Here is a 57,671-nt window from a genome sequence, read left to right as displayed (position 1 = left end):
CAACCACTCTAAATCTATTATTGTCATAAAAGCTGTCTGCTTGGGAAATTAGCTCTAATCTCGTTGTTGGATAAGCTGCTTGCAACTCATCAAGTAAAAGACTGCCGTAACCCTTACCCCGATAAGTTTCAGACACGAGGCATTCACAAACAAAGGTTGTGACCAGCTGATTGGTCAAATAACGAACAAAACCAATCACGGTCTCATCGGCAACAAGCACCAGATAGGCGGAATGAGTCATCAGTTGATTGACCTTATCATTAAAAGTCAACCAGCCCTCTTGCTGGTACAATGCTGAAAGGGCTACTGCATCAGCAGGTTCTCCAGGTCTCACCCTAATCATCGGCACCTCCACCAGCAGGAATCTGCTGGGTCAGGCAGTGGATGTTGCCACCACCGAGGAGCAGGCTTCTGGCAGGAATTGGTCGGATGGTTCGTGTAGGAAATAGCTGAGCTAATAAGTCGATAGCCAACTGGTCGTGAGGATCATCAAAAACAGGCAGAAAAATGGACTGGTTGCTGATGTAGAAATTAACATAACTGGCTGCCAGTCGCTCCCCTGCCGTTCGCTCCTGCTCGCCTTCCTCGTAGACATAACCTGCTAGGTCCTCTTCTTTGACACAGACCGTTTCCTTGGGAATAAGGAGCTTGTGCACAGTGAATGGTCTGCCCTTGGCATCGGTCACGGTTTGAAGGTAGTCCCAGTTGGCTTTGGACAGGGGGTACTGAGGGTCAGTCTCATCATCTGTCCAGGCCAGCACCAGCTCTGCTGGTCCGACAAAGGCACAGATGTTGTCAACATGCTCATTGGTCTCATCGTTGTAAATGCCGTTAGGCAACCAGATGACCTTATCCGCACCTAGATAAGTCAGAAGCTGTTGTTCGATTTGCTCTTTTGTTAGGTGAGGGTTTCGTCCTGGGCTGAGTAAGCAGCTCTCGGTAACAAGAATCGTTCCCTCACCGTCGCTATGAATCGCACCACCTTCAAGGACGAAGGGCTTGGCGGAGTAGACAGGCAGACCCAGAGCGTCCGCAAAACGACTGGCCATCAAGTCATCGTCCGCATAGTCCTGATAAAGCCCGTCAACGGCCCCACCCCAAGCGTTGAAGCTCCAGTCGACAGCCAGTAAATCTGCTCGGCCATTGACCAAAACCGTCGGCCCTGTGTCCCGAGCCCAAGCGTCGTTGGTCGGCAGATCCAAATAGGTCACGGCATCGCCCAAGGCAGCTCTGGCCTCAGGCAGGTGCTGGGCGTCCACTAGCAGGTAGACGGTCTCCTCGGTCGCCAGCTGACGGATAATCTGGGTAAAGGTCGCCTTGGCAGCATGACCATCGTAAGGCCAGGAGCCAGGGCGGATGGGCCAAATCATGAGCGTCCCTTGGTGGGGCTCATACTCGGCAGGCATACGATAGCCTAGGGTTTTAGGTGTGGTCATGGGGCCTCCTTAGTTAAGAATGTAATTGAATACTGAACTGGTAGTCAGGGAAGGCTTGCAGTTGTTGATTAACCCTGCCTAAAAAGTCCAGTCCTTCTTGTGGCACCGTTTCTTTGGCATAAACCAACAAGCTAATCGCCTGAATAGCATGATCAGGATAAGTTTCTTTGAATTGGCCTGATGCTACAAAAGACAGGTAGGCATTGATTTTTTCCTGCAAGAGCTCCAAATGCCAGAGAACATCATCCCAAGGCAGATGGTCAGCAATCATCAACAGGAGCTCTGTAGAGTTATCGTCAGCAATGCCCATGCCGTCAATCTTGTCATGTTCGTCGACTGTCATGATTGGCTCCTATTTCTACCCCAACCGCATCTTAAAGTCTTCATAGCCAAAGGCTTTGACCAGCTGGCAGTCGCCATCCTTGTCCATGGTGTAGAGACTAGGCAGACCGATGCCGTTGAAGGTATTGTTCTTGACAAAAGAATAGATGGCCATGTCCTCAAAGTAGAGACGGTCGCCGATGGCGACAGGCGCGTCAAAGGAGTAATCTCCAATGATGTCCCCTGTCAAGCAGGTGTTGGAAGACAAGCGGTAGGTGTGGGCTTTCTCATCAGGCAGATAGCCGTTACGAAGGGGCGGTCGGTAGGGCATTTCCAGCACATCAGGCATGTGACAGGTGGCAGAGGCGTCCAGCACCAAGGTCTCGATGCCGTTTTCCACAATGTCCAGCACCTCTGTCGCCAGATAGCCCGCCTGAAGCGCCACCGCTTCACCAGGTTCTAAATACACCTCGACACCATAGGTCTCCTGAATGTGGCGAATGCAGGACTTGAGCAGGTCAAGATCGTAGTCTTCACGGGTGATGTGGTGACCACCACCAAAGTTCACCCATTTGACCTGATGGAGGTAAGCACCGAACTTAGCCTCCACCGCCTGCAAGGTCGTTGCCAGATCATCCGAATTTTGCTCGCAAAGGGTATGGAAATGCAGCCCATCCACCAGCTCAATCAGGTCAGGGCTGAACTTGTCCAGCGTCACCCCAAAGCGAGAGCCAAAGGCACAGGGATCGTAAAGGGCCTGCTCATCTTGGGTCGAGCACTCTGGGTTAATCCGAAGCCCGATGGAAACCCCAGCCGCACGCGCCTTAGCGTGGTGCTTGCGCAGTTGCCGCTCCGAGTTAAAGACGATATGATCAGACACCGACAGCACCTCGTCAATCTCGCTGTCCTTAAAGGCAGGAGCAAAAACATGCACCTCACCAGCGAACTCCTCGCGCCCCAAGCGCGCCTCATAGAGCCCACTGGCCGTCGTCCCCGCCAGATACTGAGCAAGCAGGGGGTAGGTGGCATAGAGCGAGTAGGCCTTCTGCGCCAGCAGGATTTTACAGCCCGTCTCCTCTTGGATTTGGAACAATAGCAGAGCATTGGCTTCGAGTTTTTTCAGGTCAACGATATAGGCAGGGGTTGGAACGTGTTCTAGTTTCATCAGTCCACAACCTTCGGATTTTCAACGACCACCCACGGCAGACCATACTGGTTGAGCAAGTCCATAAATGGGTCTGGATCCAATTGCTCCAGGTTAAAGACCCCAGGCTGCTGCCAAGTCCCGTCCATAACCAGCTTGGTACCAATCATAGCTGGGACACCAGTCGTGTAAGAGATGGCCTGAGAGCCGACTTCACGGTAGCATTCTTGGTGGTCACAGACATTGTAGATGTAGATGGTCTTCTCCACCCCGTCCTTGATACCTGTGAAAATACAGCCGATGTTGGTCTTCCCAACTGTCCGAGGACCAAGGCTGGCTGGGTCAGGCAGGAGAGCCTTGAGGAACTGGATAGGCACAATCTCCTGACCGTTGAAATTGATGGTATCGGTGCGAAGCAGGCCAACATTTTCCAAACACTTCATGTGGGTCAGGTAAGACTGCCCAAAGGTCATAAAGAAGCGAATGCGTTTGACATTTGGGATAAAGCGCGCCAGTGACTCGATTTCCTCGTGGTGGAGCAGGTACATGTCCTTGAGCCCAACTTCTGGGAAGTCGTATTCACGCTTGATGGACATGGCTTCCACTTCCACCCACTTACCATCTTCCCAGTAGGAGCCTGGAGCTGACACTTCACGCAGGTTGATTTCAGGGTTAAAGTTGGTGGCAAATGGGTAACCGTGGTCACCGCCATTGCAGTCCAAGATGTCGATGTAGTGAATCTCATCAAAATAGTGCTTGAGGGCGTAGGCGGTAAACACGCTGGTCACCCCTGGGTCAAAGCCTGAACCGAGCAAGGCTGTCAGCCCTGCTTTTTCAAAACGCTCCTGATAAGCCCACTGCCAGGAGTAGTCAAAGTAGGCAGTGAAGCCTTCTTCCTCACAACGCTTCTCATAAATCGCCCGCCATTCCGGGTCTTCGGTGTTCTCCGCCTCGTAGTTAGCGGTGTCAATGTAGTGAACCCCTGTCGCCAAGCAGGCATCCATAATGGTCAAATCCTGATAAGGCAGGGCAACGTTGAGAACAGCCTTAGGCTGGTAGCTCTCAATCAGGGCAATCACCTCGTCCACCTTGTCGGCATCGAGACTAGCTGTCTCAATCTTAACGCTGGTCTTGCCCTCCAGTTTAGCCTTGAGGTCGTCACACTTGGACTTGGTGCGACTGGCAATCATAATCTCGGTAAAGGTGTCCTCAGCTTGACAGATTTTACTGATGGCCACTTGGGCAACGCCCCCACAACCAATAACTAACAAACGACTCATTTTTTATTCTCCTCTTCTTCTAAAATATCTTCCACATAGCGGGGCAACATAAAGGCGCCCACGTGCAGATTGGCAGTATAGTATTCGGTAAAAAGCTGGCGCGATTTCCAGCGCTCCTTGTCAAAATCATGGACAGGGTGATAGACCTTAGACGCAAAGCCAAAGAGCCAGTAACCCGCTGGACTAGTCGGGATATGGGCTTGGTAAACCCGACTGATGGGGAAGGACTGGGTCGCCTTGCGGTGCATGGAACGGCAGGCCGACTCGTCCTCGTCAAAAAACGGGCTCCCATGCTGGTAAATCATAATCCCGTCATCCTTAAGGGCGCGGAAGCTATTGCCATAAAACTCCTTGGTAAAGAGCCCTTCCGTGTGCCCAAAGGGATCGGTCGCGTCGTTGATGATGACGTCGTACTCATTCTCGCAGTTGCGCAAGAACCGTAGTCCATCCTGCAAGTAGACCGACACCCGTGGGTCATCCAGCCCCTTGGCATAGTCAGGAAAATACTCCCGACACACCTCAACCAGCATCTCGTCAGGTTCAACCACATCAATCTGTTCGATGTCAGGGTAAAGGCTAAGCACCTGAGCCACACCACCATCACCCCCACCTAAAATCAGGATTTTCTTGGGATTGGGGTGAACAGCCATGGGCACATGGGCCACCATTTCATTGTAAACAAAATCATCTGCATCCGAAAACAAAATCTTACCATTCAAGGTCAAAATCCGTCCGAAAGCAGGAGAATCCAACACCGCGATGTCCTGAAACTCGCTCTGACCAGCATAAAGCTGCTGACTCGTACGAATGGACAACTTCGCATCCGGCGTATGGATTTCAGAAAACCACATTTCCATAATAAGATACAAAGGGACGGTTCGGCTCGCCGAAACTTTTCGTAGAAAAATAGGAAATCTGACGCTGATGCTTGGCATCAGGGAAAGATTTATCATTTTTCCTAGAAAAGTAGTCCCGTGTTCAATTCCTTTCTAAAACTTTTTTCTATTTGTAACAACAAGCGTCTTCGCTTTATATTTTCAAGCTCAGACCTTAGCATCTACCTACTCAGAGTTAGAACACGCCTCCCACAAGTTCAACGATGAGCTGCAGATGTTCTCTGGTTTTTACCTTATCCAGATTATCGACATGTTTTTTGCCACCCAATCCTAATAAGGGGACAAAACCAAAACACTGGTCATAGCTCAGAGAACCAAATCGAGTAATCGCTTCTTCATACAGAGGAATTTCGAAATAATCTTCTAAAAGTTCTTCATCCTCTAAATCCTCTAAAAAATAATACATATTTTCCAGAATAGATACAAAATCACCCTCTTTATATCGAATTAATCTCAAATATTTATTTTCTTCTAGAATGATGATGTCTCCAAACGCAGTTATAAAAATTGGGAGTGACGACTCACCTCGACAATACGTTTCCTTGACAAATTCTTTATAGTCATCTGGGTTGATTATTTTGAGGTAATCATTCAAAAAAGTTCCTAGTCCATACTCTTTCCAGATTTGAACGAGTTCTTCGGGTACTCGAGGACCATATTTTTCAATCACCTCTGTGGGCATATCTGATATTTTTCTAAAATCTTCTTGTTTCATTATCAGACTTAAACTTCAGGTCGTTAACTGAATTATCTGAGTAGTCACCTGCTGACCTAGTAGGTCAGACAAGATACGACTAGCTAATTCATCTTTATTCAATCACATTAATCATCTCCACATCAGGGTCTTCTGTTCCCTGGAGCGAGCAACCGCGCTCCTTGGCAAATTGGATATAGTCCACAATGTCCTGGGTCACCCGCTCGCCTGGGGCAAGGAGGGGAATGCCTGGCGGGTAGCACATGACGAACTCACCGCAGACCTGACCAACCGCAGACGCTAGCGGAAGACGCTTGCGCTTGGCGTAGAAGGCTTCTTGGGGAGATAGCACGAGCTGGGGCTGGATGTATTCTCCAGCTATCAGGTCACTCCCATCCCGCGCATATAGCCGCTTGATGTCTGCTAACGCTCCCACCAGACGCTCAATGTCTTGCAGGCGATCACCGATGGAAATGTAAGCCAGAATATTGCCAATATCCCCAAACTCAATCTGAATGTCATACTCATCTCGGAGCAAGTCGTAGACCTCAATCCCTGTCAGGCCGATACCCTGTGTGTAAACGGACAGCTTGGTCACGTCAAAATCATGGACAGTCACCCCATCAATCAGCTCCTTGCCGTAGGCATAGTAGCCACCGATGGCGTTAATCTCCCGTCTGGCATACTCCGCCATCTCAATCACACGCTCAAAGGAAGCCTGCCCACGCAGGGCGAGGTTACGGCGGGAAATGTCCAAACTGGACAGGAGCAGGTAGGAGGCCGAGGTCGACTGGGTTAGGTTGATGATCTGGCGAACGTATTCCGCATTAACCCCCTCACCGACCAAAAGGAGCGACGACTGGGTCAGGCTACCGCCAGATTTGTGCATGGACACAGCCGCCATGTCAGCTCCTGCTTCCATAGCAGACAAGGGCAGGTGATCTGTAAAGCCCAGATGAGCACCGTGAGCTTCATCAACCAAGACGGTCATGCCATGCGCATGCGCCAGCTCCGTCAAGGCTCTCAGGTCTGAACAAATGCCGTAGTAGGTCGGGTTGTTGACCAGGACGGCAACCGCATCAGGATGCTCTGCTATGGCCGCAGCCAAGCGGTCGGTCTCTAAAGCCAAGGCAATGCCAATCTGAGGTTGAACGCTCATCTCTACATAGATGGGAATGGCACCGCATAGCACCAGGGCATTGATGGCAGACTTGTGGACGTTGCGCGGCAAAATAATCTTGTCGCCAGCCTTGCAGGTGGCAAGAATCATGCTCTGCACCGAGGAGGTCGTGCCGCCAATCATGAGAAAGGCATGCGCCGCACCAAAGGCCTCGGCAGCCAACTCCTCAGCCTCACGGATGATGGAGACAGGGTGTCCTAAATTGTCCAAGGGCTTCATGGAGTTGACATCAATGCCAACACACTTCTCCCCCAAGAGCTCCACCAGTTCTGGGTTACCGCGGCCGCGCTTGTGTCCTGGCACGTCAAACGGAACGATACGCTTCTTGCGCAAATTGACCAGCCCTTGGTAAATGGGGGCTCGGTTCTGATCTAATGGGGTCATGACAACTCCTTTCCAAGGTTAAGGGAATAGCGTGAAACAAAAAAAGAACAGGATAAACTCATCCTGTCCATTGGGTTTATGACGTTGGTTTTTATCTTGAGTTTATGTGCCTAATGTTTCCTACTCTCAATGCAAATATCACGTACTTTATTGACCGTTTCACAAGATGATTGTGGGCTTACCCCCACAGCTGCTTATAGTGACTGAAGCAAGGTCAGTCATCAACTTATAAAATCGAGCTTTAGAACAAATGATCACATCGGCGAGCTTGTCGGATGAGCGGCTCATGTGATGTCAATCTAGACAAACTTTTACAACCATACTGAGCATACGGCGAAAAAGTTTAACGACGAGTGACACTCAAAGGAGGAGCTCAAGCACTAGCTCGATAGTGAACAGACGTTCGACCTCAATCAATAATGTGGTCATATTGACCACGCTTCGGCTACTGCCCCGCCTGTCCGTCGGCTTATAAAGGGCATTATTTGCTAGAAAACATTGCTGCTAAACTTCTAGTCTTGATTAGTGTAACATGTTTCGAGTCAAAAAACAAGAATCTGTCACTAAAAAAATTTAGAAATCAGCAATTCCCGAACGCTAAAAAAAGTTTCAAAATCATCATTTTCGAGCCAGCAAGCTAGGCAACTTTATGATACAATAGAAACATGACACATCTGGTTTTTGAGCTTGCGCCGACGGCTCTGACAACAGCACAGCACACCCTTGCCCCCTACGCGGTGGCTCATCAAAACGCCCATGCCCTGACAGTTGCTAAACTCAAGGGCTGCACCCTAACCCTCTACGCCTCAGGCAAACTCCTGATTCAAGGTAGTCAGGCACAGGCAGTGGCAGCGGATTTGGGCTTTATGGAAATGGCTGAGCAGGCCTCAAGCAAAAACACAGCCATTAGCAACTCAACCAGACCGACCGCTACTGGTCAACCCAGCAATCAGCTCAGTTTGATCGGGTCTGACGAGGTGGGGAACGGGTCTTACTTTGGCGGTCTAGCAGTTGTGGCTAGCTATGTCACGCCTAGTGACCATACTTGGCTAAGACAGCTGGGCGTTGGGGACTCAAAGACCCTGACCGACCAAAAAATCAGGCAAATCGCTCCCTTGTTGGAAGAAAAAATCCCCCACAAAGCTCTGCTATTGACCCCGAAAAAATACAATCAAGTGGTCGGTGAAGGGCTCAGGCATAACGCCGTCTCCGTTAAGGTCGCCCTCCACAATCAGGCAATTTTCCTGCTCTTGCAGGAAGTGAGTGAGCCAGAAGCCATCGTCATTGATGCTTTTACCAGCGAGAGCAACTACCGCAAGTACCTGCGGCAGGAGGTTAACCAGTTCCATCAGCCCATCAGCCTCATTCAAAAAGCAGAAAGTCAATATCTGGCTGTGGCAGCGAGTTCAATCATCGCCCGCAAACTGTTTCTGGATAATCTGGACAGCTTGAGCCAGCAGATTGGTTTAACGTTGCCCAGTGGCGCAGGCACAGCTTCTGACAAGGTTGCCAGCCAGATTCTAGCCCGGTTTGGTCAGGATGGTTTGACACAAGTAGCCAAATGGCATTTCAAAAATACACAAAAAGCATACAATTTGTTAAAGAAAAGGTGAACTATCAATGAAAAACTTTATGAAAGAATGGGGAAGCTTTATCCTCACCATGACCCTGATGCTCTTGGCTTGGCTCTTTATTTTTGTCAATGTCCAAGTTGATGGGCATTCCATGGATCCAACCCTTGCCCACGGTGATCGCCTTTTCGTCCTCAAGGTCACACCGATCGATCGCTTTGATATTGTTGTTGCTCAAGAAGAAGCAAATGGCGAAACCAAGCGAATCGTCAAACGCGTTGTTGGCATGCCTGGAGACACTATTAGCTACCATAACGACATCTTGACCATCAACGGGATTGAGACGAACGAGCCCTATCTGGCTGAATTCATGGCAAAATTCCAAGAAGACAAGCTACAGAGTACCTATGCCTACAGCAAACTCTTTCAAGAGTTAGCCCTCGCATCACCGAGTTTCACTGCTGATGCTACAGGCAATGCCGATTTTACGGTAACTGTACCTGAAGGCGAGTATTTCCTTATCGGTGACGATCGGATTGTTTCAAAAGACAGTCGCCATGTCGGTACTTTTAAGCGGGAGAATATCATAGGTGAAGTGATGTTCCGTTTCTGGCCATTTAACAGTTTAGGGACAATTGATTAGAGTAAGTAGAATGTCAGATGATGAGCCCCATCATCTGATTTTCTTTTGTGCTATAATAGAAAAAAAGTAAAACAAGGACAAGTATGGAAACTTATTTTTCAGGTACTATTGAACGGGTGATTTTTGAAAATGCCAGTAATTTTTTCAAGATTATTCTACTGACTATTGAGGAGACCGATAGCGATTTTGATGATGTCGAGATTATCGTGACCGGCACTATCGCTGAAGTTGTAGAGGGAGAGCAGTATACCTTCTGGGGCAATCTCACCCAGCACCCCCGCTACGGAGAACAGTTGGCGGTGACCCGCTACGAGCGCGCCAAACCATCGGCATCTGGCTTGGTCAAGTACTTCTCTTCTGACCAATTCAAGGGTATCGGCAAGAAAATTGCCGAAAAAATCGTGGCCACTTACGGTGATGAAGACACCATCGACCGAATCTTGGAAGCCCCCGAGCGCCTAGCGACCATCACAGGTTTGTCCAAGGTCAAACGCGAAGGATTTCTAGCCACCCTGAAAGTCAATTATGGAACGGAGCAGATCCTCTCCAAACTAGCGGAATACGGTCTCTCCACCCGCTTTGCCCTTCAAATTGTCGACAAGTACAAGGACAAGAGCCTGAGTCTCGTGCAGGAAAATCCCTATCAGCTGGTCGAGGACATTCAGGGCATCGGTTTTAAGACAGCTGACCAGCTGGCAGAACAGCTGGGAATTGATAGCCAGTCGCCGCAACGGTTTCGGGCAGCACTCTTTCACAGCCTCTTGGAGGGCTGTCTGGAGACAGGAGACACCTACATGGAGGCCAAACAGTTACTGGAGCGCGCCCTCTACCTACTCGAAGACGCGCGGCAGGTTGAAATTGATCCTGCTCAAGTCGCCCAAGAGTTATCGGACCTCATTATTGAAGACAAGGTTCAGCAGATTGAGACTAAGATTTTTGACAACAGCCTCTACTTTGCGGAACAGGGCATCCACCGCCATCTGACACGGCTCTTGGACAATCATCTCGGTGAGCCGATTGCCGATGAGGAGCTAGATGATACTATCGTTAGGGTTCAAGACGAGCTAGGTATCAGCTACGACCAGACGCAAAAAGACGCCATCGCCCAAGCCCTCAACAGCAAGGTCTTTATACTAACCGGTGGGCCTGGAACAGGTAAGACGACCGTCATCAACGGCATCTTATCCGCCTATGGCAAACTTCACGGGCTAAATATGGAGGCCCGAGATCTGCCGATTGTGCTGGCAGCACCGACAGGCCGAGCCGCTAGGCGGATGACTGAGTTAACAGGGCTACCAGCGGCGACCATTCATCGGCATCTGGGCTTGACCACTGAAGGGGACTACCAGACCTTAGATGATTATTTGGACGCTGATTTGGTCATCGTGGATGAGTTTTCGATGGTGGATACTTGGTTAGCCAACCAACTCTTTGCAGCCATCTCGTCCAATACCCAGCTGATTATCGTGGGCGACAGTGACCAGCTGCCATCGGTCGGTCCTGGTCAGGTACTGGCTGACCTCCTCAAGGTCGATAACCTCTCCCAAGTCGCTCTGACCAAAATCTTCCGCCAGTCTGATGACTCAACCATTGTCACCTTGGCCAGTCAGATGAAGGCCGGCAGCTTGCCTGCAGACTTTACACAGAAAAAGGCTGATCGCTCCTACTTTGAAGCCCAAGCCCAGTTTATCCCAGACATGGTGACCAAGATTGTCAGCTCTGCCATGAGGAGCGGCATCGCTCCCCAAGACATCCAAGTGCTGGCCCCCATGTATCGAGGACCAGCTGGCATCACCGTACTCAATCAGCTACTTCAGAACCTGATCAATCCTAAAGATGACCAGCTGGAGTTTGCCTTTAACGAGACCCTCTTTCGGGAGGGCGACAAGGTCCTGCACCTGGTCAATGACCCTGAAAGCAATGTGTTCAATGGCGACATCGGTGTCATCACTCAGCTGGAACTTGCAAAGTACACCGATAGTAAGCAGGATGAGCTGACCATCGCCTTTGACGGCAATGAGGTCACCTACCCCCGCAAGGATTGGGGCAAAATCACCTTGGCCTACGCCATGAGCATCCACAAGTCCCAGGGCAGTGAATTTTCTGTTGTAATCCTGCCGATTACCCGAGGAGCCAGCCGCATGCTCCAGCGCAACCTCCTCTACACGGCCATCACACGCGCCAAGAGCAAACTGGTCATGTTGGGTGAGGTGGCAGCCTTCGATCAGGCTGTGCGCACTCAAGGGAGCCTGCGGGCTACCTACTTGGTTGAGCGCTTTTTAGGGGAAAATAGCCGAGCAGAACAAGCAGAGACAGACAAGACCACCGACAAGCTGACCGACACCCTAAACCAGACAACTGCTGGCACTGAAACGCTGCAATCAGTACCAAGCCCTGTGACAGACCCTCAGACCACTCATCCAGCGAAAAAAAGCACTACACTTGAAACAAGCCCACCCAACACACCAGAAACCTATACCCTGACTCGGCAAAATCTCCTGACCATAGACCCTATGATCGGACTAACCGAGGCAGATATTGAACAGTTTTTTGGAGCTGTTCAGAATTGAATTCAACAAAAAGTTAGCAGATTCTCCTAATTCAAGAACCTGCTAACTTTTATTTTTTTAGAAGTTTGAGAAGCTTGTTCTCGTTGTGACATACCCTATATAATTAGGTGCAGGGAAATAGTTCCCATTACAATGGAAACAATACTCGGAAAGAAGATACCCCATACCATAACTGAGAAGCATTCTCACTATACCACTGACAATACCAACTAGTTGTTTTTTATTAGTATACAACGAAATGAAAGTGATTTCAAACAAAAAGAAGTATTCAGTTATGAAGGATTATATTTACCAAGAGGGTAGAAGACTTGCCCTCGCTCATATCCTTTACTTTGCGGGTTTCTTTATTATCCTCTACCTAAATGGCTGGCATGGGGCAGTACCCTTCTTATTTGTTCCTTCTTTTCATGTTTTTATGGCCTTCAAACGTATTCTGAAAAAATGTGACGAAATCACGGATGATGAGTAAATCTCCTGACTGATAGTAACAAAGCCTAGATAGGTCGTTAAACACTACTCAAATCTAGGCTTATTCTTGTCTTTCCAGGAGATCCAGCCTGCCATCATCGCTTTCCAAGCCTGTTACAGTCACTCCCAGGAGCCGTATCCCTGAGGTATTTTCCACCAATTCATCAAAAATGTCATAAGCGATTCTTTCAATCACCTCAAAATGAGCCGTTGCCTCATCTAGGGTGCGGCGTTTGGTTAACGTGGAAAAGTCTGCGTAACGCACCTTGAGGACGATGGTTCTGCCTTGTTTGCCATGTTTGGCTAGAGTAGCCGCCACACGCTTAGCATTTTTGCTGATTTCGACTTTGGCATCCTCATCAGCGTAAAGGAGCTTCGCATAGGTCCGCTCACTGCCGATGGACTTGCGAACACGGTCGGTTCTGACAGGGCTGTTGGAAATGCCTCTGGCCTTGCGATAGAGGTCATAGCCGAACCGCCCAAACTGATCAATGAGAACCATCTCTGACAACCCTTGTAAATCCTTGCCTGTAAAGACCCCCATCTCATGCAAGCGTTCAACCGTTTTCTTGCCAACCCCATGAAATTTTTCAATGGGCAGGTTTGCCAGAAACCCTTCCGCCTCCTCAGGTAAAATCAAGGTCAAGCCAGCTGGCTTTTGAAAATCACTGGCTAATTTGGCTAGAAATTTATTGTAGGACACGCCAGCCGAGCAGGTGAGCTGCAACTCCTGCCAAACGTCGTACTGAATCATCTTGGCAATCTTAACAGCCGATGCGATGCCCAGCTTATTAGCCGTCACATCCAGATAAGCCTCATCGATGCTCATGGGCTCAATCTTGTCCGTGTAACGGGCAAAAATCTCCCGCACCTGACGCCCAACCTCCTGATACTTGCTGTAATTGCCAGAGATGAAGACCGCTTGAGGGCAACGATCATAGGCTTCTTTACTGGACATGGCAGAGCGAACACCAAAGGCCCTAGCCTCGTAGGAGCAGGTCGAGACCACCCCACGTCCACCTGTTTCTCGAGGGTCAGCACCAATAATCACAGGCTTGCCACGCAGGCTAGGGTTGTCCCGCACTTCCACCGCCGCAAAAAAAGCATCCATATCAATGTGGATAATCTTGCGTGAGGTGTCATTGATGAGGGGGAAAATCAACATGGCTGCTCCTTTCTAGGCACGTTCGTTCTCTTTACTATTATACGATTTCTAGGATTTTCTGCAAATAAAACAATTTTATAGTACAGTTAGACTTTTGACTAGAACTGTATTATTAAAGAACTTCTTCACAAACCTTGTTTTCTCTTGCTGATAACGCTTGCGTTGTGATATAATAAACTTGTCAATATAACACAAAAGGAGACCGACATGGCAAAAGTAACAACAAACACTGATGTTTTTGAAAAAGCCTGGGAAGGCTTTAAGGGAACTGACTGGCGTGACAAAGCAAGCGTTACTCGTTTTGTTCAAGCTAACTACAACCCTTACGATGGTGACGAGAGCTTCCTTGCTCCTGTGACTGAGCGTTCTTTGAAAATCAAAAAAATCATCGAAGAAACCAAAGCACACTACGAAGATACTCGTTTCCCAATGGATATCGACCGTGCTACTTCCATCGCAGGTATTCCTGCAGGTTTCATCGATAAAGATAACGAGTTGATTTTCGGTATCCAAAACGATGAACTCTTCAAACTTAACTTCATGCCACGCGGTGGTATCCGCATGGCTGAAACCACTCTGATTGAGAATGGTTACACGCCTGACCCACTTCTTCATGAGATTTACACCAAGCATGCGACAACAGTAAACGATGGTATCTTCCGCGCTTACACTGCTGACATTCGTCGTGCCCGTCACAGCCACCACGTATCAGGTCTGCCAGATGCTTACTCTCGTGGTCGTATCATCGGTATGTATGCTCGTCTTGCCCTCTACGGTGCAGACTACCTCATGCAAGAAAAAGTTAACGACTGGAACGCCATCACAGACATCGATGAAGAAACCACTCGTCTTCGTGAAGAAATTAACCTCCAGTACCAAGCCTTGCAAGACGTGGTGAAACTCGGTGACCTCTATGGTCTTGACGTGCGTCGCCCTGCTTTTGACACCAAAGAAGCTATCCAATGGGTCAACATCGCCTTTATGTCTGTCTGTCGTGTCATTAACGGTGCAGCAACTTCTCTCGGTCGTGTGCCAATCGTTCTTGACATTTACTCTGAGCGTGACTTGGCTCGCGGTACCTACACCGAAAGCGAAATCCAAGAATTCGTTGACGATTTCGTTCTTAAACTTCGTACGGTAAAATTTGCTCGTACCAAAGCCTTCGACGAAATCTACTCAGGTGACCCAACCTTCTTAACCACTTCTATGGCTGGTATGGGTAACGATGGCCGTCACCGTGTCACTAAGATGGATTACCGCTTCTTGCACACTCTCGACAACATCGGTAACTCACCAGAGCCAAACTTGACCGTTCTTTGGTCAGACCAGTTGCCATACGCCTTCCGTCGCTACTGTATGGCTATGAGCCACAAACATTCTTCTATCCAGTATGAAGGTGTAACCACCATGGCTAAAGACGGCTACGGTGAAATGAGCTGTATCTCTTGCTGTGTGTCACCACTTGACCCAGAAAGTGAAGAAAAACGCCATAACATCCAGTACTTCGGTGCCCGTGTAAACGTGTTGAAAGCTCTGCTCTCATCTTGGAACAACGGTTACGACGATGTGCATAAAGACTACAAGGTCTTTGATGTGGTTGAGCCAAACAACTCAGAAATCTTTGAGTACGATGAAGTTATCGCTAACTTTGAAAAAGCTCTTGACTGGTTGACAGACACTTACGTGGATGCCATGAACATCATCCACTACATGACTGACAAATACAACTACGAAGCCGTGCAAATGGCCTTCTTGCCAACTCACCTGCGCGCTAACATGGGCTTCGGTATCTGTGGCTTTGCCAACACTGTTGACTCCCTGTCTGCTATCAAATATGCTGAAGTAAAACCAATCCGTGATGAAACTGGATTTATCTATGACTACGAAGTAAACGGTGACTTCCCACGCTACGGTGAGGACGATGACCGTGTAGATGACATCGCAAAATGGTTGATGGAAGCCTTCTACACTCGCTTGGCTCGTCACAAACTCTACAAAAATGCTGAAGCAGCTGTGTCAATCTTGACCATCACCTCAAACGTGGCTTACTCTAAACAAACTGGTAACTCACCAGTTCACCGTGGTGTATTCCTCAACGAAGATGGTTCAGTCAACACATCTAAAGTAGAATTCTTCCCACCAGGTGCTAACCCAACATCTAAATCTCGTGGTGGCTGGTTGCAAAACCTCAACTCCCTCAAGAAACTTGACTTCTCACACGCTAACGATGGTATCTCACTAACTACTCAGGTATCTCCAAAAGCGCTTGGTAAGACCTTTGATGAGCAAGTTGGTAACTTGGTGACTATCCTTGACGCCTACTTTGAAGAGGGTGGTCAGCACGTTAACTTGAACGTTATGGACTTACAAGATGTCTACGACAGCATCATGCGTGGTGAAGACGTTATCGTTCGTATCTCAGGCTACTGTGTTAACACCAAGTACTTAACCAAAGAGCAAAAAACTGAGCTCACCCAACGTGTCTTCCACGAAGTTCTATCAATGGATGACCACGCTAAAGAACTCTTAGGGTTGTAATCAACTAAAAAATCTCAGCATAAGCTGGGATTTTTTTGATGTTTTAGGGAAAATAGCAGAGCAAAGACAAAATTTCCTCCTCCATTTACGAATACCCTATTGGGAGGAAAAAAGAAATGAAAAAAATGCTACTACTCTTTATTAGTTTACTTGGTCTAGCTGGCTGGTTCAGCTCAGCTATGGCCCAAACCATTGACACCTCAAATCCACAGGCCATCCAGGAGGTCAACCTCGACACTGTGAGGGCTAGGATAAGCGCCAAAGAAACCTTTTACCTTTTTATCGGTCGTGACGATAACGTTGATGCTCAGTTGGCACTGGCTCAACTGCATGAAGTTGAAACTGCTTCTGCTCCCATCTTGTACCTTAATGTCAAAGGTATTAATGCTCAAGCCTATAAAACTTTTTCCAAAAAGTACGCCATTCGCTCTCATGCCTACCTCGCTAAATTCAGCAATCGGAAACAAATTGCTGTCTATCATAACGATTGGCGAGCTGACATCAGCCAATTACTAGAATTTCTGACCACCAATTTAACCTAATGGCTGTACACCTCAACGAGGCTGGGACAAAAGTCCTAGCCTCTTGCTTTTCTGATTGTTACCAACTAAAATATCGTTTTTGAAAGGCTTGGCATTACCCTACGCCGTTCATTAATACTTTCTTAACATTCAAGTCATGACTTGCACAGCAGGTTGACCAACAAATAGCTCAGTGGAGCGACACGCCTAACGATAACGAGCTTTCTCCTCGCAACCTGCCATATCAACCGACCTACAGCTATCTATCTGAGCTGTCTAGCAGCCAGACAACAACAGGAAGTTAATCGCCTATCTAAATCAGGCAAGCGCTCATTTCTTATTAAACAAAACGTTTTCATAAATTATGAAACTATGGTATAATAGATCTATCAACTAAAGGAGGTTATCAAATGTTTGATAAATTAGATGCAAAATTAGACCAAGTGACTGGCTCAGCCAAAGAATTAGCTGGTAAGGTTCTTGGTGATAAAAAATTAGAAACAGAAGGCGTTGTTGACAATCTTGTTGGCAAGGCTAAGGAAGTTGCAGCAGATGCTAAAAAAGGCTTAGAAGATGCTGTTGAGAAGTCTAAAGACTTGGCCAACGATGCCAAAGAGGCTGTCGAAGGTGCTGTTGAAAGTTTGAAAAACAAGCTTTAATCATAAAAAGAGCCGATAAAGGCTCTTTTTAATGGGGAATAGGATATGCAAGACATTGTTTTAATTCATGGCACATGGTGCTCCGGGAAGGTATGGGGAAACTTTGCTACTCAGCTAGAGCAATTTGGTTGCCGCGTCCACACGCCAAGCCTACGTTATCATGACCTACCTTACGACGAGGTTGCTGAAAAAGTCGGTGCTCTCAGTCTCCAAGATTATACAGATGATTTGGTCGACCTTGTCAACAGTTTAGAACAGCCACCCCTTTTACTGGGGCACTCCTTAGGCTGCTTACTCGCTCAGATGGTTGCCGAACGCACGCCTGTCGCTGGGATGATCCTGATGGGACCTGCTCCGACTGCAGATATTTTTGCACTTTACCCGACGATGATTCGCTGTTTTATCAAGCATTTTCTGCGTTGGGGCTTTTGGAAAAAGGCAATGCCACCTTATAAGGATGAGTTCTTCCGCTACTGCCTCAATGCCCAAGACGACGCCATCAAGGAGGACTTGTTCAAGGATTTGGTACCAGAATCTGGTAAGGTCTATACTCAAATGGCCTTTCCTTTTCTGGATAATAGCCGAGCTGGTCGGGTAGACTTTCATAAAATCTCTTGTCCTGTACTTGTCATTACAGGTAGTGAGGACAAGATGACCGTCTCTGCTATTGCCCGAAAAACTGCTAAAAATCATAAAGACTCTGTACTCGTCTCCATCACGGGAGCTGACCACATGTACGAGTCTGGAAAATTCCAAAATCAGACACTTCGGGTAATCAAGCATTGGCTAACAGATAAAAACTTTATCTAAAATATCTAAAAAGCAGTTGGATACGATGTCCCACTGCTTTTATGTCGATGTCGTGATGATAGCATCTCAGGTCAGAGCTTTATTGACGGAAAAAATGTTCCCCAGAATCAGCAGTCGTCGGCATGTGTCCCATTTCAAGATGATCTTGGTCACTTACTTCACCAAGAATATTAGGAACACCTGCTGGAACGATTGATAAAACAATCCCTCCTTGACGCTCGCCGTTGTTATAGAAGCCAATGGAAGCACCTACACGCCCCTCCTCATGAAGATTTTGTGATTCAATCAGATTATACTGATTAGGATCTGACTCTCCTTCTGTCTCAAAAATCAGTTTATCTCCTTCAATCACAACTGTTTTACCGTTGGCATTTGCCCAAGTTCCTGCAATTGAGCTAAAGTCACCAGCCACGATAGCATCCAGATTAAAGGTACTGGTTGTTGCAGTTGAAGACGCCGTTTCAGAAGTGGCTGTTTCAGCCTCAGTGGCTTCTGAGGTTGCCTCAGTCGCTGGTGAGGTGGTCACTTTTTCTTTTGAAGATGACTGACTCGTTTTTGTGACACTTGATGAGGCTGTGGTGGTGGTTGCTTCTTTTTTACCGCAGGCTGTCAAGGTTGCAACGCTGGTTAGAAGACCTAATAGTAGGACGGTTTTTGAAATTTTTGCTGTTTTAGACATGAGTGTCATCCTTTCCATAAATAACTTAGTTAATTGGGATGTAGCGTCGAACCCCGCTTCGACTGATATAGCTCAGCCATTGGCGTCCTTCCGCCGTCAACGTACGGTCATAGTTAACCGTTTCTCCTGCATAGTAGTGATCAATAGTTGCCGAAGCTAGGCTTGGCTGGTTTTTAATCGGCTGAGTTGTGGTAAAACGATAGGTGCCACTGGATGGCAAGCTTGGAGCTGGTGCAACTTTTTCAACAACTGTTGTTGTGCCACCCACACCTTTTAATTGCCCATCTGTTTGCTGATAATAGAGATGGATATGATAAGTGCCTGTGTCAGACTTGTGCTGGCTATTTTTCACAGAAACCTTATAGGTGTTATTCCCTTGAGCTTGTGCGACATACCAGATGATATCGTCCTGTCCGTTCTTATCTGACCAGATCGGTACTTTGACTTCTTTGATGCCTTGAGAATGATTGACATTAGTAATCAGAACATCAAAATCACCGGTTTGATTGTTTTTATTTTGAACGTTAATGGTGCCTGTTGTGGCAACAGGTGCCAAATCACGAATGGCAACGTAACTACGGCTACCTTTATAGTTGAGGTAACTAATCCACAGTTTCTGGTCGCTCTCAACCAGTTTATCATAGTTGGCTTTTTCACCAACCTCGTAGAAATCCAAATCCGCCGCTGCTTGTTTCGGTTCACTCTTGACACCTGACCGCTGGGTAAAGGTGTAAGTCCCCTGAGCTGGCAAGTTATGTGAGGTCTGAGGTGCTGCTGGTGCTGGGGTTGATGGTGTGTTTGTCTTTGAAGCTAAATCCTTAAAATGGATATAACCTGTAAAACTACTTTTGTGAACAGTACGGCTATTGTAGGCATAACGTTTACCGTAGTTATATTCTTCTACAGTGACCATGTCACCATTGACCGCAGCAACCCAGGCGACATGCCCGTAACCCCAGTTATCAGGTGCAGCAGCTGACCAGGCAACAGCGCCTAAGACAGGAGACTCATCAACACGATAACCTTCTGATCTTGCCCGATTTCCCCAGGCCTCAGCATTGCCATAAGCACGTGGTAGTTCAAATTTATTGACCGCGCTGAGGCGATGAGCAACAAAGGAAGTGCAATTGCGCACATACATGCCCCAATCATCAATGTTGCTATCTGGATCTAAGTTCTTCCATTTTGCTGGGTAGGTATCACCTAGGGCACCAGCTGCTCTGGTTGATGTTCGAAAAGCAGTGCGACTGGACGGCGTCAGGCTCGGCTGAACGGTTTGTGTTGCTGAAGCTGGTTTAGGCTGTTGGTCTGGAGTTTTCTGTTGCTCAGTCACTGGAACTGTTGGCGCTATCGTTTCGGTTGGTTGCGACAATTCCTTCTTGGGTTCAATCGTCTCAACCGTTTTGTCAATAGCAGAGCTAGGATCTGTTGGATTGGCCACTGTTACACTCGTTTTTAACGTAGCAGCTTCTGCTACGCTAACTGCTGCTGCGTTAGTTTCTAGTGACTGGGGTGATGGGGCAACTACTGGAATCTGAGGTTCAGATGTTTCTTTGGTATCCTGCTGATTCGTCACAACTAGCCCATCTTTTTTGACCTCTTCAAGAGTTGTTTGTGGTGAGTCATTCGTCGCAGACCCAGCTAACGCAGTATCTAAACCAGATACAGGCTCCGACTGGTCAGTGGTAGGCTCTCCGATTTGAACAAGGCTTACTGTCGCTGAATTGGCTGATGAGGAAAGCTCATCAGCTGAAACATGAGCTGCTCCTAAAAAGGTTAAGCTAGCAACCAAAACCGAGCAAACACCGACAGCATACTTGCGGATAGCAAAGCGATTAAGTTGAGAATGTGTGAACATGTCATCTCCTTTTATTGATTTTTTCTGTTGACACCTTACTATTCGTAAAGAACAGTTAAAAAAATCAATGTTAAGGAAATTTTTTTAGATTTAGTTTTAACTTAGTAGACTCACCACCCCTCCGTAGAGCCAAAGACCGCCATAGACGAGTACCCCAGAGAGGATATTGGTCAAAATGATCAAGCCTAACAGGCTTAACAAACGTCGCCAGAGGGGCTGAGTTTTCCCTGCTTGGCGTTTACGATAACTGGTATAGAGGCTTGCAAAGATGATGAGGTGCAATAGCAACATACCCAGCAATCCCCACCAGCCCAAAACAAAGGCAGGACCAAAAATGAACATCACATACCAGTACCACAAGGGGCTATTAGGTTGTGAGAGAATTGACTCAAGCATAGAAACCTCCTGTTTTCTTAGTTACTAACGATTGGCGCTCTGCTATTTCCCAAAGCATCAAGGTAAAAACTGTTCAAACAATCTTTATTTCGCTTTCAGTGCTGATAAAATCTGTGTCCGAATGTCATCAATCCCTTGAGGTGTGCTCGGTAGAAAAATGGTCTGGCTACCAGAACTAGCAAAAGTATTGAGCGTGTCCAGATATTGGTTGGTCAAGAGAATAGACATAATCTGCTCCTCAGTCAAACTGATGTTAGCATCTTTGAGTTCTTGAATAGAATCTGCTAAACCGTCCACAATAGCCTTACGTTGCTCAGCAATACCGACCCCGTGCAGGCGATCTTTTTCAGCCTCTGCCTCAGCAGCAGTTACGATTTTAATCTTGTCTGCATTGGCAAGCTCCTGAGCGGCCACACGTTTACGTTGGGCAGCATTGATTTCATTCATGGACTGCTTAACTTCGGCATCTGGCTCAACCTTGGTAATCAGGGTTTTGACGATGATGTAGCCGTAGCTGAACATTTCCTCAGCCACCTGATGTTGCACTTCAAGGGCGATTTCGTCTTTTTTCTCAAAGAGTTCGTCCAAGGTTAATTTCGGTACAGAAGAACGCAGGGCATCCTCGATATAGGACTTGATTTGTTCCTCTGGTCGCATGAGTTTATAGTAGGCGTCCATCACGTTTTGTTCATCGACGCGGTACTGGGTGGCTACATTCATGGTCACAAACACGTTGTCATTGGTCTTGGTCTCCACAACCATATCGTTTTGCAAGACACGCAACTGGATGCGGGCAGCGATATTGTCAATACCAAAGGGTAAACGCAGGTGAATACCTGACGTTGCTGTTTTTTGGTATTTACCAAAGCGCTCGATGATAACCACCGTCTGCTGGCGCACCACATAAAGGGTGCTAGCGATAATCCCTATCACAAAAAATAGGAATAAGATGAGAAAAATGAGTTGAAATGGCATCAAACTGTCCTCCTTTTCATTAGTTATGATGATAGATTTAGTATACGCTTTTTGACAAAAATTTGCAAGTAAAAATCGGTTGCTAGTGCTTGGATTAAGTATCTCTGTGTGGCAAAATAACCAAGGTATGCTATAATAGTCCTTATGGATAAATTGATAAAAACAATCGCAGAAAACGGTGCTTTCCGCGCTTATGTCTTGGACGCCACCGAAACCGTTAGAGCTGCTCAAACTGCTCACCAGACCATGTCATCGTCCACTGTTGCCTTAGGGCGTGCCTTGATTGCTAACCTCATTCTAGCAGCCAACCAAAAAGGAGACAGCAAGGTGACCCTCAAAGTCATCGGTGATAGCTCTTTCGGTCACATCATCTCCGTTGCTGATACCAAAGGTACGGTCAAGGGCTATATTCAAAACCGCGGAGTGGATATTAAAAAAACTTCGACTGGCGAGGTTTTGGTCGGTCCTTTCATGGGACAAGGGCATTTCATCGTCATTACCGATTACGGCACAGGCAATCCCTACACCTCAACGACACCGCTCATTACAGGAGAGATTGGTGAAGATTTTGCCTACTACCTGACAGAAAGCGAGCAGACCCCGTCTGCTGTCGGTCTCAACGTCCTCTTGGACGATAAGGACCAGGTGAAGGTCGCAGGAGGGTTCATGCTCCAAGTCCTGCCTGGTGCCAAGGAAACTGATATCGCCCGTTTTGAAAAACGCCTGCAAGAGATGCCAGCCATCTCCACTCTCCTCAGTACTAGCCAACCACTCGATGCTCTGCTATCCGCCATTTATGGCGACGATCCCTACAAACGCCTGAGCGAGGAGCCTATCGCCTTTTCATGCGACTGCTCTCGTGAGCGCTTCGAGGGAGCTCTGATGACCCTTTCGACCAGCGATTTAAGGGACCTGGCAGAGCAGGATCACGGTGCAGAAATTATCTGTCAGTTCTGCCAGACCACCTACTCCTTTACTGAAAATGACCTAGAAAGATTGATTGATGAGCAAACTTAATTCCTCTTTTATGATTGGGAACGTTGAGATTCCCCACCGTACCGTTTTAGCCCCCATGGCAGGGGTAACCAACTCCGCTTTCCGCACCATCGCTAAGGAGTTTGGTGCAGGGCTAGTGGTCATGGAGATGGTCTCTGATAAAGGGATTCTCTACAACAATGCCAAAACCCTGCACATGCTCCACATCGATGAGAATGAACACCCCATGTCTATCCAAGTCTTCGGTAGTGATGGGGATAGTCTCGCTCGAGCAGCTGAGTTTTTACAAAAACACACCAAAGCAGATATGTTAGACATCAACATGGGCTGCCCTGTCAACAAAATCGTGAAAAATGAAGCAGGAGCCATGTGGCTCAAAGACCCCGAGAAGATTTATTCTGTCATCAGTACGGTTAAAAAAGCCATCGACATTCCCCTAACGGTCAAAATGCGGACAGGCTGGGCAGATAGTTCTCTAGCGGTTGAAAATGCCCTTGCAGCTGAGTCTGCTGGTGTGTCAGCCCTCGCCATGCACGGTCGAACCCGTGAGCAGATGTACACCGGAACCTGCGACCATGAGACCCTGGCTCGGGTAGCCAAGGCCATCACCAAAGTTCCCTTTATCGGTAATGGTGATATTCGCTCCGTTGAGGAAGCTAAATTTATGATTGACGAGGTCGGTGCCGATGCAGTGATGATTGGTCGTGGCGCACTTAATAACCCTTACCTCTTCACCCAGATTAACCATTATTTCGAGACTGGTGAGGTCTTGCCTGATTTACCTTTTGCGAAAAAACTGGGCATTGCCTATGAGCACCTCAAGCGTTTGGTGGCGCTCAAGGGAGAAAAGGTGGCAGTTCGCGAATTTCGAGGTCTCGCCCCTTACTACCTCCGTGGCACATCTGGCGCTGCTAAAATCCGAGGTAGCGTCGCTAAGGCAGAAACCTTAGAACAAGTTGAAACACTGTTTGCAACTATTGATGGGTTTGGTACGGAGTGATGTCACTGGCTTAACCAACAAGATTTGAACACTAAAAGAGGCTGACATTGACATCAGCCTTTTTTGATTATTCACAAATTATTGTTCCTATGGCCTTAGAAGAGACCAAAAAATGATGGGCTTTGCTTTTTCGGAGAAAGACTACTTTTCCACCCCTCAGCTTGTTTTCGCGTTGTCCACAACAATGCCCAACCTAGAAGAACAAAGATGACTAGTAACCATTTATGCTCGTCTGTAAATGGATTATTTCCAAAAGCATGGAGCAAGCTTGGACCGATGACCCACAGATAAGGCAGAACCGAACGCCGAGAAGCTTTGTCAAAAATCAATGTAGCCACACCCAAAGTCATCACAGCAGTTAACAACCAGTGAGAAGCGTAAGCCATATCCAGACGGGAGATTGCCTGACTGATTGGTGAACCTGATTGTTCCACAAAAGTTCCCATAAAATAAGTATGGTCCTCTAACAGTTGGAAACCGAGTCCAACGCCCAAGCCTGTTACCAACCACGACACCCGATGGCGCAACGAAAACAGGACAATAACAAGCAGGGCTACGCCCATTTTCAGCGTTTCTTCAACAATTGGCGGAGCAATACTTGCTGCCCAAGCATCTAATACGGCATTGTTGCCTAAAAGCTGCTTAAGCACCGCAATCAATTGAAAATTGAGTAATCCTGACAGGGGACCAATTGCTCCTGCACCTACTAAGATAGCAATCGGCAAAATCCAAGCGAGCTGATGATGTTTTTTCAAATAATGCCTTGCCAAAACTATCAAAGGCAGGGCATAGGCAATGAATAGAATCCCCCATGCGCTAAGGAGTTGAACAATCTGCGACCCGTTTAACCCAATACTGATAACAATAAATGCTTCATAGACCAGCCCAAGACCAACAATCAGCAGCAAAAAAATGCTCAATAGTTTTTTCATGATGTTCCTCCGTTTTATGTTTTTGTATTGTCATTGTAAGGCAATCGTCTTAAAGAAACCTTAATGGCCTTCATGACACCAACAACTCATCACGGCAATCAAAAAAGAACAGCTACCTGTATAATAAGTAGCTGTTCTCTTTTTATGCCGTCACTATAAATTTTAGTTTCTCGTTTGTGTAGCTAATTTTGAGCGTATTGCCTGCAACTAGGTCACCTGACAAGAGGAGTTCTGCCAACTTGTCCTCCACCTTGGTTTGCAAGGTTCGGCGCAAGGGACGAGCACCCAATGTGGCATCATAACCCGCAGCCGCCAAGTGCGATAGGGCTGATTTTTGGATTTTGAGTGTTATCCCCTGTTCTGCCAGATGGTTAACGAGTGGTTTTACCATAATCTTGACGATGGCTTGCATATCATCTTCGGTTAAGCTGTGGAAGACCAGTTGCTCATCAATCCGATTAAGAAATTCTGGGCGATAAGCTTTTTTCACTTCTTCAGCAATCCGCTGTGCCATGGCGTGATGGTTATGTGCCATTGATTTTGCCCCAAAACCAACTGTCTTATCGTCACGCAAAGCTGTCGCTCCGAGGTTTGAGGTCATAATGATTAAGGTATTTGAAAAATCAACTTTTCGTCCTTTAGTATCGGTCAGCTGACCATCATCCAAAATCTGTAGGAACATGTTGAACACATCTGGGTGTGCTTTTTCAATTTCGTCAAAGAGAAGGACAGCATAGGGCTTGTTGCGTACCTTTTCAGTCAATTCACCGCCTTCATCATAACCGACGTAGCCAGGAGGCGCACCGTTTAGGCGACTAGCTGCAAATTTCTCCATGTACTCGCTCATGTCAAAACGAATCAGAGCCTGCTCATCATCAAACAGAACTTCAGCCAAGGCCTTGGCAAGCTCAGTCTTGCCGACACCAGTTGGACCGAGGAACATAAAGGAGCCAATCGGGCGTTTGCCAAGCCTAATCCCTGACTGATTGCGACGGATAGCACGGCTGATCGCTGATACGGCTTCATCTTGACCGATTACGCGCTTATGCAACTCTTGCTCTAACTGCAAGTATTTCTGGCTATCCGCCTGTGTCATCTTGCTAACAGGGATCCCAGAGAGTTTGCTGAGGGTCAGCAGAATATCTTCTTTTGTGACCTGAGTAGGCCGTACTGGCTCTTTGACCTCAGCTAAGGCTGCCTTCAACTGCCTAAAGTCACCTGCTATAAGGGCTTCATCAGCCACAGACAAAAGGGGCTGTTCCTCTTGTTTGACCATCTGCTGCACCATAGCACTCGCTTCATCTAACAAATCAATGGCTGAATCAGGGAGCTGCTTGCTGGTTAAATACCGCTTCGCATATTTCACAGCAGTCTCCAAAGCTTCATCACTGATTGTTACACGGTGATAGCGCTCATAACTCTCACGGATGCCTTTGAGAATAGCCAAGCTATCAGCCAAACTAGGCTCATCAACAATAATTTTCGCAAAACGGCGTGCAATAGCGGCATCCTTTTCAATGTGTTTTTGATACTCATTGAGTGTCGTTGCCCCAACCAAATGCAGAGTGCCACGAGATAGAGCAGGTTTCAGAATGTTAGCGGTATCAAGTGTGCTGTCAATGCCTGAACCTGACCCCATAATGGTATGCAGCTCATCAATGAAGAGAATAATATCGCCTGCTGTCTCAATCTCCTCAATGATTTTTTCCATTCGCTCCTCAAAATCACCACGAAAACGAGTGCCAGCAATAACACTCATCATATCAAGCTCCAGCACACGTTTACCCAGTAGCTCATAAGGTACTTCTCCGTGGACAATCCGCTGCGCTAAACCGTAAGCAAGAGCTGTCTTTCCGACACCTGCTTCTCCCACCAAAACAGGATTATTTTTGGTCTTTCTGCTCAGCACCTTAATCATTCGAGTGATTTCCTCATCACGACCGATGATTGGGTCAAGGTTCCCACGCCTAACCTCCTCAGTCAAATCTCGGGTGTAATCTTCCAAATCCCCGACAGGAGTTGTCATGGCTCCGCCCATCATATGAAACTGGCTCATCTTAGCTTTACGCCCATGCTTGAGGTCGTAAATCTCTTTCACTTGGTCTTTCGTCAGTCCAGAATGACCTGCTAAAACATTTCTAAGGGCTGACAAGCGTAAACCAGATGTCTTGCTATTTCCAGAAACAAAGCCAACAGCCTCTAAAATTTGGTAGGGCAAGAGGTCTTTGTTAAGCAACATAGCAAATAGCAAGTGCTGGCTACCGATTTCCTTATCATTAACCAAGGTAGCAATTTGTTCCGCATCTTGAAAAAGAAGGCGACTGCCTTTGGATAAGGGCAATAGGCGTTTGGCACTTTTGGGGCGTCTCAATTCAGGTTGTTTCTCTAAAACATGTAGAGCCACGGCTTCAAATTCCTTATAGGAAACAACGTCGTCAAATTCTGCGAACGCTAAACTTGCCACAGAATCAGGAATCACCACCATGGCTAACAATAAATGCCAACTTTCAATAGACTGGCTCTTATACCGTGTTGCCTGATATTGGGCAAAATCAAGAATTTCCTTTAATTTTAATGAGTAATCCATAACCTATCCTTTTCTATCTAAGCGTTGGAGCAGACGGCGCAACATTTCTGCGCGTAGACGTGGTCCTTCAGTACCTAACAGGTCGTCTGTTGCTAAACTGAGAACAAGCTGGCCTTCTCGTCGTGTGATGAGGTTTTCATCACTTAAATAGTCCAACAACTCAGCAAAAATCTGCTCACTGAGCTGGTCTCCGATGCTTTCCATTAAATTGCAGAGCAAATGGTGCTGGTCTGAGAAGGTCAGCCGCGCAATCCGAATATAACCTCCGCCGCCTCGCTTACTTTCGACCAAGTACCCTCGACTCTCCGTAAAGCGTGTTTTAAGGACATAGTTGATCTGACTAGGCACCACGCGGAAGGTATCCGCTATATGGGAACGCTTGATTTCAGCCATTCCTGTTCTCTCTAAAATTTCTTTTATGTATTCTTCAATATGATCCGATGTGTTTTTTAGTGGCATGTCAACTCCCTTTCTTTGGAAATCTAGCACTTCATATAAGGATTGATTTCATCTGACTATCTTTGACCATTATACCATAGAATGATTGATTTGCGCCACCACAAGCACTAACTGCACCAGATAAGGCTTTTCAACTGCTATCGAAACCACTTTAGTCTATTTTAGCACACGAATGGAGTAATAAATTTTCGATAGACAAGATGAGTTTACGACCTTTGGACAAGGGCTTCCTAAAAAATACCGACTGCGTTTAGAACACGTAAAAAGCCCTCTGGATTACTCCCGAAGGGCTACATTGCCACCAAGTCGTCAGTACCAACCCAAAAAGTCGTGTAAAGCTTCTTCTAGTGATGGAAAAAGGCGCAAGCTGAGGTAGCAAAAAAGGCAAAGTAACGTTAGCAATAGAACTCGTTTTTTCACATTATCATCCTTTCACATGAGTTTATAGGTAGCCCACAATAGCAATGATATGGCAGATAGAGGCGGCGTTAATAAAGAGGTGCCAAATCAGATGATGGTAGGGCATATTTTTCTTACTGTAAAAATACGCCCCTATCGTGTACATCAGGCCACCTGCGACGATCAAGCTGAGAAAGACTGCGTTAGTTGCACGGATAATCTGAGGTAGAAAGAAGACTGCTTGCCAGCCCATGACCAAATAAATGATAAGGCTGAGTTTTGGAATGCGATTTTTGCCTAGCACCTTATACAAAATCCCACCGATGACCAAAAACCACTGCAACCCCACCATGAGCCAGCTCTGCCATTTCTCCAAAGCCATCAAAAGGACTGGGGTGTAGGAGCCCGCAATGGCGATAAAAATGCTGGAATGATCGAGGATGCGGAAAACTCGTTTGTGTGGCGAGTCATAGGCCATGCTGTGGTAGAGGGTCGAGGAGAGAAACATGAGGCTGAGAGCAACGATAAAAACACTGGCACCAAAAGCTAAGGTGACGCCTCCTTTGAGGTAGGTATGAACGGCCATCCAAGGCGATAAGCCCAAAAGCAGTAAAAACATGACACCATGGCTAATAGCATTAGCCAGCTCCTCACCGAACGTCAGGCGTTGCGATAAATTCATACGACCTCCTCTTTATTGTGTTCATTTTATTTTACCATAATAGCTGAGCAAAGAGAGAATTTTACTATCCGCTGGGACAAGTGGGGAGGAAATGTTTTATGTTGTCCTAACGCTTAACCATAATAACTAATTAAACAGCGGTCTCCTACTTTTTTATTATTACATCACTCCGAATAGATCTAGAGCTATAATTTATGCCCTATTCTAATCTAGACTGTCGTTTTCAAAAGCTAATGTGTACCTGTCAAATAGCCACTTTTTTCAGCGGTTTGTCGCTTTCTAAAACTTACTTTGCGGAAAGAACCGTATTTTCTGATATAATGGAAAGGAACTTCTAATTTAGAAAAGGACATTTCATGAAACTGATTTCTTGGAACATTGATTCCTTAAACGCTGCTCTGACATCTGACAGCCCACGGGCTCTGCTGTCTCGGGCGGTGATAGACACGCTCGTCGCTGAAAATGCTGATATCATCGCTATTCAGGAGACCAAATTATCCGACAAGGGACCGACCAAAAAACACTTGGACATTTTAGAAAGCTACTTCCCAGACCACGCTATCGTCTGGCGGTCTTCTTGTGAACCAGCTCGTAAGGGGTACGCAGGGACCATGTTTCTCTACCGCAAGTCGCTGAGCCCAATCGTTACTTTCCCTGAAATCGGCTCACCAACCACCATGGACAGCGAAGGGCGCATCATCACCCTTGAATTTGATGACTGTTTTGTCACGCAAGTCTACACCCCAAATGCTGGCGATGGTCTCAAACGTCTCGCTGACCGCCAAATCTGGGACGAAAGATACGCTGACTACCTCGCTAAGCTGGATGCTATCAAACCCGTCCTTGCCACAGGGGATTACAATGTTGCCCACAAGGAAATCGACCTTGCCAACCCCGCCAGCAACCGCCAGTCACCCGGCTTTACTGATGAAGAGCGTGCTGGCTTTACCAATCTGCTGGCAACAGGTTTCACAGATACCTTCCGCCACCTGCACGGCGATGTGACAGGCGCCTACACCTGGTGGGCACAGCGCAGCCGCACCAGCAAAATCAACAACACAGGCTGGAGAATCGACTACTGGCTTGTCAGCGACCGCATCGCTGGCAAGGTCACCAAGTCTGATATGATTGACTCTGGTACTCGCCAAGACCACACCCCAATTGTCATGGAGATTAACTGGTAAAGTAGCAGCACCATCAACACCCCTCAGCAATAAGGCTGAAGGGTGTTTTGTTCTTTAGTCTGCACTAGGCAACGGTGCAAGTCATCCTTGATATTTCTTACCTACTTTGTACCGCGACGTCTGACGCTCAGTAGTCCGAGTGCCGCAAGCATACCGCCAGCACCTAAAACGAGTAAAGCGGGAAAATCACTGGTTTCTGCTTGAGTTGCTGATGCTTTAGGAGAGGAATTTGCGCTCTTCATTTTCTTAGGTTCTGTAGTTATTGGATTTTTGGCACGTTCACTCGCTTGGTGATTTTGAGTAATTGCTTGCGCTGTTTCTGCGTTCCTTGACTGTGGGAAAGCAGCTGATATTTGACTATTTTCATCACTTCTTGTAGCAAATTCTCCAGACAGAGAGAGACTACTTGTCAGATTATGTTCTGATGGCCTTATTCTATCAGCATTCATCAAGCGCTGAGCTATGCCAACATTAAGTAAAGCAGTACCATCTGACGAATCTGGAGTAGGAGTTTCAGTTTGTTCACTTGCATCCTCTGAACCAGAACCATCGTCCACCGAGTTAGCTGGCGTATCAGTTGGTTCTCCTGCGCTACCTGAATCAGTTCCACTGTCCGATGAATCTTCTGGTGAGGTTGGAGCGGACATATCAGGCGTATCTGGAGTAGGAGTTTCAGTTTGTTCACTTGCATCCTCTGAACCAGAACCATTGTCAACCGAGTTAGCTGGCGTATCAACTGATTCACCTGCGCTACCTGAATCAGCACCACTGTTCGATGAATCTTCTGGTGAAGTTGGAGCGGACACATCAGGTGTATCAGCACCACCTGACGGATCGGTCTGAACTGTTGGTTTGCTTGGCACTGAACCATCTGAACCAGAGCCATCGTCCATCGAGTTAGCTGGCGTATCGGTTGATTCGCCTGCACTACTTGAACCAGTTCCACTTTCCGATGAATCTTCTGGTGAGGTCGGGGCAGACATATCAGGCGTATCTGGAGTAGGAGTTTCAGTTTGTTCGCCTGAACCCTCTGAATCAGAACCATTGTCAACCGAGTCAGCTGGCGCATCAGTTGATTCGCCTGCGCTACCTGAATCAGTTCCACTGTCCGATGAATCTTCCGGTGAGGTTGGAGCGGACATATCAGGCGTATCTGGAGTAGGAGTTTCAGTTTGTTCACTTGCATCCTCTGAACCAGAACCGTTGTCCGCCGAGCTAGCTGGTGTATCAATTGATTCACCTGTGCCGTCTAAACCAGCACCACTGTCCGATGAATCTTCTGGTGAACCCGGAGCGGACACATCAGGCGTATCTAGAGCTGGAGTTTCAGCTTGTTCACCTGTACCCTCTGAACCAGAACCGTTGTCCACCGAGTTAGCTGGCGTATCAATTGATTCACCTGTGCTGTCTAAACCAGTTCCGCTATCCGATGAATCTTCTGGTAAGGTCGGAGCGGACACGTCAGGCGTATCTAGAGTTGGAGTTTCAGTTTGTTTGCCTGCATCCTCTAAATCAGAACCATTGTCCACCGAATCTGCTGGCGCATCAGTTGATTCGCCTGTGCTACCTGAATCAGTTCCACTGTCCGATGAATCTTCTGGTGAGGTCGGAGCGGACACGTCAGGTGTATCTGGTGCTGGAGTTTCAGTTTGTTCACCTGAACCCTCTGAACCAGATCCATTGTCAACCGAGTTAGCTGGCGTATCAGTTGATTCGCCTGTGCCGTCTAAACCAGCACCACTTTCCGATGAATCTTCTGGTGAGGTCGGAGCGGACATATCAGGCGTATCTGGTGCTGGAGTTTCAACTTGTTTCCCTGGATCCTCTGAATCAGAACCGTTGTCCACCGAGTTAGCTGGCGTATCAGCTGATTCACTTGCGCTATCTGAACCAGCACCACTGTCCGATGAATCTTCTGGTGAGGTCGGAGCGGACACGTCAGGTGTATCAGCATCATCTGACGAATCTGGAGCTGGATTTTCAACTTGTTCGCCTGAACCCTCTGAACCAGAACCGTTGTCCACCGAGTTAGCTGGCGTATCAGTTGATTCGCCTGCGCTACCTGAACCAGCACCACTGTTCGATGAATCTTCTGGTGAGGTCGGAGCGGACACGTCAGGTGTATCAGCACCATCTGACGAATCTGGAACTGGAGTTTCATCTTGTTTGCCTGGATCCTCTGGGGTCTCAGGGGCTAGTGTTGAAGCGTCATCTTCTGCTGTGCGGTCTTTCAACTTCTCCACCAAGGCCAAGGCGTCGCTAACATCCTGAGCAGTCGCAAACTTATTGGCGAGCACATTTGCTGCATACAACCAAGTATCGTTTTCAATCGCGATTTCTTTAGTGGCTAATAGCTGAGCTAAGGCTGATTTATCAACTGTTCGTGGTTGATAAACTCTGAATTCTTTGATGCCTACTTCATTAGTACCAGGTTTTCTGGCGACAGAAGCAAACTTCACATAACGAGCTTTCTGAGGTCCAAGGTCAAGCGTGACCATTGCCGTCGTGTTTTGGGTGACTTGCTTAACGTCCCTAAAATTAGTCATGTCATCTGACACGGCGATGTTAAAGGCAGTTGCCGCTCTAGAAGCATCAAACACTACCTGCACAGCATCAAAATCAGTTTGTTCACCTAAATCAACGATAAAGTAATCATGGTCATGATTCGATGACTGCCAGCGCCCTTCTGGACCGTCTGTGTCACCATCGGTCAAGCGACCACGATGGTAAGGTTTGATGTGCTGGTTCCAAAAAGCTGACTGATGACGGTAATCATAGACAGGCTTGTGCAAGGCAACATTGACCCGTTCCAAATGTTCATTGCCAACTTCAGTTGCTTCCTGAGTTCGATTATAAACCTTGATAGTTTTGATGTAACCCTCAAATCCCTTGCCGATTTCCTTGATTGGGAGGTTAAATGAGGTTCTAAAGTTCCCACGCGTTCCTAGAGGCAACCCTTCTGTATGACTAAAAGAGGCAATCCGCTCATCGTTCAGGTAAACATTGAGTACCTCTCTGGTTCCTGTTAAGGTCAGTTTGTAGACCTTACCGCTCTCCAGTTTTGGTGCGATATGTTGTGAGTAAAAATAGCGATTGAGATTAAAACCTTCAGCAACTTCACCTGCTTGTGTTCGACCTTTGGCATTGAGGAACAAGGCCCCATCTTCTGATAAAAGCAAACTCCCCTTGTCAACATTAGTCGGTTTAAAGGTCATCTCAAGGGTGTAAGGCAAGCCCAAGGTCTGCACATCAGTCACCAGATGATTGTCTCCGTCAAATTTTAGCCATTTTTCGCCATCAAGTTCAACGATAGCCGTCCGACCTTCAGAGCGAATCCCCAAGCCGTTGGTTGACAAATCACTGACCTGGTTATCCTGAGCATAGGTCGCATCAATATTTAACAGAACTTCTGTCTTTGTCTGGTAAGGCAGGTAATTGTTGTGGAGGCGTGTGGCTTCAAGGGCTTTCTGATAATCAAGGAAACTCCGAGTTGATTTCCCATTCCAAGTCTTAAAACCAATCATAGCGAGAGATTTTTCCAAACGGTAGTATAAATCGCTCTCTTCAATCCCTTCAGCATGTTCATCCCCCCACATCGCTCCCTTGGCTCCCAAGAGTAAGGGCTCGCCCTCCAATGCCTGGCGCTGGTGACTGGCGACATCCAAATTAAACACGTAGGGCTTCCAGTGGTCGAACACATACTGCTCGTTGATGATGTCTTTATGGTTACGTCCGGGTGTGACATAGGTGAAGGGCTGTGGCACATTGACCACTCTGAAACCCTCGTTGATACGGTCAACACTCACTGATTCGTACTGAGCCCACTCATCAAAGATAATGTCTTTGGAGACTGGGGTATTTCCTTGGAAAATGCTCAACGCTCCCCAAGTTCTGAGTGTTTTACCATGCTCTTTTGCTAATTCATTCAGCTCATTTAGATAGGTTCTAAAGGCTTCTTTATTACCATTTTTTTGCCAATATTCATCAACACCAAGATGAATATGGTCATAGGTAAAAATACCTGCATCCAGATAACTGTTCAACAATTCTCGCACAAAACGCTTAGCGCGAGCCGTTTCTTCTGGATAAACTTGTTCGTTAATGGCTAGCGCTTCTAAATCATTCGGGTGATGAATAGGTTGACCAAGATAATCAATCTGGTCAGGATTGTTCAAGGCATAGAGTGAATACACCGCCGAATGCCCTGGTGTGTCGAACTCCACCAGTGTATTGATCCCAGCTGCGCCATTTTGAGCTTGGAATTTCTTGAATTCCTCCAAAGAATAGGCAGGATTGCCATAGGTATCACGGTAAAAATCGTACTCTCCCTCATAACGGTCATGCTTAAACGCTGACTTGTTAAGGCTTGGAAATGTGGTAGATTCTAAGCGATGGGCAGCTTCCGTCTTAGCCCATGCTTCAGCACTTGAGCGCGACCCATCTGGCCACTGGTTATCATTGATATGCAGGTGTAATTCGTTGAGTTTATACCAGCGAAAGAGGTGGGAAACTTCCTCTAAAAAGTCCTGTCGCATGGGAATCCGAGCCACATCAAGCAACATACCACGGATGGCATAATTAGGATAGTCGCGATAAACACCCTTGGTCAAGTGCCCTTGCGCCTGTAACATCTGAGCAAGGGTCACAGCGGCATAGTTGAAAGCCTTGGCATCTTTGGCAAAAACGTCAACCTTGTCCCCAATCCGCATCAAGTAGCCCTCGTCTTTTAGGTCATACTCATCCGTAAGTGTGAAACTAATTGTCGCCTGGTCTGCTGGTGCTGAAGACAATTGGTAGCCCAGAATCGTTTGCAGGTCCTTATTAAACAAGGCTGCCTGCTTATCTAAGCCATCAGCGACATATAAGGTTGACTGTTCGTCTAGGGTCAGAATCCCTTCGCCAGGTAAAAACTCCTGAATGTCCAAAGCGAGCAAGGGCTTAGCATTTGTCCCTGTCACTGTTTCTTGATGGCTGGCAGGGATATGAATGGTCTTATTCATTTTAGATGGGATGACCAACTCACCTGTCGTTTGATGCCTAGCAGCGACAACCATGACCACGTCCATATCATTGAGGCGGTAGGTAGCCAAACGTCCTTGGTTATCCACGACATATTGATTAGCAGAGCCGATAACCTCATAGCTATACTCGTCATCGGTATCTGCCCCAACCAGCATCACACGACCATCACGAACAATCAGGTGAGCAGCTTCTAGCTTGGCGACAGGATCAACAGGTTCTTTGACGTCTTCTGCCAACCAACCATTGACGCGGATATCCTTGACCGACACCGAATTGCCACCTGCATGGTGATTGATTCGATTGAACTGGAAACGAAGATAGCGATTGACCGCTAAAGGTTGCTCAAATACTAGGCGGTCTGTCAAGTCAACCGCCGTAGTACTGGCAGCTAGGTTGGTCGACCGATGAAGTTCTCTAAAGCTCCCCTCTTGACCTGTGGCAGAGGTCAGAATCGTATAATCCGTCGCATAAACCTTACGGAAAAAATCAATTTCTACAGCAGCTAGCTTGCCATCTGCTCCTAAATCAACCTGTAGCCATTGAGGTGTCTGCGTATCGTCTGGACGGTTAGATTGCTTCATCGGCAAGCCTGCCCAACGTGTACTAGCATCCCCATCAAACGCCTGCTCAGGTGACGTGTTCGTCCCTGCCTCCACTCCCGATGCGGTTACTGGACGGTTTAGGGCAATAGCTGCCGCTGGTTTTTCTGGTTCAGTGGTGCTATTAGCAAGCAAGTAACCGTTAAGACGAATATCTTTGACCGAAACGGCATAGCCACCCGCTCCTGCATTCACACGATTGAAACGGATACGGACATGGCGATCGAGGTCTTGTGGTGTTTCTAGAGTAAAGTGATCACTCTGATCCGCAGGACCGTGGTCAGCCAGAGCAGTCCGATGCACGACCTGCCGCCAATCAGCCTCCTGCGCATCCGACTGGCTTGCTGTTAAAACCTCATAATCAGTTGAATAAACGAGACGATAGAAATCAACACGCCCTGAGAGCAACTTAGCTTTCTGCCCCAAATCAATCTGCACCCACTGCGGAGTCTGTTGGTCAGTTGCTGAACTCCCCTGTTCTTTCATCTTAGGTGCAGCATAACGTGTCTCAGGATTGTGGTCAAAAGCATAATCGTGGGAAAAACGCTCCAGATCATTCAAATCAACACCTGAACTCGTGACCTGCCTTTGTTTATGCTGAATTAAATCTTCAACAAGAGGTTCTCCCTCCTCCAAATTAGCTAGTCGCGTCGATGTTGACAGAGAGGGTTCAGCTCGTTGATCATGCTCATCAACTGCTACGGCTGGCTCAGTTGCTCCTAAATTAGTTGTGGTTTCACTGGTCGCTTGCTCTTGAGCAAAGGCAGTGTTGACCCCCAGCAAGAAAGAGCCGATCAGTACAGAACCTGTCCCAACAGCTAATTTTCTGATGGCATAACGCTGTCGTTCATCAAATAACCGATGTTTAGCTTTCATCTCACACTTGCTCCTTTTGATGATAATATAGATATTGTAAACGTATACATCACTATTATAAGGCTTACTAAGCAAAAAGTCAACTGATTATATATTGAATTTCCCAACAAAAAAACATGCCTACTCTATCAAGTGGCATGTCTTCTATCATTGATAACCTCACTTCAGGCGTTCAATCATGACTAAAAAGGGCGGATGATTTTTTTGATTCAGCGGCTGGTAAAGCATAGCGGTAAACACCGTCTGATCTAACTGCTTAACAAAGGCAAGAACACTGTCTTTTTCCATCTCCCCACCCTCGTGACCGTAGTAAATCATTATCGATACTCGACCTCCAACCTCTAGGCGGTCAAGAATTTTTCCCAAAGCACTAATCGTTGTTTCAGGTTGTGTAATCACTGACTTGTCCGCACTAGGTAAATAGCCTAGATTGAAAATAGCTGCCCTCAATCTGGTTACGTATTGGTCAACTTGCTCATGACCTGCATGGATAAGGTGTACGTTGGTCAAACCAAGACTAGCCAAGCGCTCTTGAGTCTTGACTAAGGCTAATTCCTGCACATCAAAGGCATAGACCTGGCCAGCCAAACCAGCCAGAAAAGCAGTATCATTACCATTACCCATAGTAGCGTCAACTGCTACCGCATCCTTATCTAAAACCTCTGCTAAAAATTCATGCGACAGATGAATTGGTCGTTGGATCATTTTTTCCTCCAAATACATTGAACTATCGATTCATTTTACCTTATTTTTAGCTAATCTTCTAGTGGTTTAACAAAAAATCCAAAAACTCCTCAAAACTGTGGCTCTGTAAAAGACTTATCCGCATCAATTGATGGGACCGGGAGCTCTGATGAGGGAATGCCTGTTTGACCAGTGAAGACCAAATCGGTCTGTAAGGACTTAGCAACAGTCAGGGTATCTGCATGGTGATTGCCATAAGGAGTGGCGATGGTGGTGATGTCCTGTTTCAGGAAATCTTCAAGCCTGTTTTTAGCTGTTAGAAGTTCCTACTCTTGGTCTGACAGGCTTAACTGGCTGAGGCGTGGATGACTTTTGGTATGATTTTGGATAGCAAAGCCTGCTTGTTCAAGTTCTAAGAGCTGAGAACTGGTCAAGTACTTGGGCTGGTCAATCCAGTCACTAACAGCAAAAAGCGTAGCCATTTGCCCGTTCTGCGTCAGGATTGGGAAGACACTATCATAAAAATCGCTGGTAATATCATCAAAGGTTAACAAAATCGCCTTTTCAGGAGCAGATTTGCCATCTCGCAAAATAGCCTGATAGTCAGCCAGACTGATCCCGGTTCATCAGGACCTCATCGTGTTTATACAGACCAGCAAAGTTACCACTATAACTCGTTTTCCAGGGCTTGTCTCGACCGCAGAAATGTAGGATGACCGTGTTCTTCATGACCCAGTCCAAATCATGGTCACCGCCACTTTTGAGCTTGTAAAAGGGCAGGTAGCGGGTATCCAGATTGTAAATTTGGTCTGGAATTAGGGCAATCTGATGGCCGTAGAGGGCATTGATGACATCCTGGTCAGGCAGGAAGAGGACGGGACCTTTTCCCTCGATATAAGCTATGATGGCCTCCCGTTTAACGGTTTTTCAGATGGCGGCCAGGTTCATGAGCAAGAGACCTGAATTGACATAGCTGGTGCCCTCATAGTTGCCCAGACGGAGCTTGTTGACGGCTTCGTTGACCACCGAATCCTTGACGTGGCTGGCTGCCGCATACAGTTCTCTCCCAGATCCATGTCATAGAGGGGAGCCAAGTCATTGATGCAGAGCAGGTCGGCATCCAGGTAGAGGATTTTATCCAGGTCAGCTGGCAGGTACTCGTGGGCCAGGAGCCGGTAATAGATGGTTTCAGGGTAGCGGACGGGGAAGTTTTGTGACCGTCCTTATTTGACCTGTTGACCTGTGAAGATGGCTTCCAGTTTGCGGAACCATTTGCTGCCCCGTTTTGGTACAGGTAGGAGCTGTTCGTAGAGGTCCAGCATGTTGAAGCAGCAACGTCCAGCGCTGAATTTTTCCTGCTCCAAATCAACCGTGTAAAAGCTGGCAAATTCCCACTGGGCGGTAGGGCCTGTCAATTTCCGACGGCTCTTGCGTGATGAGGTGGCTCGAACCAGAAAGGCAACGGTTACGCCGTCAATGCCGATGGCGGGCTCTTTAATCAGCTCAAACTTGAGGTCAGGCCAGGTATTGTACATGTTTTGCAAGAAGGCTTCTGCCTCGTCAATGCCTCGAATTAAATCCACAGCCCCGTCATCTTGGAGGACAAAATCCTCGGTATAAAATTCTCTGGCCATGGAGGCGTCACGTTTTTCCATGCCCTTGTAATAGCGTTCTGCCAGCCATAAGGCTTTTTCAGGTGTTAGTTTTTCCATAATTGTTCCTCTTTCTAGTTTCTATAAGTGTCGTGTTGTGATGGTGAAGTTATTTGGCGTCAGGAACGACCATAATCCGCTGGGCTCTGAAGGAGGATATCCAGAGGTCATCTCCAACATAGAGGGCCGTTGTCCCGCCACCGAAGGCTCGAAATGTTGGCAAATCCAAGACCTCTGTTACTGTCATAGTGTCAGGATCCAGCTCCGCAACGGCCGTATCGGATGGGGATACTCCAATATCCGTTCCATTGGTCAAGAGGACCACGGTCAGAATATGGGGGTCCTGACCCGTTACCAACAAGCTCCCATCACTACTGTATCGGATGTTATCTGGCAAGAAAGAGACAGGGACAGTCACGGGCTTGGCCTTGTCATCGACCAGGCTAATCCTAGTGACGGTCTTATCCGAATAACCATTGATAAAGGCCCATTGTTCATCAGGAGAGACGGCGATGCCGTTGTTGCCAGCCAATCGGGCCTGGGGAAGCTCCTGATAACCAGCCTCGGCGGTCCATTTATAGACAGTGCCGGTAGCTTTCCCAGCCAGAAAATCGGTGAAGGTTCCAGCATCAGTCTCTATCATGGGGATGGTCACCAGAAAACCATCTGACAAGGGAGCAACGGAATTGCCCACCATGCCATCAGGTGTCGGTACCGAGCCCTTCCAGCGAATCTGCGGCTTATCACCTGCTATGGACAAGTCAAACACCTCAACGGATTCTCGACCGCCATGATTGACGGCATAGATTTCAAAGCTGGTGTCATCGAGCTGCTTCATAGCGATGCCGTGGGCGGAAAAGAGTTCTGGCTCTTTGATAGTCTCGTAGCCTGCCGCAGGGGCAGCTGAGAAATCAATCTCAGCCTCCTCCCAGGTCATGGTCTTAGCATCAATCAGATAGAGACCGCCCTTTTCCCAGCTCTTGTCTCCCAGGTTGCCGGTCAGGACCCACTGGCTGTCGCCCAGCTGGACCATGTCTTCAGCATTATTGAGGCCTTGAATGGAGGCCAAGCCCTCGGGGTCCTCTGCCTGGTGACCTGTCGAATAGTAAAGGTAGCTGCCTCCAAAACTGATGGCAAGAAGGGCCAGCAGGCTGAGGAGGGTCGCTAGTAGTCGTTTTCTAAATTTCTGTTTTGTCATTCTATCCTCGCTTAACTAGCCGTTTCTTACTGCTTGATAATCTCCACAATCTGTTCCTGGGCTTCTTTGGCTTCAGGGATTGGGAAGATGGCGTAAACGTGATTCATCTTGTCAGCTTGGATATAGTTGTGGTCTATCCCTTGCTGGGTCAGGAGGTTATGGAGTTTTTGGTTGTCTGGCAGGAAAATCTCATGGGTACCGACAAAGATGGAAATCTTACCTAAACCGTCAAAGTCACCGTAAATGGGGCTGACATAAGGGTTGTCCATGTTCGCTCTGCCATTAGCCCAAAGCTCACCATCCCGGTTAAGGCCCCAAGCTGACAACATGGGATCAACTGCCTCGTAGTTTGCAACCTCTGGGTTGTCGGTCGCTACATCCAACCAAGGCGAGAGGAGGATGATGTCCTTTGGTTGCGGGAGCTCGTGGTCGCGGGCGTACATGACAAACCCCAGGCTAAAGCCACCACCAGCCGAGTCGCCCATAAGGGTGATGTTGAGGGGATTAGCCGTTTGGGCAAGGACCTGCTTGTAGAGGGTCTCCATCTTGGGGAAGGCGTCCTCATAGGTGTAGGCAGGCGCCTTGGGGTAGATGGGGAAGACCACCTTGGCATCCAAGGCTTTCGAGAGGTTATCCAGGGCTGAAAAATGCTGAGGGGTCGGTTGTGCCACATAGGCACCACCGTGGATGTAAAAGAGCACCTTTTGGTTGGAGTCTTGCTTGTCGTTCCAGGTGAAGACCTGCATGCCGTCCACCGTGGTTTCCGTCACCTCTTGGGAAAGCTTGGGTTTGGCAAAAGGCTGGTCGCTGATGGCCTGCTGCTCAGCCAGAAAGGCTTCAAATTGCTCTTCTGGCTGCTCCTCTAGCCCCTTCTTGGTGCCATTCAACCAAAAGTAGCATTCCACTACCCAGCTGGCCAGGGACCGTTGTTGGATGAGGCGGGCATAGCCCCATAGCAGAGCTGTGATGGTGAGCAGGATTAGGCCTGCTCGTTTCAGGTGTTTTTTCATGGTTTTTCTCCTTCTTGTGTTTTAGACCTTTTTAGTATAAACTATGAAGTAACTTTATAGTCAAGGAGAAAGTTCCATGAACAGCAAAGAATTTGTCGCCCGTAGCGGTCTGGCCATTTCCACCGTCCGTTATTATGAAAAAGTTGGTCTCCTGCCAGCTCCTGTCCGTGGAGATAACAACTACCGTTCTTATGAAGACAGGCACCTCATCCTTGCCCGCTTTATCAAGGACATGACCCTAAGCGGTTTTTCCCTCAAGGACATCGGGGTCTTTTTAGAGGTCTTGCGACAAAAACAAGACCTGACCGATGTGGCTAAGGCCAACCTCCGTGACCGCTTGGTGGAAATTGACCAGCAGATTGCGCAACTGGGTCAGCTCAAGACCTTCTTGTCTGGTTTACTCGAATCCCAGAGTGAATTAGTTTCCCAACTGGCAGCCTTGCAGGATCAGTTGTAGGCTACTAGCGTTGAACACTTGATGTCAGGGAAAACAAAAACAGCTGTTCCCAAGCTAAAGCTAGTTAAAGGGCAGCTGTTTTATGATTGGTTAGAGAAGCCACATAAACACTATGGTTGGCTGATAAAGTCTAAAATCATCTTGTAAGCAGCCTGAGCTGCTCCTGTTTTATCGTATTTAAGGTTGGACAGGTAGCCATGGGCAGTTAAGCCATAGGTTTCCTTGTCTGTGTGGAAATAAGTGTTCTCTACCCCGAGTTGACTGAGATTATCACTAAAGGCTCTCATATCTTCTGGGAATCCGTCAGCCGTTCCTGCTAGCATGATTGAGCGAGGGTAGTCAGCGGTCAGATTGGGGATGGGATTGTATGACTGGAGCAATTCTTTCTGTTGCCACAAGAGGTTATCATCCAGATAATTTGATATCATCAGGTCCAGTGCCAGATTGCCGCTGGGGATTTGAAAGGGGGCATCATCAATGACCATGGCTTTGACTTGAGAGCTGGTGAGTTTTGGGTCTTGGGTCAAAGGGTAGAGAGCTCGGTAATCAGGGTTTGACAAGATGGCGCCATACTGGCCAACCATGATAGCGCCAGCCGATTGCCCAAAGAAAATCACCTTGTTCATGTTGAGGCCAAGCTCTGTTTGATGGTCCACTAGGTAGTTGACCGCTTCGTTCATCTGTACAATGGGGTCTGGGAAGTGGTAGTCAGGCACTAGAACATAGTTAACATTGACCAGATGGTAACCTTCTTGAACCAGCTGGTCAAAAAGATAGTTGCTATCGTTATTTGCCGCTAAGGGATCACCCATAGCCTTATCGCCACCGAAAAACCCTCCACCATGGAAATAGATAATAGTTGGCCTATCAACACTGGTATCCTCAGACGGATAGGAAATGTCTAAAAACGAGTTGGGGTAGGTGCTGCCATAGTCGATATCATTGCGGTAATAAATCCCATTTTCCTTGACCTGTTGGGAAGGGGGATTGAGCGGTTCTGTCGGATTAATGGCCTTGCCATTCGGATACATCGCTGACTGAATGACGCTAATGACGAGTTGGGGTTTGAGGGCAATAGCTCCCGCTAGGAGGCTAAAAAGTCCAATCAGACTTGCTAGGGTAAGCCCTAAAATCTTCCAGAGTCGTTTTGATTTTTTCTTCTGTGTCATTAGGGATGTCCTTTCTACTTGTTCAATAACTCTAATCCATAGCTCTTCACGTCGCCATTGACGGCATCAGCCATCCAGTCAGCAATGCTTTTATCGTCACTCATGGGTGTGAAAAAGGTTTTATAGTTGATGGTAGTGTGTTGAGTAGCTGTTGTCTTGTCATCTTGACCGTGGTTCCAGACATAGATACCAACGCCGTCAATACGGCTTTGTAGGCTCTCAACCATGGCTTTCAGCTCGGCTTGAAATTGCTGGCTAGTCTCAGGTGTCGGGTCCGCCAGCTGTCCCTTGTCGATATAGTTTTGGTATTGTTGAAGAATGCCGTCACGATAGGAGCTATCAAAGAGAACTTTGACGGTATCGCCTCGCTTATCATGGAGGGCGACCAGGCTATCCAGGACCAGATTGTTAGAGTTCAGGCGGTCGCTGATGTGGTCAGGCGTTTGCCACACCCGTTCGGCAATCCCTTTCCAGTCATCGTGGAGTAGGAGCGAGCTATCAACGGCAACCGTGATGTTTTTTGCGGTTGGAAACTGGTCAATCACATCGTCAGCCAGGAGGGATGTGGCAAAGCCACCAGCTGAAAATCCTGTGACCAGAAGGGTGTCAGGATTGCCCATATAGGTTTTGGCTTCAGCCATCAGGGTCATCAGGTTCTGGTAACCCTTGTGGTGGAGGATTTTTTGTTGGCCGTTTTTGTCGGTGTAGGCAAATTCGCCTGTTCCAGAATGAAAATCACCGGTACTGTAAGGCAGGGCTAAGATGGTCCAATCCTTAAAAGGATTGTCTTCCTGGGAACTGCCAATCCCCCAGGTAGCGACAAAATCTTGGTGCTTGGTTGAGGTGGCGTAGAAGGCCTTACCAGCTGCAGCTGTTTCAGCATTGATACTGGCACCACCGCCAAAGAAATAGACCATGACCTTGTTTTTGTCCTTGCCAATCCTCAGTAAACCGTGAGCTGGTTGACCGGTCGAATCAACCACTCCATCAGGACTGAGGCGGTACCATTTCCCCACATCAGGAGTTTCTTGTCTGAGTTCAGGTGCCGACCAGCCAAAGGTCTGTTTGTAGGCGGCGAAACCAATTAAACCAAGGCTAGCTAGGATAACTGTAAAAACTTTAAAAAATTTTTTCTTGTAGAAAGGTTGTTTTGTCACGATTATCTCCTCTTGTGGTATAATTTCAGAAACAAGTGTTTCTGTTTTGCTAGTATAGCAGATGACGGGGTGGAAAACTAGTACTAGCTCTGCTATTGCTCCAAAAGGAAACAAAAGGGAGGAAGTGTTTCGCATGGACAAGGTTAAGCGGCAGGAATCGCTGTTTGTGGAGAGTGTGATTGGAGCGATGTGGGACTTGCTGGCGGTCAAGCCTTTTGGGAAGATTAGCGTATCCGAACTGGTGGCACGGGCTGGTGTGGGGCGAGTGACCTTTTACCGTAATTTTACCAGTAAGGAGGAGGTGCTGGTCCGCTCCCTTCGTCATGAGATGCAGGCTTGGCTGGAGAGACGGGAGATGGATTTGTCGGATTGGTCGGATGCCCATTTGATGCTGGCCCTGCGGCAGTTTTTCGATTTTTTTTACGGGCAGCAGGAGCCGATTCGCTTGCTCATGGCCAATCGCTTGGACTATCTGTTGGAAGAAGAATTAAATCGGTATTTTCAAGAACGGCTAGGGCATCTGACGGATGATTTTCACCTGCAATTTATTGTCGGTGGCTTTTTCAGGGTCCTACGGACCTGGGTGGCCAAGGGCTGTCAGGAGAGTCCTGATGAGATTATGGCATTACTGAAAAATGGATAAGGTTACAGATTTAAAAAGACGAGCAACACCGCCCGTCTTTTATTCTCTTTTTCTACTAATCCGCCAAAACTATTTCTAAAAAGGTTAAATGCTTGGCATAGGCCTCTTGAGCGTAAGGGTTTTTAATGTCCAGTTCAAAGATGTGGTGGAGTTCAACGTCTTTTTTGTCGTAAAACTGGCTCTCAACCCTCACTCCAAGGGCTTTCAAGCGGTCAACCAGCGCCAGATTGGCAGTGGTGAAACTGCCTGTGTTGCCATCGCTGATAAAGCTGGCTGGAAAGTTGGCATCCACATGCTTGACGATTGAGGCTTCTTCGGCAATAGCTGCCTGCTCCACATCCAGTACTTGGAAGTAGGAACGGGCAAGTGGTTGAATGAACCAATCCAGAACAGGATCCCCCATCCGCATGCCTAGCTGGATATCCGACCACGCGCTAACGCCGATATAGGCTTTGGGAATGATCTGAGTTTTGGGCATAAAGCCAATGGCTTTGGCATAGTCTTTATTCGTCAAGACAAGGGCTAACTGTCCTGCCAGTTGCCCACCAGCCGAATCGCCTGACAAGATGATGCTATTGGGATCAATACCGTAGGTGGTCGCCTGTGCGACGACATCAGCCAGTGCTTGGTCGACTTGTGTGAGGCCGTCAGGGTAGCGAGCAGCGGGTGAGAGCTGGTAGTTGATATTGACAACGTTGTAGCCATCCTTGACATAGCGAAAGAGGTAATTCTCACGATTCCACTTGTCTCCAGCAGCGTAGCCGCCACCGTGGATGTAGACCAGCGTTCCCTTAGCTTGTGGTGTGGTGTAGATGTCCATGGTGTTGTTGGGCAGATGAGATGGATAAGTTAGGTTGTAGTAGTTGATTCTGCCTTCTGATATCTCTTCGGTGCGCTGGAGGTTGGCTTCTCTTGGGGGTGTTTTTTCGCTGAACAATAGCGGAGCTTGGCGGGTCATGACGTCTGGGTTGATGACATTGTAGGTTAAAAAGAGGTGACCAACTACAAGACCTAGTAGAGCAAGGCTAGCTAAACCACGTCTGACCTTGCTCCAAACGGTCTGAGGAGCTCTGCCATTTTTCAAAAGATGAGAGAGGATAAGGCTCAGGCCTGTCACGCCTGTCAGGGTCGCTGCCAGCATGGCGAGAGAGTAGCGGTCGCTCCACCAACCGATGACTAGAGCAAAAGAACTTGCTAGGCTGAATCCTTTTTGCCAGAGGGCTTGGCTATGCAGGTAGCGGTAGGTGAGGAGGGCTAGCAGGATTGGAACGATAGTCGCAGGCTGGTGGAAGAGGACATACAGCCCCAGGCTGAGGGTGAGGATGAGGATGTCGATGAGGTAAAGAGGGTTCATAAGAGCGTCCTTTCTGGTTTTGACTGTACAAGTGTACCACCGATATGGTAGAATAACAAGAAAAAGCCTTTCGGCTAAGACAAATCAAAGGAGATGTGCCATCGTGACCAAGACGCTAGACTACCTCCGCCGCTCTAATGAAGAAAACCACCAGCTGACCAAGGAAGCCATCGAGACAGCTCTGCTGCTTCTCTTGGAGCAGAAATCGCTCAAGAAAATTGCCATCACCGAATTGGTCGAGCGGGCTGGGGTGGCAAGAAATTCCTTTTACCGTAACTACAGTAGCAAAGAAGATGTCCTGCGGGTCATGCTCAAGGAGCGTTTTGCTCAGTTAGCCAGTACCAATGTCGCTAGGTTTCAGGAGAATAGGCAAGCAGGACTGTTAGGGCTTTTTCAGTTTATAGCGGCGGATTTTCGCTTTTATCGCTTGCTCTTGGCAGAAGGGCTCCGCGAGCTACTGGAGGAAGAAGCCTACCGCTATCAGCCTATGGCCTTTGAAGAGCCTGACCAGCAGACCTACTACCGCAATCGCTTTGTGGCAGCAGGCATCACACGGGTTATTTGTGATTGGCTAGGTGAGAAAAATCCCCAGTCGCCTGAAGAAATGGCAGAGCAACTTAACCGGCTCTTTGAATAAAAAACACTGACTTTGCTGATTTAACTTAACCTTCAGTTACTACAAAGTGTCATCGACTGTCTCAACAGCTACGTCTTTTGTTATGTCAGTTGCCCCAATTCAATCACCTCATTTGCAAGTTTACAAAAAGGTAGACGCTACTTTGTACGCTATGTTTGACAACTTAACAGGGCGGTTAGCTGGCGCGGACGTTGTCTCTCACTTTACCTTAACTTTTGGGGATATATAAAAGAAGCTGGGGAACACCTATGTTTCCCCAGCTTTTTAATGCCATTAGTACAGTCCAGGTGCCTGACCTAGCTCTGCTTGTAGTTGCCAGATATTCTTTTCAACCTCACCTTGGGCATCTGCAAAGAGACCGTTTGATGGGTCATCGCCTTCTTCGTCAGTGACGTCCAAGCCAACTTGAAAAAGATTTGCTAATTGACTATAAACAGCAATCAAACGCTCTATATGATCTTGGACAGAACGGTTATAGTCTCCTTTGACCTCAACAAGAGTTGTCACATCTAGGAATTCTCCCAAGGTTGAATAAGGAGAGCCACCTAATGTAATCAAACGCTCGCTCAGTTCATCTAAGTGCTCACTGATCGCGTCAATTAAAGTATCCATGAATGGATGTAAATGCAAAAAGCCTCTTCCTCTCATGTACCAGTGAATTTGGTGAATGATTGTTCGGGCAACTACTAAGTCAGCAACCGCCTGATTCAAAACGGCTTTTGTTTTAGGACGTCTTCCTGATTCTGTTTGACTGAGTTGCTCAACACGCTCCGCCAATTCTTTAACCGATAAAATTGTCATAATCGTTCTCCTTCTCCTCCTTATTTATAATCATTATTGATTACACTAACTATTATACACTTTTAAAGTTAGTTGTCAAGAATTTATCCTGTCAAAAAACGAATAAAAAGATATGAAAGTACATCATATCTTTTTTATAGTCATCGGCTTACTCCTGCTTATTCAACTGGCAACTGGGCAAGTGTCCTATGCTGAAGGTTATTTGTTGCTTTGGGGATCTATTTTGGCTCTATACGATCTAACTAGTCAGTCCTATCCACTATGGATCTGGCTAGCAGGCACTGCTGTCATCCTGCCCTTTACTGGAGTGAATACAACCAGTCTCATCCTGTTTTGCTTGGCTATTTTAGCAGAAATCAAAGATATCAAGATTGGCTCCGGTGATTTTTTCTACCTCAGTACCCTAGCACTTGTCCTGTCGACCAGTGATATTCTCTGGATTATCCAATTGGCATCTTTGATGGGGATAATGGCCGTTTGGGCATCGAAACAGGGTAAGCAGCCCATTGCCTTTGTCCCTTTTCTACTACTGGGACAGTTTATCTTGCTGCAATTAAATCAACTTATTTGATGAGTTGAGCTTCTTTTTTGAGCTGTTCTGGTATGGTTATGCCAAGCTCCGTGGCAACCGTTTCATTGATAATTGGTGTGCCCTGGTCGAATACCTCGACAGGCAACTGAGCAACCTGCTCTCCTTGTAAGAGTTTGGCTGCCATTTTCCCTGTCGCTACACCGAGCTCATACTGGTTGATGAAAACAGAGGCAAGACCGCCTTCAGCCACCATCGTGTCAACACTGGTATAAATCGGTGTTTTCGCTTCCTTGGCTGCTTGGACAACTGTTGTGAAAGCACTGGCAACAGTATTGTCAAGCGGAAGGAAAATCGCATCCACCTTCTCTATCATCACATGGGTCATGGAGGTGATGTCATTGCTTGAAGCTACAGCATATTCGATAACATCATAACCCTTGGCTTGAGCTAATGTCTTAAATTCCTCAACCTGAGACTTAGAGTTATCCTCGCTGCTAGAATAAAGGACACCCACCGTTTTGACCCCCGGTGTCAAGGTTGCCATCAATTCCAACTGGTCAGCGATTGGTGTTTTATCAGACACACCCGTGATATTGCCATCTGGTGCAGTCAAATCCCTCACCAACTTTGCACCAACAGGGTCTGTCACAGCTCCCATCACAATTGGAATATCCTTAGTTGCTGATGCCAAGCCTTGTGCAGCGGGTGTAGCAATACCGATTAACACCTGATTTTTATTATTGACTAGGGTCTGACTCATGGTTTGAACCTTGCTCTGGTCAGCTTCACTGTTAAGAAAATCAATTTGCAAGTTACTACCTTCTGTGTAACCAGACTCTTTTAGGCCAGCCTTGATGCCACGGTAAATGTCATCCAATGCTTCATGGGTGACAAATTGCAAGACCCCTACCTTGACCTTGTCTGTTTGATGCTTCTCAGACGACGGGCGGATCAACTGACTGCCCACAGCTAGAATAACAAGAGCCAAAAGCCCTCCAAAAATAAATGCTAAGCGTTTGTTTTTCATGATTGTCTCCTTTTATAGTGATGAATTATTGAGGTAGTCTGCGATGGCGGCAACATCCTTATCCCCACGACCAGATAGGTTGACAAGAATGGTGTGCTCTGAGCTGAGTGTTGGTGCCAAACGAAATGCGCCAGCTAGAGCATGGGAGCTCTCAATAGCAGGTAAGATCCCTTCTGTTCGAGATAAAAGCAAGAGAGCCTTTACCGCTTCATCGTCGGTTGCTGATTCATAAGATACACGACCAATTTCCTTTAGGTAAGCATGTTCTGGTCCAACACCTGGATAATCTAAGCCTGCTGAAATAGAGTAAACAGGCGAGACTGAACCGTCTTCTTCAAACAACGAGATTGTCTTCATGCCGTCAACAATTCCTACACGACCTTTAGTCATTGTTGCAGCGTGATCTGAGGTATCTAAGCCGCGACCTGCCGCTTCTACCCCAACAAGTTGTACCGTTTGATCTGACAAGTAGGCAGAAAAGGCACCGATGGCATTTGAACCACCCCCAACACAAGCAAAAACGTAGTCTGGTAACCGCGCCTCTTTTTCAAGAAATTGCTGGCGTGATTCAAGAGAAATGACTTTTTGAAACTCATGTACAATACTTGGATAAGGGTGAGGACCTACTGCTGATCCTAGGACATAGAAGGCATCAAGGTCAGCCATCCATGCACCAAAAGCGGCATCAACCGCATCTTTCAGCGTCTGTGTTCCAGTTTCCACAGCATGTACTGTCGCCCCCATCATCTCCATCCGAAACACATTAAGACGTTGCCGACGGACATCCTCTGCTCCCATGTAGATATCGCAAGCCATTCCAAATTTTGCCGCTGCCGCTGCAGTGGCTACACCGTGCTGACCAGCTCCTGTTTCTGCAATCACACGTGTTTTACCCATCCGCTTGGCCAGCAATAGTTGCCCAAGCACATTATTTAATTTATGAGAACCTAGGTGATTTAAATCTTCACGCTTCAAATAAATTTTTGCACCACCAAAATGTGTCGTTAAACTGTCCGCATAATAAAGCGGGGTCTCACGTCCTGAATAATCTTTTAGGTAGCTCTGATAGTCTGCTAAAAAATCTGGATCATTTTTATAACGGTTAAAAACCTGTTCTAACTCATCCAATAAGACCTGAATAGGCTCTGGTACAAAAGAGCCGCCAAATTGTCCAAAGTAACCTGTTGTCATCTTTTTTCTCTCCTTTTGCATCGATTTAACCAAACGGTACCTTTTTTAGTCAAATCTTAGTTTTTCCAATAACGCAATAGCCCTCACGCAAATTCATTGCGTGAGGGCGTTAAATCAGCTTTAACACGGTGCCACCTCAGTTGAAGACTTTTGTATAGCAAAAAAGCTATGGCGTCATCATCTCAATCTCCTCTAACAAGGAGTTGCACGGTAAGGGGTGCACACCGAATTCACATTGTTTAGAATTCTAATAAAACCTCAGCCCATTTCATCCCTGCCTACTACTGACTCGCAATAACCGTCAGCTCCCTGAAAGTAGTGATAGAGAGTACTTCTTCTGATTGATAATTAGTTTATCATACTTTGAAAAGGCTGTCAATAGCAAATATTATTTTTTATTTGGTCTGTCATACAGCCAAATCAGCATAATAAAAGAGGGCAGGAGAGAGTTCCACGATGGTTTAATTTCCAACACGTTTCATCAGTTGCACCAAAGCATAGCCAAGTGCCATACCAACTAAACTTTGTAGGCTGTTGCCAACAACTGTTGTCAGTGCCGTTCCCACGTTGGTCATCACCGTTTCAGCGATAAAATAAGTAGCGACCATCACAAGGACAGATAAAATCAGACCAAGTAGGCGTTTCTTGCCTGTCCATCCAGCCAGATAGCCTTGTGCCCCGTGTGCAACCAAACTGACTAGCATGTACTGGGGATAGCCTGAGAGGAGGTCAATCAGAAAACCAGCCAGAGCACCGACAGTGGCCCCTTCTTTCTTGCCCAAATAAAAGGCTGCAAAGTAAATCCCCACATCAAGAAGGGTGAAGAACCCCAGTGCCATGCTGAACTGAAAGACTTTACCCAGAACAAGGGTCAAGGCAGTGATAATGGCAAGCAGGGTCAAGGTTTTGATCTTAGTTTTTGTCATATTGAATCACTCCGTAATCATCAGATTGTTGAATAGCCTTGTGGACAAAGGCCTTGGCGGCACGAACCGCTTCAAGAGGTGACTGACCAGCCACCAGTTGACTAGCGATACTAGACGCAAAGGTACAGCCCGCACCGATATTATTGCTCTCAAGTACAGGACTCTCAAGCACCGTCAGGGTCTCGCCGTCATAAAAAACATCACTGGCGCATTCCTTGCTCAGACGGTTACCGCCTTTTATCACCACATATTTCGCCCCCAAAGCGTGAAGCGTCTTAGCGGCCTCCTGCATGTCTTCTAGGTTCTTGATCGATTTTCGGGTCAATAGCTCAGCTTCTACCAGATTTGGGGTGATGATGGTGACATAGGGGAAAAACTTTAGCAGTTCATCCCGCAGAGCAGAGACCTCAACATCGTGGGTTTCCTTGCAGACAAGCACTGGATCTAGCACCACTGGAATATCTTGATGAGCTTTGACAAACTCAAGTGCCTGCTCAGCTATTGTCACATTAGGTAAAAGCCCTAGTTTTATGGCCGAAAAAGGAACAGTGGACAGGCTCTTGAGTTGATGAGCAAAGACCTGCTCGTCAGTCGCAAAAACCTCAAAGCCTTCATCCGTCAGGGCGGTCAGGCAGGTCACCGCCACAAAACCGTGGTAGCCATGAACCGTGTAGGTTGTCAAGTCAGCATAGAGACCGCCCCCACTAAAGATGTCATTGCCCGAGAGGGCGAGAATGTACGTCGTCGTCATAAGAAATCTCCTTTAAATAGAGACCACCAGGACCAGCTGTCGGACCAGCCAACTGGCGATTTTTGCTATCGAGAACGGTCTTTATCTGGCTAATAGGAAAGCGACCGTTCCCGATCTTAAGCAGTGTACCAACCATGTTACGGACCTGCTTGTAGAGAAAGCCATTACCAGTAAAGGTAAAGGTATAGAGGTGCTTAGTTGCATCATAGGTCACGCTAGCTGCCGTGATGGTTCTGACCTTATTAGCCACACTGGTTCCACTAGCGGTAAAACCAGTAAAATCATGGGTGCCGATTAAATCCTTGATGGCTTCCTGCATAGGAACTAGCTCGACTGGATAAGGATAGGCTGTTGTCAAATGTCTCAACATAGGATTCTTGGGGCGACCAACATCGACCAAAAACTCATAGGTCTTATGATGCTTGGCATAGCGGCAGTGAAAGTCGTCCGCCACCTGCTCAACCCTGACCACAGCGATATCCTCAGGAGACTGGGTGTCCAGCGCAAAGCGAAGCTTTTCTACCTCCCGTGCCTCAGGCAGGTCAAAATGGATGACCTGACCGTAAGCGTGGACACCAGCATCCGTGCGACCAGCCCCATGGACAGTCACGGGTTGACCACTATTGAGCTTGGTCAAGGTCTTCTCTAGTTCCTCTTGAACACTTCTCGCTTGTGGCTGGCGTTGAAACCCCGAAAAATGCGTTCCATCATAAGCAATGGTTACCTTGTATCGTGTCATGGGTAACATTATAGCACGGCAAGCTATGATTTTCAACGTCAGAATAAGATTTCTTAAGAAAAGTTGCTTGAACATCTGAATAAAAAACTAGACTGGCTCATGGCCAATCTAGTTTTTTTAGCTTATGTGACTTTAAGTCCGTCACGCTCCGAAGGTGCGTGACCAATAAACCACCCGTTAGACGGGTGGTTATGATTGTTTATCCAATAGCGGAGCATCTTATCACCGTCATCTGGGTCTATACGAGTGTCTTCGTAGACACCACCATTGGCAAGAGTGGTTTTTTGAGAGCCGATATTCCAGTCGGCTACGGTGACAAGGACGCGGTCAATCCCCAGTTGTTTTGCCTCTAGCAAAGCCAGTCGCAGTTGCTCTGTCGCGTAGCCTTTACGCCGTTCACTTGGTCGGATGGAGTAGCCGATATGACCAGCGATATTGATGAGGAAGTCTTGATTGAGATTGTGGCGGATATTGCAGATACCAACCATGACTTGGTCACTTTCGCGAATACAGAGAAAGGTAGACGACGGGGAACGCCCTTCTTGACAGGTTTCGTAGGAGGAGGCACGATGGATGTGTTCAAACCAGTCATTCAGGTTATCCATCTCCTGCAAGCGTGCGCCACCGTAGAGATGCTCATCTTGAAATTCCTTTTTATAGGCTAAGATGTCGTCTTTAAAATCCATGCTCGGTGTTACTAATCGTAATATTGACATGCCCACCCTCCTATATTTATTTTGATAACAGTGTAGCAGAAAGAATAGGGGAATTCAAGTTTGGCTATCCATACAGTTTTACCAATTTTATATCAAAAAAGACTGGAAAAGAAATTTTTGACTTGACAGGTGAGTAATTACTCACTATAATGGGTTTTGTTTAAAAGTGAGTAATCACTCACCTATATATTGAAAGAAGGAAATCATTATGGATAAACTGATCGATTTAAAAAATCTGAAGAAGGCTTTTACTTCACAGGTTGTTTTAAATGGTATCACACTCTCTGTGAATAAGGGGGAAATCATCGGTCTCATCGGACCATCTGGTGCTGGGAAATCTACGATGATTAAAACCATGCTAGGGATGGAGAAGGCGGACAGTGGTCAAGCCTTGATTCTGAATAAGGAGATGCCTCACCGCCATATCCTTGGGGAAATTGGATATATGGCACAATCGGATGCGCTTTATGAAAGCCTTAGTGGTCTTGAAAATCTTGAGTTTTATGGTCAAATGAAAGGGATTAAAAAAATAGATTTAAATTTGCAAATCCATCATTTGGCACGCGTTGTGGATCTTGAAGAGCATCTAGATAAACAGGTTAGAGGTTACTCTGGTGGGATGAAACGTCGTTTATCGTTGGCTATTGCTTTATTGGGAAATCCTGAATTACTCATTTTGGATGAACCGACAGTCGGAATTGATCCGTCCCTTCGTAGAAAAGTCTGGTCAGAACTCAACCGTATTCGAAAAGAAGGTCGCTCTATTTTCATTACCACACACGTGATGGATGAGGCTGAGCTGACTGATAAAGTTGCGCTTTTATTGCACGGAGATGTGATTGCATTTGATACTCCAGAGGTTCTTAAGGAGCAATATGGTGTCAACACGATTGAAGAAGTCTTTTTGAAGGCAGAGGATGAGGAGGAAAACGAATGCGTACACTAGCCATTACAAAAAAAGTCATTAAAGAATTATTGCGTGATAAACGAACTCTGGTGCTGATGTTCGTTGCACCCATCTTTATCATGTGGTTGATGAATACTATGTTTTCAGCAAGTAGTACAACGAATGTAACCCTAGCTACAGTTGACGTTTCAGAAAGTCTGGTATCTACAATGGAAGATATGGATCATGTCAAGGTGAAAGAGTACCACAGTGAAAAAAAAGCAACAGAAGCTTTAGAAAATCAGAAGGTTGATGGTGTCATTGTTGCAGTGGATGCTCAAAATTATTCGGTAACCTACGCAAACACCGATGCAAGTAAGACAACCATCACAAAGCAAGCTTTTCAGGCGGCGCTCAGTTCATCTGCGGTAGAGCAATTAAAAATAGCGATAGGGACGATTGTCAAGGCAAATCCTAAATTGGCACAATCTATGCCTGAGGACCGTGGGAAAGTGACGATTATAGAGCATTACAACTACGGAAATGAAGATACAGGCTTCTTTTCAAAAATGTTACCCATCTTGATGGGATTCATTGTGTTCTTCTTTGTCTTTTTGATTTCAGGAATGGCTCTTCTTAAAGAGCGGACAACTGGGACATTAGATCGACTACTAGCAACACCAGTTCGTCGTAGCGAGATTGTGTTCGGCTATATGCTTTCATACGGTCTATTGGCGACTGTGCAGACACTTGTCATTGTCTTTTCGACCATTTGGCTGATGAATTTAGAGGTTGTGGGGAATATTGCTAATGTTGTCTTGGTGAATTTTGTGATGGCACTGGTGGCTTTAGCATTTGGTATTCTGATGTCTACATTGGCCAAGTCTGAGTTTCAAATGATGCAATTTATTCCACTTATTATTATGCCTCAGTTATTCTTTTCAGGGATTATTCCCTTAGATTCCATGGCAGACTGGGTTCAGTATATTGGAAAAGTTCTGCCCTTATCCTATGCAGGTGATGCTTTGACCAGAGTTATTTTGTATGGGCAAGGGATAAATCATATTGCTTTTGACATTTTGATTTTATTGGTCTTCTTAGCAATTCTTACAGTTGCAAATATTATTGGCTTAAAACGTTATCGTAAGGTATAATAACAGTATGCAAGCAAGAACATTTCAAACTTATCAGGAACAATTAGAGAATTTAGCAATGCCAGCAGGGAAACGTAAAGTGATGTTAGCAGCAATAAGATTGTTTTCTGAACAGAGTTTTTATGCGACTTCTACGGCACAAATTGCTTCAGAAGCTCAGGTCAGTCAAGCTACTATTTTTAAGTATTTCAAAACCAAGGATGATTTATTATTAGGTGTTTGTGAGCCATTGGTTGATCTTGTTGGTAAGCCGTTTTTAGAACATCTTAAAGAATGTCCCGATACTGCTAGTATGGTACATTTCCTTGTTCAAGACCGTTTTGCGTTTGTAACAGCAAATAGTGATCTGATTAAAATTATTTTTCAAGAAGTGCAGACATCCTCTCAAATTCGCCAGCAACTTTTCTTAAATTTTCAACCTTTGTTACCAGAATTGATTGGTCTTTTTAAAGAAATACTACAAAAAGATGGTTACTTGATAAAAGATATCAAAGATGATGCACTGTTGAGAAATATTCTATCTCCATTGGTCATTTATGTTTTGCAACGCTATTTTTTAGGAATCGCTACTGATAATGAGGCAGATGATTTGAAGTTCATTGAGTTACAAATCATGAAACTGCTAACTAAATAAAACCAGTTCAATGAACTGGTTTTATTTATCGTTTTATGTGACTTTAAGTCCGTCACGCTCCGAAGGTGCGTGACCAATAAACCACCCGCTATGCGGGTGCGCATCGAAGGTTATACCAAAAAAACTCCAAACGCGATACAATAAAGGTGTTCAAGCCTATTGTANAGCGAAAGGAGAAAAATATGGCNCAAAANGCACATNGTTTATCACANACAAAGTGGTNNTGTAANTANCACANTGTNTTCNCCCCTAAGTATANACGAAAAATNATNTATAATCAATATCGAAGTAGTCTTGGAGAGATATTTCGACGATTGTGTAGTTATAAAGGTGTTGAAATTATCGAAGGTCATCTGATGCCAGACCATGTTCACATGTTAGTCAGTATTCCTCCAAGGTTAAGTGTATCAAGTTTTATGGGCTATTTAAAAGGCAAGAGTGCTCTTATGATGTTTGATAAACACGCCAATCTCAAATATAAATTTGGCAATCGCCATTTTTGGGCAGAGGGATATTATGTAAGCACAGTAGGACTTAACGAAGCCACGATTAAAAAATATATACAGGAGCAAAGAAATTATCCAGTGGATGATTTCTTCATGAGCTTAGAAATAAGAAGGCAAATTAACATGACATCGCACTTGATAAATTGAGTGTGAAAGAATACGAAGATCCCTTTAGGGATAGTGGCAAGTAATACTAACGCCTCTTTAAGAGGCGAGTGACGAGTCAAAAGCGGTTAGGCTTGAACAAAGTGAAAGCCAGCGTCTTTAGGCGCTGGCTGGTGATATGGGCTTATAGCCCCTGTTCAAACCACCCGTTAGATGGGTGGTTATGATTATCTAGCTCGTCTTCTCAGTCCGGCTAAGCCTAGGGCTGATAGGAGGGCTGTTGCGCCGACAACGGCTAGAGCTGTGTGGGCATCTCCTGTTGCAGGGAGTACATTCTTACCTGCTGTCGCTGAGGCTGGTGCTGTAGCTGCAGGACCTGTAGCTGGTCGGCTTGTCGCTTTAACAAGTTTAGCAACTTCTGCCTTGATGGCTTCGAGTTCAGCCTCGGTTTCTGCAAATGCCACCTTGACAGCCAATTCGCCTTTTTGCTCGTCAGTCAAGTTTGAAGCATTGATTTCTTTAAGCAAATCAGTCACCAACTTAGCCTTGTCCACAGGTTTATTTGGTGTATCACCAGTGTCTGGTATGTTACCTTGGTTAATGCCTGGGTTACCAGGATTTGAGGTGTCCCCACCTTGACCAGGGGTTGGAACATGGTCTGGGTCTGGATTTGGAGTCGGTTCTGGATCTGGAACCGGTGTTGATTGTGGCTCATAAACAATACCATACTCACTGAAGTGCTCTGCGGTGAATTTGGCATAGCGCTTGCCATCACGAGTCACTGTTGTGAATGACAGGCTTTGGCTCTGGTCACTATT

Annotated in this window: 52 protein-coding genes and 2 pseudogenes (1 of these 54 only partly in view); 19 read left to right on the top strand and 35 right to left on the bottom strand. The window is 46.8% G+C overall.

Features of this window, described 5'->3' with window-relative positions:
* From A3GW_RS0102440 to A3GW_RS0102405, 8 genes are all read right to left on the bottom strand, one after another.
* Positions 1–343 carry the 5' portion of a GNAT family N-acetyltransferase gene (locus tag A3GW_RS0102440; protein ID WP_018367736.1) on the bottom strand. 23 nt of this gene lie to the left of the window's left edge, so the window shows 343 of its 366 coding nt (coding positions 1–343); the start codon lies at positions 341–343; its stop codon lies beyond the left edge, outside the window.
* Positions 336–1,436: an agmatine deiminase gene (gene aguA / locus A3GW_RS0102435; protein ID WP_018367735.1), complete on the bottom strand. Its 1,101-nt coding sequence runs from the start codon at positions 1,434–1,436 to the stop codon at positions 336–338. Before aguA ends, A3GW_RS0102440 begins: the two co-directional genes overlap by 8 nt.
* Before the next feature lie 13 nt (positions 1,437–1,449).
* Positions 1,450–1,779 (bottom strand): DUF6572 domain-containing protein, encoded by a 330-nt coding sequence (locus A3GW_RS11200; protein WP_018367734.1) that lies wholly within the window; start codon positions 1,777–1,779, stop codon positions 1,450–1,452.
* Between the two features lie 15 nt (positions 1,780–1,794).
* Entirely contained in the window at positions 1,795–2,922 is a 1,128-nt protein-coding gene (gene nspC, locus A3GW_RS0102425) for a carboxynorspermidine decarboxylase (protein WP_018367733.1), read from the bottom strand.
* The gene (locus A3GW_RS0102420) at positions 2,922–4,181 is read right to left on the bottom strand and encodes a saccharopine dehydrogenase family protein (RefSeq protein ID WP_018367732.1); all 1,260 of its coding nucleotides are present in this window, start codon (positions 4,179–4,181) and stop codon (positions 2,922–2,924) included. The genes nspC and A3GW_RS0102420 overlap by 1 nt, the downstream gene beginning before the upstream one ends.
* Positions 4,178–5,038 (bottom strand): polyamine aminopropyltransferase, encoded by an 861-nt coding sequence (gene speE, locus A3GW_RS0102415; protein WP_026216547.1) that lies wholly within the window; start codon positions 5,036–5,038, stop codon positions 4,178–4,180. The genes A3GW_RS0102420 and speE overlap by 4 nt, the downstream gene beginning before the upstream one ends.
* A 214-nt stretch (positions 5,039–5,252) precedes the next feature.
* Positions 5,253–5,792, bottom strand: coding sequence for a T6SS immunity protein Tdi1 domain-containing protein (locus tag A3GW_RS0102410; protein WP_018367730.1), 540 nt, complete (start codon positions 5,790–5,792; stop codon positions 5,253–5,255).
* A 94-nt stretch (positions 5,793–5,886) separates the two neighbouring features.
* Positions 5,887–7,335 (bottom strand): aminotransferase class I/II-fold pyridoxal phosphate-dependent enzyme, encoded by a 1,449-nt coding sequence (locus A3GW_RS0102405; protein WP_018367729.1) that lies wholly within the window; start codon positions 7,333–7,335, stop codon positions 5,887–5,889.
* A gap of 665 nt (positions 7,336–8,000) precedes the next feature.
* Here A3GW_RS0102405 and rnhC point away from each other — a divergent pair.
* The 4 genes from rnhC to A3GW_RS0102385 all read left to right on the top strand — a co-directional run bounded on the left by rnhC (position 8,001) and on the right by A3GW_RS0102385 (position 12,588).
* Complete coding sequence (gene rnhC / locus A3GW_RS0102400; RefSeq protein WP_018367727.1) at positions 8,001–8,948, top strand: ribonuclease HIII; 948 nt, start codon at positions 8,001–8,003, stop codon at positions 8,946–8,948.
* A 7-nt stretch (positions 8,949–8,955) separates the two neighbouring features.
* A complete protein-coding gene (gene lepB, locus A3GW_RS0102395; protein WP_018367726.1) occupies positions 8,956–9,549 on the top strand; it encodes a signal peptidase I in 594 nt (197 codons plus the stop codon).
* 83 nt (positions 9,550–9,632) lie between these two features.
* A complete protein-coding gene (gene recD2, locus A3GW_RS0102390) occupies positions 9,633–12,119 on the top strand; it encodes an SF1B family DNA helicase RecD2 (RefSeq protein ID WP_018367725.1) in 2,487 nt (828 codons plus the stop codon).
* A 238-nt stretch (positions 12,120–12,357) separates the two neighbouring features.
* Complete coding sequence (locus A3GW_RS0102385; RefSeq protein ID WP_169333174.1) at positions 12,358–12,588, top strand: hypothetical protein; 231 nt, start codon at positions 12,358–12,360, stop codon at positions 12,586–12,588.
* A 60-nt stretch (positions 12,589–12,648) separates the two neighbouring features.
* Here the strand turns inward: A3GW_RS0102385 and dinB are convergent, their stop codons facing one another.
* On the bottom strand, positions 12,649–13,752 hold the full coding sequence (dinB, locus tag A3GW_RS0102380; RefSeq protein ID WP_018367723.1) for a DNA polymerase IV: 1,104 nt from the start codon (positions 13,750–13,752) through the stop codon (positions 12,649–12,651).
* A gap of 207 nt (positions 13,753–13,959) precedes the next feature.
* On the opposite strand from dinB, the gene pflB reads away from it, so the two are divergent.
* The 4 genes from pflB (at position 13,960) to A3GW_RS0102360 (ending at position 18,280) form a co-directional block, all read left to right on the top strand.
* Positions 13,960–16,290 (top strand): formate C-acetyltransferase, encoded by a 2,331-nt coding sequence (gene pflB / locus A3GW_RS0102375; protein WP_018367722.1) that lies wholly within the window; start codon positions 13,960–13,962, stop codon positions 16,288–16,290.
* A gap of 116 nt (positions 16,291–16,406) precedes the next feature.
* Positions 16,407–16,832, top strand: coding sequence for a DUF6568 family protein (locus A3GW_RS0102370; RefSeq protein ID WP_018367721.1), 426 nt, complete (start codon positions 16,407–16,409; stop codon positions 16,830–16,832).
* A gap of 389 nt (positions 16,833–17,221) precedes the next feature.
* Positions 17,222–17,470, top strand: coding sequence for a CsbD family protein (locus A3GW_RS0102365; protein ID WP_018367720.1), 249 nt, complete (start codon positions 17,222–17,224; stop codon positions 17,468–17,470).
* 45 nt (positions 17,471–17,515) lie between these two features.
* A complete protein-coding gene (locus A3GW_RS0102360) occupies positions 17,516–18,280 on the top strand; it encodes an alpha/beta fold hydrolase (RefSeq protein ID WP_018367719.1) in 765 nt (254 codons plus the stop codon).
* Between the two features lie 79 nt (positions 18,281–18,359).
* Here A3GW_RS0102360 and A3GW_RS0102355 read toward each other — a convergent pair whose 3' ends face one another.
* The 4 genes from A3GW_RS0102355 to A3GW_RS0102340 form a co-directional block, all read right to left on the bottom strand.
* A complete protein-coding gene (locus A3GW_RS0102355; RefSeq protein ID WP_018367718.1) occupies positions 18,360–18,959 on the bottom strand; it encodes a DUF6287 domain-containing protein in 600 nt (199 codons plus the stop codon).
* Between the two features lie 25 nt (positions 18,960–18,984).
* Entirely contained in the window at positions 18,985–20,817 is a 1,833-nt protein-coding gene (locus A3GW_RS0102350) for an SH3 domain-containing protein (RefSeq protein ID WP_018367717.1), read from the bottom strand.
* A 96-nt stretch (positions 20,818–20,913) separates the two neighbouring features.
* The gene (locus A3GW_RS0102345; protein ID WP_018367716.1) at positions 20,914–21,213 is read right to left on the bottom strand and encodes a hypothetical protein; all 300 of its coding nucleotides are present in this window, start codon (positions 21,211–21,213) and stop codon (positions 20,914–20,916) included.
* Positions 21,214–21,297: 84 nt separating this feature from the next.
* Positions 21,298–22,188, bottom strand: coding sequence for an SPFH domain-containing protein (locus A3GW_RS0102340; protein ID WP_018367715.1), 891 nt, complete (start codon positions 22,186–22,188; stop codon positions 21,298–21,300).
* A 144-nt stretch (positions 22,189–22,332) separates the two neighbouring features.
* Here A3GW_RS0102340 and hslO point away from each other — a divergent pair, with 144 nt between their 5' ends.
* Both hslO and dusB read left to right on the top strand, forming a co-directional pair.
* On the top strand, positions 22,333–23,205 hold the full coding sequence (gene hslO / locus A3GW_RS0102335) for an Hsp33 family molecular chaperone HslO (protein ID WP_018367714.1): 873 nt from the start codon (positions 22,333–22,335) through the stop codon (positions 23,203–23,205).
* Positions 23,192–24,184: a tRNA dihydrouridine synthase DusB gene (dusB, locus tag A3GW_RS0102330; RefSeq protein ID WP_018367713.1), complete on the top strand. Its 993-nt coding sequence runs from the start codon at positions 23,192–23,194 to the stop codon at positions 24,182–24,184. Before hslO ends, dusB begins: the two co-directional genes overlap by 14 nt.
* 95 nt (positions 24,185–24,279) lie before the next feature.
* On the opposite strand, the gene A3GW_RS0102325 is transcribed toward dusB, so the two are convergent.
* The 4 genes from A3GW_RS0102325 to trhA form a co-directional block, all read right to left on the bottom strand.
* Positions 24,280–25,116, bottom strand: a complete 837-nt coding sequence (locus A3GW_RS0102325) for a PrsW family glutamic-type intramembrane protease (protein WP_018367712.1) — start codon at positions 25,114–25,116, stop codon at positions 24,280–24,282.
* Between the two features lie 142 nt (positions 25,117–25,258).
* The gene (locus A3GW_RS0102320; protein ID WP_018367711.1) at positions 25,259–27,703 is read right to left on the bottom strand and encodes an ATP-dependent Clp protease ATP-binding subunit; all 2,445 of its coding nucleotides are present in this window, start codon (positions 27,701–27,703) and stop codon (positions 25,259–25,261) included.
* Positions 27,704–27,706: 3 nt separating this feature from the next.
* On the bottom strand, positions 27,707–28,162 hold the full coding sequence (locus tag A3GW_RS0102315; RefSeq protein WP_018367710.1) for a CtsR family transcriptional regulator: 456 nt from the start codon (positions 28,160–28,162) through the stop codon (positions 27,707–27,709).
* Positions 28,163–28,604: 442 nt separating this feature from the next.
* The gene (gene trhA, locus A3GW_RS0102310) at positions 28,605–29,243 is read right to left on the bottom strand and encodes a PAQR family membrane homeostasis protein TrhA (RefSeq protein WP_018367709.1); all 639 of its coding nucleotides are present in this window, start codon (positions 29,241–29,243) and stop codon (positions 28,605–28,607) included.
* Between the two features lie 356 nt (positions 29,244–29,599).
* Between trhA and A3GW_RS0102305 the strand changes: the two genes are divergently transcribed.
* On the top strand, positions 29,600–30,427 hold the full coding sequence (locus A3GW_RS0102305) for an exodeoxyribonuclease III (RefSeq protein ID WP_018367708.1): 828 nt from the start codon (positions 29,600–29,602) through the stop codon (positions 30,425–30,427).
* A gap of 101 nt (positions 30,428–30,528) precedes the next feature.
* Here the strand turns inward: A3GW_RS0102305 and A3GW_RS0102300 are convergent, their stop codons facing one another.
* The 7 genes and pseudogenes from A3GW_RS0102300 to A3GW_RS0102270 all read right to left on the bottom strand — a co-directional run bounded on the left by A3GW_RS0102300 (position 30,529) and on the right by A3GW_RS0102270 (position 41,468).
* Entirely contained in the window at positions 30,529–36,924 is a 6,396-nt protein-coding gene (locus A3GW_RS0102300) for a discoidin domain-containing protein (RefSeq protein WP_018367707.1), read from the bottom strand.
* 159 nt (positions 36,925–37,083) lie between these two features.
* Entirely contained in the window at positions 37,084–37,629 is a 546-nt protein-coding gene (gene mnmM / locus A3GW_RS0102295; RefSeq protein ID WP_026216546.1) for a tRNA 5-(aminomethyl)-2-thiouridylate-methyltransferase MnmM, read from the bottom strand.
* 305 nt (positions 37,630–37,934) lie between these two features.
* Positions 37,935–38,198: a polysaccharide deacetylase family protein gene (locus A3GW_RS10685; protein WP_018367705.1), complete on the bottom strand. Its 264-nt coding sequence runs from the start codon at positions 38,196–38,198 to the stop codon at positions 37,935–37,937.
* Between the two features lie 13 nt (positions 38,199–38,211).
* Positions 38,212–38,807: pseudogene (locus A3GW_RS11630) on the bottom strand (glycosyltransferase family 8 protein); the annotation flags it as partial.
* Between the two features lie 24 nt (positions 38,808–38,831).
* Positions 38,832–39,320, bottom strand: coding sequence for a nuclear transport factor 2 family protein (locus A3GW_RS0102280; RefSeq protein ID WP_018367703.1), 489 nt, complete (start codon positions 39,318–39,320; stop codon positions 38,832–38,834).
* A 49-nt stretch (positions 39,321–39,369) separates the two neighbouring features.
* On the bottom strand, positions 39,370–40,458 hold the full coding sequence (locus A3GW_RS0102275; protein ID WP_018367702.1) for an SMP-30/gluconolactonase/LRE family protein: 1,089 nt from the start codon (positions 40,456–40,458) through the stop codon (positions 39,370–39,372).
* A gap of 26 nt (positions 40,459–40,484) precedes the next feature.
* Complete coding sequence (locus A3GW_RS0102270) at positions 40,485–41,468, bottom strand: alpha/beta hydrolase fold domain-containing protein (protein WP_018367701.1); 984 nt, start codon at positions 41,466–41,468, stop codon at positions 40,485–40,487.
* 76 nt (positions 41,469–41,544) lie between these two features.
* Between A3GW_RS0102270 and A3GW_RS10680 the strand changes: the two genes are divergently transcribed.
* Positions 41,545–41,925: a MerR family DNA-binding transcriptional regulator gene (locus A3GW_RS10680; RefSeq protein ID WP_018367700.1), complete on the top strand. Its 381-nt coding sequence runs from the start codon at positions 41,545–41,547 to the stop codon at positions 41,923–41,925.
* 110 nt (positions 41,926–42,035) lie between these two features.
* Here the strand turns inward: A3GW_RS10680 and A3GW_RS10675 are convergent, their stop codons facing one another.
* Positions 42,036–43,094: an alpha/beta hydrolase gene (locus A3GW_RS10675; RefSeq protein ID WP_018367699.1), complete on the bottom strand. Its 1,059-nt coding sequence runs from the start codon at positions 43,092–43,094 to the stop codon at positions 42,036–42,038.
* Between the two features lie 14 nt (positions 43,095–43,108).
* Positions 43,109–44,251: a pectin acetylesterase-family hydrolase gene (locus A3GW_RS0102255; protein WP_018367698.1), complete on the bottom strand. Its 1,143-nt coding sequence runs from the start codon at positions 44,249–44,251 to the stop codon at positions 43,109–43,111.
* A 133-nt stretch (positions 44,252–44,384) separates the two neighbouring features.
* On the opposite strand from A3GW_RS0102255, the gene A3GW_RS0102250 reads away from it, so the two are divergent.
* Positions 44,385–44,894 (top strand): TetR/AcrR family transcriptional regulator, encoded by a 510-nt coding sequence (locus A3GW_RS0102250; protein ID WP_018367697.1) that lies wholly within the window; start codon positions 44,385–44,387, stop codon positions 44,892–44,894.
* A 55-nt stretch (positions 44,895–44,949) separates the two neighbouring features.
* Here the strand turns inward: A3GW_RS0102250 and A3GW_RS0102245 are convergent, their stop codons facing one another.
* A complete protein-coding gene (locus A3GW_RS0102245) occupies positions 44,950–46,248 on the bottom strand; it encodes an alpha/beta hydrolase (RefSeq protein WP_018367696.1) in 1,299 nt (432 codons plus the stop codon).
* Positions 46,249–46,351: 103 nt separating this feature from the next.
* Here A3GW_RS0102245 and A3GW_RS11195 point away from each other — a divergent pair, with 103 nt between their 5' ends.
* A complete protein-coding gene (locus tag A3GW_RS11195) occupies positions 46,352–46,885 on the top strand; it encodes a TetR/AcrR family transcriptional regulator (protein ID WP_018367695.1) in 534 nt (177 codons plus the stop codon).
* Positions 46,886–47,158: 273 nt separating this feature from the next.
* On the opposite strand, the gene A3GW_RS0102235 is transcribed toward A3GW_RS11195, so the two are convergent.
* Positions 47,159–47,686 carry a Dps family protein gene (locus A3GW_RS0102235; RefSeq protein WP_018367694.1) on the bottom strand — a complete coding sequence of 176 codons (528 nt, stop codon included), beginning with the start codon at positions 47,684–47,686 and terminating at the stop codon, positions 47,159–47,161.
* Positions 47,687–47,798: 112 nt separating this feature from the next.
* On the opposite strand from A3GW_RS0102235, the gene A3GW_RS0102230 reads away from it, so the two are divergent.
* Positions 47,799–48,257 carry an A24 family peptidase gene (locus A3GW_RS0102230; protein WP_018367693.1) on the top strand — a complete coding sequence of 153 codons (459 nt, stop codon included), beginning with the start codon at positions 47,799–47,801 and terminating at the stop codon, positions 48,255–48,257.
* Here the strand turns inward: A3GW_RS0102230 and trpX are convergent.
* The 6 genes from trpX to A3GW_RS10665 all read right to left on the bottom strand — a co-directional run bounded on the left by trpX (position 48,250) and on the right by A3GW_RS10665 (position 53,568).
* The gene (gene trpX, locus A3GW_RS0102225) at positions 48,250–49,245 is read right to left on the bottom strand and encodes a tryptophan ABC transporter substrate-binding protein (protein WP_018367692.1); all 996 of its coding nucleotides are present in this window, start codon (positions 49,243–49,245) and stop codon (positions 48,250–48,252) included. The genes A3GW_RS0102230 and trpX overlap by 8 nt on opposite strands.
* Positions 49,246–49,257: 12 nt before the next feature.
* Positions 49,258–50,436, bottom strand: a complete 1,179-nt coding sequence (trpB, locus tag A3GW_RS0102220; protein ID WP_018367691.1) for a tryptophan synthase subunit beta — start codon at positions 50,434–50,436, stop codon at positions 49,258–49,260.
* A gap of 461 nt (positions 50,437–50,897) precedes the next feature.
* Entirely contained in the window at positions 50,898–51,362 is a 465-nt protein-coding gene (locus A3GW_RS0102215) for an ECF transporter S component (RefSeq protein WP_018367690.1), read from the bottom strand.
* Positions 51,349–52,113, bottom strand: coding sequence for a bifunctional hydroxymethylpyrimidine kinase/phosphomethylpyrimidine kinase (locus A3GW_RS0102210; RefSeq protein ID WP_018367689.1), 765 nt, complete (start codon positions 52,111–52,113; stop codon positions 51,349–51,351). Before A3GW_RS0102210 ends, A3GW_RS0102215 begins: the two co-directional genes overlap by 14 nt.
* Positions 52,076–52,852, bottom strand: coding sequence for a tRNA pseudouridine(38-40) synthase TruA (truA, locus tag A3GW_RS0102205; protein WP_018367688.1), 777 nt, complete (start codon positions 52,850–52,852; stop codon positions 52,076–52,078). Before truA ends, A3GW_RS0102210 begins: the two co-directional genes overlap by 38 nt.
* 122 nt (positions 52,853–52,974) lie before the next feature.
* Positions 52,975–53,568 (bottom strand): GNAT family N-acetyltransferase, encoded by a 594-nt coding sequence (locus A3GW_RS10665; protein ID WP_018367687.1) that lies wholly within the window; start codon positions 53,566–53,568, stop codon positions 52,975–52,977.
* Positions 53,569–53,776: 208 nt separating this feature from the next.
* On the opposite strand from A3GW_RS10665, the gene A3GW_RS0102195 reads away from it, so the two are divergent.
* The 4 genes and pseudogenes from A3GW_RS0102195 to tnpA all read left to right on the top strand — a co-directional run bounded on the left by A3GW_RS0102195 (position 53,777) and on the right by tnpA (position 56,939).
* Positions 53,777–54,514 (top strand): ABC transporter ATP-binding protein, encoded by a 738-nt coding sequence (locus A3GW_RS0102195; protein WP_018367686.1) that lies wholly within the window; start codon positions 53,777–53,779, stop codon positions 54,512–54,514.
* Entirely contained in the window at positions 54,502–55,608 is a 1,107-nt protein-coding gene (locus A3GW_RS0102190; RefSeq protein WP_018367685.1) for an ABC transporter permease, read from the top strand. The genes A3GW_RS0102195 and A3GW_RS0102190 overlap by 13 nt, the downstream gene beginning before the upstream one ends.
* Positions 55,609–55,615: 7 nt before the next feature.
* Positions 55,616–56,242: a TetR/AcrR family transcriptional regulator gene (locus A3GW_RS0102185; RefSeq protein WP_018367684.1), complete on the top strand. Its 627-nt coding sequence runs from the start codon at positions 55,616–55,618 to the stop codon at positions 56,240–56,242.
* Between the two features lie 182 nt (positions 56,243–56,424).
* A pseudogene (gene tnpA, locus A3GW_RS10660) lies at positions 56,425–56,939 on the top strand (IS200/IS605 family transposase).
* Positions 56,940–57,080: 141 nt separating this feature from the next.
* Here tnpA and A3GW_RS0102175 read toward each other — a convergent pair.
* A partial coding sequence (locus A3GW_RS0102175; protein ID WP_026216543.1) for an LPXTG cell wall anchor domain-containing protein occupies positions 57,081–57,671 on the bottom strand: 591 nt, incomplete at its 5' end.

Origin of the sequence: Streptococcus entericus DSM 14446, from assembly GCF_000380025.1 — a bacterium.
GTDB lineage: Bacteria > Bacillota > Bacilli > Lactobacillales > Streptococcaceae > Streptococcus > Streptococcus entericus.
This window is presented reverse-complemented; position numbering and strand designations above follow the sequence as displayed.

Bases quoted from the DNA above. Each gene is read 5' to 3' on its own strand.
- A3GW_RS0102305 (WP_018367708.1), top strand. From the start codon at position 29,600: ATGAAACTGATTTCTTGGAACATTGATTCCTTAAACGCTGCTCTGACA.
- A3GW_RS0102245 (WP_018367696.1), bottom strand. From the start codon at position 46,248: ATGAACCCTCTTTACCTCATCGACATCCTCATCCTCACCCTCAGCCTG.
- dinB (WP_018367723.1), bottom strand. From the start codon at position 13,752: ATGTTGATTTTCCCCCTCATCAATGACACCTCACGCAAGATTATCCAC.
- A3GW_RS0102325 (WP_018367712.1), bottom strand. From the start codon at position 25,116: ATGAAAAAACTATTGAGCATTTTTTTGCTGCTGATTGTTGGTCTTGGG.
- A3GW_RS0102340 (WP_018367715.1), bottom strand. From the start codon at position 22,188: ATGCCATTTCAACTCATTTTTCTCATCTTATTCCTATTTTTTGTGATA.
- nspC (WP_018367733.1), bottom strand. From the start codon at position 2,922: ATGAAACTAGAACACGTTCCAACCCCTGCCTATATCGTTGACCTGAAA.
- A3GW_RS0102230 (WP_018367693.1), top strand. From the start codon at position 47,799: ATGAAAGTACATCATATCTTTTTTATAGTCATCGGCTTACTCCTGCTT.
- A3GW_RS0102210 (WP_018367689.1), bottom strand. From the start codon at position 52,113: ATGACGACGACGTACATTCTCGCCCTCTCGGGCAATGACATCTTTAGT.
- A3GW_RS0102345 (WP_018367716.1), bottom strand. From the start codon at position 21,213: ATGCTTGAGTCAATTCTCTCACAACCTAATAGCCCCTTGTGGTACTGG.
- rnhC (WP_018367727.1), top strand. From the start codon at position 8,001: ATGACACATCTGGTTTTTGAGCTTGCGCCGACGGCTCTGACAACAGCA.
- dusB (WP_018367713.1), top strand. From the start codon at position 23,192: ATGAGCAAACTTAATTCCTCTTTTATGATTGGGAACGTTGAGATTCCC.
- A3GW_RS10665 (WP_018367687.1), bottom strand. From the start codon at position 53,568: ATGTCAATATTACGATTAGTAACACCGAGCATGGATTTTAAAGACGAC.
- speE (WP_026216547.1), bottom strand. From the start codon at position 5,038: ATGGAAATGTGGTTTTCTGAAATCCATACGCCGGATGCGAAGTTGTCC.
- aguA (WP_018367735.1), bottom strand. From the start codon at position 1,436: ATGACCACACCTAAAACCCTAGGCTATCGTATGCCTGCCGAGTATGAG.
- A3GW_RS0102320 (WP_018367711.1), bottom strand. From the start codon at position 27,703: ATGGATTACTCATTAAAATTAAAGGAAATTCTTGATTTTGCCCAATAT.
- trhA (WP_018367709.1), bottom strand. From the start codon at position 29,243: ATGAATTTATCGCAACGCCTGACGTTCGGTGAGGAGCTGGCTAATGCT.
- A3GW_RS0102360 (WP_018367719.1), top strand. From the start codon at position 17,516: ATGCAAGACATTGTTTTAATTCATGGCACATGGTGCTCCGGGAAGGTA.
- A3GW_RS0102300 (WP_018367707.1), bottom strand. From the start codon at position 36,924: ATGAAAGCTAAACATCGGTTATTTGATGAACGACAGCGTTATGCCATC.
- A3GW_RS0102370 (WP_018367721.1), top strand. From the start codon at position 16,407: ATGAAAAAAATGCTACTACTCTTTATTAGTTTACTTGGTCTAGCTGGC.
- lepB (WP_018367726.1), top strand. From the start codon at position 8,956: ATGAAAAACTTTATGAAAGAATGGGGAAGCTTTATCCTCACCATGACC.
- A3GW_RS0102185 (WP_018367684.1), top strand. From the start codon at position 55,616: ATGCAAGCAAGAACATTTCAAACTTATCAGGAACAATTAGAGAATTTA.
- A3GW_RS0102365 (WP_018367720.1), top strand. From the start codon at position 17,222: ATGTTTGATAAATTAGATGCAAAATTAGACCAAGTGACTGGCTCAGCC.
- A3GW_RS0102275 (WP_018367702.1), bottom strand. From the start codon at position 40,458: ATGACAAAACAGAAATTTAGAAAACGACTACTAGCGACCCTCCTCAGC.
- A3GW_RS0102195 (WP_018367686.1), top strand. From the start codon at position 53,777: ATGGATAAACTGATCGATTTAAAAAATCTGAAGAAGGCTTTTACTTCA.
- trpB (WP_018367691.1), bottom strand. From the start codon at position 50,436: ATGACAACAGGTTACTTTGGACAATTTGGCGGCTCTTTTGTACCAGAG.
- truA (WP_018367688.1), bottom strand. From the start codon at position 52,852: ATGACACGATACAAGGTAACCATTGCTTATGATGGAACGCATTTTTCG.
- A3GW_RS10675 (WP_018367699.1), bottom strand. From the start codon at position 43,094: ATGACACAGAAGAAAAAATCAAAACGACTCTGGAAGATTTTAGGGCTT.
- A3GW_RS10680 (WP_018367700.1), top strand. From the start codon at position 41,545: ATGAACAGCAAAGAATTTGTCGCCCGTAGCGGTCTGGCCATTTCCACC.
- recD2 (WP_018367725.1), top strand. From the start codon at position 9,633: ATGGAAACTTATTTTTCAGGTACTATTGAACGGGTGATTTTTGAAAAT.
- A3GW_RS0102235 (WP_018367694.1), bottom strand. From the start codon at position 47,686: ATGACAATTTTATCGGTTAAAGAATTGGCGGAGCGTGTTGAGCAACTC.
- mnmM (WP_026216546.1), bottom strand. From the start codon at position 37,629: ATGATCCAACGACCAATTCATCTGTCGCATGAATTTTTAGCAGAGGTT.
- hslO (WP_018367714.1), top strand. From the start codon at position 22,333: ATGGATAAATTGATAAAAACAATCGCAGAAAACGGTGCTTTCCGCGCT.
- A3GW_RS0102250 (WP_018367697.1), top strand. From the start codon at position 44,385: ATGGACAAGGTTAAGCGGCAGGAATCGCTGTTTGTGGAGAGTGTGATT.
- A3GW_RS0102420 (WP_018367732.1), bottom strand. From the start codon at position 4,181: ATGAGTCGTTTGTTAGTTATTGGTTGTGGGGGCGTTGCCCAAGTGGCC.
- A3GW_RS0102385 (WP_169333174.1), top strand. From the start codon at position 12,358: ATGAAAGTGATTTCAAACAAAAAGAAGTATTCAGTTATGAAGGATTAT.
- A3GW_RS0102270 (WP_018367701.1), bottom strand. From the start codon at position 41,468: ATGAAAAAACACCTGAAACGAGCAGGCCTAATCCTGCTCACCATCACA.
- A3GW_RS11200 (WP_018367734.1), bottom strand. From the start codon at position 1,779: ATGACAGTCGACGAACATGACAAGATTGACGGCATGGGCATTGCTGAC.
- trpX (WP_018367692.1), bottom strand. From the start codon at position 49,245: ATGAAAAACAAACGCTTAGCATTTATTTTTGGAGGGCTTTTGGCTCTT.
- A3GW_RS0102350 (WP_018367717.1), bottom strand. From the start codon at position 20,817: ATGTTCACACATTCTCAACTTAATCGCTTTGCTATCCGCAAGTATGCT.
- A3GW_RS0102215 (WP_018367690.1), bottom strand. From the start codon at position 51,362: ATGACAAAAACTAAGATCAAAACCTTGACCCTGCTTGCCATTATCACT.
- A3GW_RS0102410 (WP_018367730.1), bottom strand. From the start codon at position 5,792: ATGAAACAAGAAGATTTTAGAAAAATATCAGATATGCCCACAGAGGTG.
- A3GW_RS0102315 (WP_018367710.1), bottom strand. From the start codon at position 28,162: ATGCCACTAAAAAACACATCGGATCATATTGAAGAATACATAAAAGAA.
- A3GW_RS0102405 (WP_018367729.1), bottom strand. From the start codon at position 7,335: ATGACCCCATTAGATCAGAACCGAGCCCCCATTTACCAAGGGCTGGTC.
- A3GW_RS0102190 (WP_018367685.1), top strand. From the start codon at position 54,502: ATGCGTACACTAGCCATTACAAAAAAAGTCATTAAAGAATTATTGCGT.
- pflB (WP_018367722.1), top strand. From the start codon at position 13,960: ATGGCAAAAGTAACAACAAACACTGATGTTTTTGAAAAAGCCTGGGAA.
- A3GW_RS0102355 (WP_018367718.1), bottom strand. From the start codon at position 18,959: ATGTCTAAAACAGCAAAAATTTCAAAAACCGTCCTACTATTAGGTCTT.
- A3GW_RS0102280 (WP_018367703.1), bottom strand. From the start codon at position 39,320: ATGGAAAAACTAACACCTGAAAAAGCCTTATGGCTGGCAGAACGCTAT.